This window comes from Winogradskyella alexanderae (assembly GCF_020166335.1).
Lineage (GTDB): Bacteria > Bacteroidota > Bacteroidia > Flavobacteriales > Flavobacteriaceae > Winogradskyella > Winogradskyella alexanderae.
Genome location: NZ_JAIUJR010000010.1, coordinates 57,672 through 112,260, shown reverse-complemented (window position 1 = coordinate 112,260; position 54,589 = coordinate 57,672). Strand labels below are relative to the sequence as shown.

Annotated in this window: 68 protein-coding genes; 19 read left to right on the top strand and 49 right to left on the bottom strand. The window is 35.4% G+C overall.

The features are described from left to right. Together LBU54_RS13850 and LBU54_RS13845 are read right to left on the bottom strand one after the other, a co-directional pair. The coding region (locus tag LBU54_RS13850; protein ID WP_224531163.1) for a hypothetical protein at nt 1-533 on the bottom strand (533 nt) is incomplete at its 3' end. A 130-nt stretch (nt 534-663) separates the two neighbouring features. Next, nucleotides 664-1,245 (bottom strand): NUDIX hydrolase, encoded by a 582-nt coding sequence (locus LBU54_RS13845; protein WP_224531161.1) that lies wholly within the window; start codon nt 1,243-1,245, stop codon nt 664-666. 120 nt (nt 1,246-1,365) lie between these two features. Between LBU54_RS13845 and pyrE the strand changes: the two genes are divergently transcribed. Together pyrE and LBU54_RS13835 are read left to right on the top strand one after the other, a co-directional pair. Beyond that, on the top strand, nt 1,366-2,010 hold the full coding sequence (gene pyrE, locus LBU54_RS13840) for an orotate phosphoribosyltransferase (RefSeq protein WP_224531149.1): 645 nt from the start codon (nt 1,366-1,368) through the stop codon (nt 2,008-2,010). Nucleotides 2,011-2,032: 22 nt separating this feature from the next. Further along, complete coding sequence (locus LBU54_RS13835) at nt 2,033-2,428, top strand: SRPBCC family protein (RefSeq protein WP_224531147.1); 396 nt, start codon at nt 2,033-2,035, stop codon at nt 2,426-2,428. On the opposite strand, the gene LBU54_RS13830 is transcribed toward LBU54_RS13835, so the two are convergent. Then, the gene (locus tag LBU54_RS13830; protein ID WP_224531145.1) at nt 2,425-3,156 is read right to left on the bottom strand and encodes a biotin--[acetyl-CoA-carboxylase] ligase; all 732 of its coding nucleotides are present in this window, start codon (nt 3,154-3,156) and stop codon (nt 2,425-2,427) included. The genes LBU54_RS13835 and LBU54_RS13830 overlap by 4 nt on opposite strands. Before the next feature lie 95 nt (nt 3,157-3,251). Here LBU54_RS13830 and rsfS point away from each other — a divergent pair, with 95 nt between their 5' ends. The 6 genes from rsfS to LBU54_RS13800 all read left to right on the top strand — a co-directional run bounded on the left by rsfS (nt 3,252) and on the right by LBU54_RS13800 (nt 8,021). Beyond that, complete coding sequence (rsfS, locus tag LBU54_RS13825) at nt 3,252-3,623, top strand: ribosome silencing factor (RefSeq protein ID WP_224531142.1); 372 nt, start codon at nt 3,252-3,254, stop codon at nt 3,621-3,623. A 17-nt stretch (nt 3,624-3,640) separates the two neighbouring features. Further along, nucleotides 3,641-5,584, top strand: a complete 1,944-nt coding sequence (gene ftsH, locus LBU54_RS13820) for an ATP-dependent zinc metalloprotease FtsH (RefSeq protein WP_224531139.1) — start codon at nt 3,641-3,643, stop codon at nt 5,582-5,584. Nucleotides 5,585-5,688: 104 nt separating this feature from the next. Further along, a complete protein-coding gene (locus tag LBU54_RS13815; protein WP_224531136.1) occupies nt 5,689-6,297 on the top strand; it encodes an LUD domain-containing protein in 609 nt (202 codons plus the stop codon). Next, nucleotides 6,297-7,115 carry a phosphatidate cytidylyltransferase gene (locus LBU54_RS13810; protein WP_224531133.1) on the top strand — a complete coding sequence of 273 codons (819 nt, stop codon included), beginning with the start codon at nt 6,297-6,299 and terminating at the stop codon, nt 7,113-7,115. The genes LBU54_RS13815 and LBU54_RS13810 overlap by 1 nt, the downstream gene beginning before the upstream one ends. Beyond that, the gene (locus LBU54_RS13805; RefSeq protein ID WP_224531131.1) at nt 7,105-7,758 is read left to right on the top strand and encodes a phosphatidylserine decarboxylase family protein; all 654 of its coding nucleotides are present in this window, start codon (nt 7,105-7,107) and stop codon (nt 7,756-7,758) included. The genes LBU54_RS13810 and LBU54_RS13805 overlap by 11 nt, the downstream gene beginning before the upstream one ends. Further along, nucleotides 7,755-8,021, top strand: a complete 267-nt coding sequence (locus tag LBU54_RS13800) for an acyl-CoA-binding protein (protein WP_224531128.1) — start codon at nt 7,755-7,757, stop codon at nt 8,019-8,021. The genes LBU54_RS13805 and LBU54_RS13800 overlap by 4 nt, the downstream gene beginning before the upstream one ends. A gap of 26 nt (nt 8,022-8,047) precedes the next feature. Here LBU54_RS13800 and LBU54_RS15470 read toward each other — a convergent pair whose 3' ends face one another. Beyond that, nucleotides 8,048-8,740: a hypothetical protein gene (locus tag LBU54_RS15470; RefSeq protein ID WP_262899748.1), complete on the bottom strand. Its 693-nt coding sequence runs from the start codon at nt 8,738-8,740 to the stop codon at nt 8,048-8,050. Nucleotides 8,741-8,874: 134 nt separating this feature from the next. Here LBU54_RS15470 and LBU54_RS13785 point away from each other — a divergent pair, with 134 nt between their 5' ends. The 4 genes from LBU54_RS13785 to LBU54_RS13770 are packed head-to-tail and all read left to right on the top strand — an operon-like array spanning nt 8,875 to nt 12,355. Then, the gene (locus LBU54_RS13785) at nt 8,875-10,095 is read left to right on the top strand and encodes a sulfite oxidase (RefSeq protein WP_224531120.1); all 1,221 of its coding nucleotides are present in this window, start codon (nt 8,875-8,877) and stop codon (nt 10,093-10,095) included. Further along, entirely contained in the window at nt 10,095-10,568 is a 474-nt protein-coding gene (locus LBU54_RS13780) for a monoheme cytochrome C (protein ID WP_224531096.1), read from the top strand. Before LBU54_RS13785 ends, LBU54_RS13780 begins: the two co-directional genes overlap by 1 nt. Next, on the top strand, nt 10,552-11,478 hold the full coding sequence (locus tag LBU54_RS13775; protein ID WP_224531093.1) for a sulfurtransferase: 927 nt from the start codon (nt 10,552-10,554) through the stop codon (nt 11,476-11,478). The genes LBU54_RS13780 and LBU54_RS13775 overlap by 17 nt, the downstream gene beginning before the upstream one ends. A 1-nt stretch (nt 11,479) precedes the next feature. Then, the gene (locus LBU54_RS13770; RefSeq protein WP_224531090.1) at nt 11,480-12,355 is read left to right on the top strand and encodes a sterol desaturase family protein; all 876 of its coding nucleotides are present in this window, start codon (nt 11,480-11,482) and stop codon (nt 12,353-12,355) included. 66 nt (nt 12,356-12,421) lie between these two features. Here LBU54_RS13770 and LBU54_RS13765 read toward each other — a convergent pair whose 3' ends face one another. The 38 genes from LBU54_RS13765 to rpsL all read right to left on the bottom strand — a co-directional run bounded on the left by LBU54_RS13765 (nt 12,422) and on the right by rpsL (nt 39,764). Continuing rightward, nucleotides 12,422-13,333: a dimethylarginine dimethylaminohydrolase family protein gene (locus LBU54_RS13765; RefSeq protein WP_224531087.1), complete on the bottom strand. Its 912-nt coding sequence runs from the start codon at nt 13,331-13,333 to the stop codon at nt 12,422-12,424. Nucleotides 13,334-13,394: 61 nt separating this feature from the next. Next, nucleotides 13,395-14,681, bottom strand: a complete 1,287-nt coding sequence (locus tag LBU54_RS13760) for a citrate synthase (RefSeq protein ID WP_224531085.1) — start codon at nt 14,679-14,681, stop codon at nt 13,395-13,397. A 157-nt stretch (nt 14,682-14,838) separates the two neighbouring features. After that, entirely contained in the window at nt 14,839-18,459 is a 3,621-nt protein-coding gene (locus LBU54_RS13755) for a reprolysin-like metallopeptidase (protein WP_224531073.1), read from the bottom strand. A gap of 223 nt (nt 18,460-18,682) precedes the next feature. Further along, nucleotides 18,683-19,975 (bottom strand): phosphopyruvate hydratase, encoded by a 1,293-nt coding sequence (gene eno, locus LBU54_RS13750; RefSeq protein ID WP_224531070.1) that lies wholly within the window; start codon nt 19,973-19,975, stop codon nt 18,683-18,685. A 217-nt stretch (nt 19,976-20,192) separates the two neighbouring features. Then, nucleotides 20,193-21,077 (bottom strand): ExbD/TolR family protein, encoded by an 885-nt coding sequence (locus LBU54_RS13745; RefSeq protein WP_224531067.1) that lies wholly within the window; start codon nt 21,075-21,077, stop codon nt 20,193-20,195. Nucleotides 21,078-21,190: 113 nt separating this feature from the next. Next, nucleotides 21,191-22,294 carry a glutamine-hydrolyzing carbamoyl-phosphate synthase small subunit gene (carA, locus tag LBU54_RS13740; protein WP_224531062.1) on the bottom strand — a complete coding sequence of 368 codons (1,104 nt, stop codon included), beginning with the start codon at nt 22,292-22,294 and terminating at the stop codon, nt 21,191-21,193. 181 nt (nt 22,295-22,475) lie between these two features. Further along, complete coding sequence (gene rplQ / locus LBU54_RS13735; protein ID WP_224531060.1) at nt 22,476-22,949, bottom strand: 50S ribosomal protein L17; 474 nt, start codon at nt 22,947-22,949, stop codon at nt 22,476-22,478. A 69-nt stretch (nt 22,950-23,018) separates the two neighbouring features. After that, nucleotides 23,019-24,011 (bottom strand): DNA-directed RNA polymerase subunit alpha, encoded by a 993-nt coding sequence (locus tag LBU54_RS13730; protein ID WP_114300043.1) that lies wholly within the window; start codon nt 24,009-24,011, stop codon nt 23,019-23,021. A 93-nt stretch (nt 24,012-24,104) separates the two neighbouring features. Then, nucleotides 24,105-24,710: a 30S ribosomal protein S4 gene (gene rpsD, locus LBU54_RS13725; protein WP_224531057.1), complete on the bottom strand. Its 606-nt coding sequence runs from the start codon at nt 24,708-24,710 to the stop codon at nt 24,105-24,107. Between the two features lie 130 nt (nt 24,711-24,840). Beyond that, on the bottom strand, nt 24,841-25,224 hold the full coding sequence (gene rpsK / locus LBU54_RS13720) for a 30S ribosomal protein S11 (protein WP_224531054.1): 384 nt from the start codon (nt 25,222-25,224) through the stop codon (nt 24,841-24,843). A gap of 110 nt (nt 25,225-25,334) precedes the next feature. After that, nucleotides 25,335-25,709 (bottom strand): 30S ribosomal protein S13, encoded by a 375-nt coding sequence (rpsM, locus tag LBU54_RS13715; protein ID WP_224531053.1) that lies wholly within the window; start codon nt 25,707-25,709, stop codon nt 25,335-25,337. A gap of 2 nt (nt 25,710-25,711) precedes the next feature. Further along, on the bottom strand, nt 25,712-25,828 hold the full coding sequence (ykgO, locus tag LBU54_RS13710) for a type B 50S ribosomal protein L36 (protein WP_008269159.1): 117 nt from the start codon (nt 25,826-25,828) through the stop codon (nt 25,712-25,714). Nucleotides 25,829-25,854: 26 nt separating this feature from the next. Continuing rightward, the gene (gene infA / locus LBU54_RS13705) at nt 25,855-26,070 is read right to left on the bottom strand and encodes a translation initiation factor IF-1 (protein WP_007094967.1); all 216 of its coding nucleotides are present in this window, start codon (nt 26,068-26,070) and stop codon (nt 25,855-25,857) included. A 9-nt stretch (nt 26,071-26,079) separates the two neighbouring features. Then, nucleotides 26,080-27,441: a preprotein translocase subunit SecY gene (gene secY / locus LBU54_RS13700; protein WP_224531051.1), complete on the bottom strand. Its 1,362-nt coding sequence runs from the start codon at nt 27,439-27,441 to the stop codon at nt 26,080-26,082. Between the two features lie 10 nt (nt 27,442-27,451). Beyond that, on the bottom strand, nt 27,452-27,904 hold the full coding sequence (rplO, locus tag LBU54_RS13695) for a 50S ribosomal protein L15 (protein WP_224531048.1): 453 nt from the start codon (nt 27,902-27,904) through the stop codon (nt 27,452-27,454). A 16-nt stretch (nt 27,905-27,920) separates the two neighbouring features. Then, a complete protein-coding gene (gene rpmD / locus LBU54_RS13690; protein ID WP_224531046.1) occupies nt 27,921-28,100 on the bottom strand; it encodes a 50S ribosomal protein L30 in 180 nt (59 codons plus the stop codon). 12 nt (nt 28,101-28,112) lie between these two features. Further along, nucleotides 28,113-28,637, bottom strand: coding sequence for a 30S ribosomal protein S5 (gene rpsE, locus LBU54_RS13685; RefSeq protein ID WP_224531043.1), 525 nt, complete (start codon nt 28,635-28,637; stop codon nt 28,113-28,115). 6 nt (nt 28,638-28,643) lie between these two features. Then, nucleotides 28,644-29,000, bottom strand: coding sequence for a 50S ribosomal protein L18 (gene rplR / locus LBU54_RS13680; protein WP_224531039.1), 357 nt, complete (start codon nt 28,998-29,000; stop codon nt 28,644-28,646). A 10-nt stretch (nt 29,001-29,010) separates the two neighbouring features. Then, entirely contained in the window at nt 29,011-29,553 is a 543-nt protein-coding gene (gene rplF / locus LBU54_RS13675) for a 50S ribosomal protein L6 (protein ID WP_224531020.1), read from the bottom strand. Between the two features lie 12 nt (nt 29,554-29,565). Continuing rightward, the gene (gene rpsH / locus LBU54_RS13670) at nt 29,566-29,964 is read right to left on the bottom strand and encodes a 30S ribosomal protein S8 (RefSeq protein ID WP_224531017.1); all 399 of its coding nucleotides are present in this window, start codon (nt 29,962-29,964) and stop codon (nt 29,566-29,568) included. Nucleotides 29,965-30,070: 106 nt separating this feature from the next. Continuing rightward, on the bottom strand, nt 30,071-30,340 hold the full coding sequence (rpsN, locus tag LBU54_RS13665; protein ID WP_188375182.1) for a 30S ribosomal protein S14: 270 nt from the start codon (nt 30,338-30,340) through the stop codon (nt 30,071-30,073). 2 nt (nt 30,341-30,342) lie between these two features. Further along, nucleotides 30,343-30,894 (bottom strand): 50S ribosomal protein L5, encoded by a 552-nt coding sequence (rplE, locus tag LBU54_RS13660; RefSeq protein ID WP_224530999.1) that lies wholly within the window; start codon nt 30,892-30,894, stop codon nt 30,343-30,345. A gap of 2 nt (nt 30,895-30,896) precedes the next feature. Continuing rightward, the gene (gene rplX / locus LBU54_RS13655; RefSeq protein WP_224530996.1) at nt 30,897-31,208 is read right to left on the bottom strand and encodes a 50S ribosomal protein L24; all 312 of its coding nucleotides are present in this window, start codon (nt 31,206-31,208) and stop codon (nt 30,897-30,899) included. 12 nt (nt 31,209-31,220) lie between these two features. Further along, entirely contained in the window at nt 31,221-31,589 is a 369-nt protein-coding gene (gene rplN / locus LBU54_RS13650) for a 50S ribosomal protein L14 (protein WP_094969253.1), read from the bottom strand. Nucleotides 31,590-31,591: 2 nt separating this feature from the next. Next, nucleotides 31,592-31,849, bottom strand: coding sequence for a 30S ribosomal protein S17 (rpsQ, locus tag LBU54_RS13645; protein ID WP_076620340.1), 258 nt, complete (start codon nt 31,847-31,849; stop codon nt 31,592-31,594). A gap of 17 nt (nt 31,850-31,866) precedes the next feature. After that, nucleotides 31,867-32,058 carry a 50S ribosomal protein L29 gene (gene rpmC, locus LBU54_RS13640; protein ID WP_224530993.1) on the bottom strand — a complete coding sequence of 64 codons (192 nt, stop codon included), beginning with the start codon at nt 32,056-32,058 and terminating at the stop codon, nt 31,867-31,869. A 12-nt stretch (nt 32,059-32,070) separates the two neighbouring features. After that, a complete protein-coding gene (gene rplP / locus LBU54_RS13635; RefSeq protein WP_224530990.1) occupies nt 32,071-32,490 on the bottom strand; it encodes a 50S ribosomal protein L16 in 420 nt (139 codons plus the stop codon). Nucleotides 32,491-32,510: 20 nt separating this feature from the next. Then, nucleotides 32,511-33,221: a 30S ribosomal protein S3 gene (gene rpsC / locus LBU54_RS13630; protein ID WP_224530988.1), complete on the bottom strand. Its 711-nt coding sequence runs from the start codon at nt 33,219-33,221 to the stop codon at nt 32,511-32,513. Nucleotides 33,222-33,230: 9 nt separating this feature from the next. After that, entirely contained in the window at nt 33,231-33,638 is a 408-nt protein-coding gene (gene rplV, locus LBU54_RS13625) for a 50S ribosomal protein L22 (protein WP_224530985.1), read from the bottom strand. A gap of 5 nt (nt 33,639-33,643) precedes the next feature. Continuing rightward, nucleotides 33,644-33,922, bottom strand: coding sequence for a 30S ribosomal protein S19 (gene rpsS / locus LBU54_RS13620; RefSeq protein ID WP_224530973.1), 279 nt, complete (start codon nt 33,920-33,922; stop codon nt 33,644-33,646). 10 nt (nt 33,923-33,932) lie between these two features. Then, entirely contained in the window at nt 33,933-34,760 is an 828-nt protein-coding gene (gene rplB, locus LBU54_RS13615) for a 50S ribosomal protein L2 (protein WP_224530960.1), read from the bottom strand. Nucleotides 34,761-34,770: 10 nt separating this feature from the next. Beyond that, nucleotides 34,771-35,061, bottom strand: coding sequence for a 50S ribosomal protein L23 (gene rplW, locus LBU54_RS13610; protein WP_224530957.1), 291 nt, complete (start codon nt 35,059-35,061; stop codon nt 34,771-34,773). Nucleotides 35,062-35,068: 7 nt separating this feature from the next. Beyond that, complete coding sequence (rplD, locus tag LBU54_RS13605) at nt 35,069-35,698, bottom strand: 50S ribosomal protein L4 (protein ID WP_224530954.1); 630 nt, start codon at nt 35,696-35,698, stop codon at nt 35,069-35,071. Then, complete coding sequence (gene rplC, locus LBU54_RS13600) at nt 35,698-36,315, bottom strand: 50S ribosomal protein L3 (protein ID WP_224530942.1); 618 nt, start codon at nt 36,313-36,315, stop codon at nt 35,698-35,700. Before rplC ends, rplD begins: the two co-directional genes overlap by 1 nt. Before the next feature lie 124 nt (nt 36,316-36,439). After that, on the bottom strand, nt 36,440-36,745 hold the full coding sequence (rpsJ, locus tag LBU54_RS13595; RefSeq protein ID WP_007650482.1) for a 30S ribosomal protein S10: 306 nt from the start codon (nt 36,743-36,745) through the stop codon (nt 36,440-36,442). Nucleotides 36,746-36,756: 11 nt separating this feature from the next. Then, nucleotides 36,757-38,886, bottom strand: a complete 2,130-nt coding sequence (fusA, locus tag LBU54_RS13590; RefSeq protein ID WP_224530940.1) for an elongation factor G — start codon at nt 38,884-38,886, stop codon at nt 36,757-36,759. Between the two features lie 5 nt (nt 38,887-38,891). Further along, complete coding sequence (rpsG, locus tag LBU54_RS13585) at nt 38,892-39,368, bottom strand: 30S ribosomal protein S7 (protein ID WP_224530927.1); 477 nt, start codon at nt 39,366-39,368, stop codon at nt 38,892-38,894. Between the two features lie 21 nt (nt 39,369-39,389). Beyond that, complete coding sequence (rpsL, locus tag LBU54_RS13580; RefSeq protein WP_114299995.1) at nt 39,390-39,764, bottom strand: 30S ribosomal protein S12; 375 nt, start codon at nt 39,762-39,764, stop codon at nt 39,390-39,392. 178 nt (nt 39,765-39,942) lie between these two features. Here rpsL and LBU54_RS13575 point away from each other — a divergent pair, with 178 nt between their 5' ends. The 3 genes from LBU54_RS13575 (at nt 39,943) to rlmB (ending at nt 44,123) form a co-directional block, all read left to right on the top strand. Beyond that, a complete protein-coding gene (locus LBU54_RS13575) occupies nt 39,943-41,631 on the top strand; it encodes a BamA/TamA family outer membrane protein (RefSeq protein ID WP_224530914.1) in 1,689 nt (562 codons plus the stop codon). 57 nt (nt 41,632-41,688) lie between these two features. Then, nucleotides 41,689-43,326 (top strand): aryl-sulfate sulfotransferase, encoded by a 1,638-nt coding sequence (locus tag LBU54_RS13570; protein ID WP_224530911.1) that lies wholly within the window; start codon nt 41,689-41,691, stop codon nt 43,324-43,326. A 62-nt stretch (nt 43,327-43,388) separates the two neighbouring features. Further along, nucleotides 43,389-44,123: a 23S rRNA (guanosine(2251)-2'-O)-methyltransferase RlmB gene (gene rlmB / locus LBU54_RS13565; protein ID WP_224530909.1), complete on the top strand. Its 735-nt coding sequence runs from the start codon at nt 43,389-43,391 to the stop codon at nt 44,121-44,123. Here the strand turns inward: rlmB and LBU54_RS13560 are convergent. Then, complete coding sequence (locus tag LBU54_RS13560) at nt 44,120-44,860, bottom strand: rhomboid family intramembrane serine protease (protein WP_224530906.1); 741 nt, start codon at nt 44,858-44,860, stop codon at nt 44,120-44,122. The genes rlmB and LBU54_RS13560 overlap by 4 nt on opposite strands. A gap of 112 nt (nt 44,861-44,972) precedes the next feature. Between LBU54_RS13560 and LBU54_RS13555 the strand changes: the two genes are divergently transcribed. Next, nucleotides 44,973-46,250: a replication-associated recombination protein A gene (locus tag LBU54_RS13555; protein ID WP_224530903.1), complete on the top strand. Its 1,278-nt coding sequence runs from the start codon at nt 44,973-44,975 to the stop codon at nt 46,248-46,250. Here LBU54_RS13555 and LBU54_RS13550 read toward each other — a convergent pair. Genes LBU54_RS13550 through radC form a run of 4 tightly spaced genes read right to left on the bottom strand, consistent with a single transcriptional unit; the run spans nt 46,247 to nt 49,762 of the window. Then, nucleotides 46,247-47,089: a hypothetical protein gene (locus LBU54_RS13550; RefSeq protein ID WP_224530900.1), complete on the bottom strand. Its 843-nt coding sequence runs from the start codon at nt 47,087-47,089 to the stop codon at nt 46,247-46,249. The two genes, LBU54_RS13555 and LBU54_RS13550, sit on opposite strands and share 4 nt — an antisense overlap. After that, entirely contained in the window at nt 47,089-47,772 is a 684-nt protein-coding gene (locus tag LBU54_RS13545) for a YjjG family noncanonical pyrimidine nucleotidase (protein WP_224530898.1), read from the bottom strand. The genes LBU54_RS13550 and LBU54_RS13545 overlap by 1 nt, the downstream gene beginning before the upstream one ends. Further along, nucleotides 47,769-49,064 carry a polysaccharide deacetylase family protein gene (locus tag LBU54_RS13540; RefSeq protein ID WP_224530895.1) on the bottom strand — a complete coding sequence of 432 codons (1,296 nt, stop codon included), beginning with the start codon at nt 49,062-49,064 and terminating at the stop codon, nt 47,769-47,771. Before LBU54_RS13540 ends, LBU54_RS13545 begins: the two co-directional genes overlap by 4 nt. Further along, nucleotides 49,064-49,762: a RadC family protein gene (radC, locus tag LBU54_RS13535; protein WP_224530893.1), complete on the bottom strand. Its 699-nt coding sequence runs from the start codon at nt 49,760-49,762 to the stop codon at nt 49,064-49,066. The genes LBU54_RS13540 and radC overlap by 1 nt, the downstream gene beginning before the upstream one ends. 52 nt (nt 49,763-49,814) lie before the next feature. Here radC and LBU54_RS13530 point away from each other — a divergent pair, with 52 nt between their 5' ends. Genes LBU54_RS13530 through LBU54_RS13520 form a run of 3 tightly spaced genes read left to right on the top strand, consistent with a single transcriptional unit; the run spans nt 49,815 to nt 51,761 of the window. Next, on the top strand, nt 49,815-50,258 hold the full coding sequence (locus LBU54_RS13530; protein WP_224530890.1) for a DUF1569 domain-containing protein: 444 nt from the start codon (nt 49,815-49,817) through the stop codon (nt 50,256-50,258). Further along, nucleotides 50,258-50,866, top strand: a complete 609-nt coding sequence (locus tag LBU54_RS13525; RefSeq protein WP_224530888.1) for an FMN-binding negative transcriptional regulator — start codon at nt 50,258-50,260, stop codon at nt 50,864-50,866. The genes LBU54_RS13530 and LBU54_RS13525 overlap by 1 nt, the downstream gene beginning before the upstream one ends. 7 nt (nt 50,867-50,873) lie before the next feature. Further along, nucleotides 50,874-51,761, top strand: a complete 888-nt coding sequence (locus tag LBU54_RS13520) for a dienelactone hydrolase family protein (RefSeq protein ID WP_224530886.1) — start codon at nt 50,874-50,876, stop codon at nt 51,759-51,761. A gap of 3 nt (nt 51,762-51,764) precedes the next feature. On the opposite strand, the gene LBU54_RS13515 is transcribed toward LBU54_RS13520, so the two are convergent. Further along, nucleotides 51,765-53,117 (bottom strand): UDP-N-acetylmuramate--L-alanine ligase, encoded by a 1,353-nt coding sequence (locus LBU54_RS13515; RefSeq protein ID WP_224530883.1) that lies wholly within the window; start codon nt 53,115-53,117, stop codon nt 51,765-51,767. Between the two features lie 67 nt (nt 53,118-53,184). Further along, complete coding sequence (locus LBU54_RS13510) at nt 53,185-54,588, bottom strand: TolC family protein (RefSeq protein WP_224530881.1); 1,404 nt, start codon at nt 54,586-54,588, stop codon at nt 53,185-53,187. Nucleotide 54,589 lies beyond the last annotated feature (1 nt).

Here is a 54,589-nt window from a genome sequence, read left to right as displayed (position 1 = left end):
TTCGGGTGGGCGCTGATCGTTACCTCTCCAGTGGAGCATACCTGCGTCGAGCCCGCCGTAAGCGTTCCCGCATCGGCCAGACAAGACTCCTCTTCTGTTATTGTAAATTGAATATAATCGGTGTCGCAAGACCATCCAAGAGCATGATCGAAGGCATGTAACGACGCCTTAACTCTAAAAGTTCCAGCACCAAGATTCCATGCCCCATTGCCTGCTGGAAAGGTGTAAGGCAAAATGTTCTCTACTACTTGATAATTCTGATTGGTGTCTAGATTAGTAATTATGTATCGTAAACTTTGAGAATAACCATGTATGGAAGCATTAATATAGAACCCTGATGGTAATTCGTTAAGATTGTAAGTGGCATAATCGTCTATCGTGGTTGATTCTTGTCCATTTGTAAACTCAAAATTCTCGATGTTGCCACACCATCTTGAATCGTTTTGAGAAAAACTCATCATGAACAAACTCAACATTAAAACAAATAGGTTAGTTTTCAGATTTGGGGTTCGGAAAAGTAACTTGTTCTTCATTGCTTTTTTTGTTTAATGTTATTGAATATAAAGTTAAACAATTTATAAAATCATATAGTTTGAGGATTAAAACTTTATGATTTATTAACATGTAATAAGATAAAATGCAATGAATGTAAGACCAAAGGCTTTAAACCAATATTCTGATATTGGCATAACTGTTTTTAAGTGCCTTTTGGGAAGCTTCATTATTAAGCCATTTCACATCAGTAATACCTTCCTTTTCTTGAGGAAAGAGTTTCCCGTCAAAATTGGTTTTCATTTCGAACCAATAGGTTATTTTAATCTTATGCCTACCATTTCTTTTAAAAATATGATAGGTTGTAGGCAGTTGATTCGTAATCTTTAAACCTTCCACACCGGTTTCTTCCTCCACCTCTCTCTTGGCTGTTTCCTCTATAGACTCCTTGCCTTCAATTTTTCCTTTTGGCAAATCCCATTTATTGTTTCGGTATATGAACAAAACTTCATTATTTGAGTTAAACACCTTGCCACCACCAGCTACAGTATTGGGTAATAGCTTTAAAAAATTTGGCAAGAGTTTATCTTCATTCTTATGAATTAAATGAACACCTTTTAAATCTGTTGTGTTCAATATTTTTATAACCTTACCAATATTAACCGTCTTTAACAGAAATGACCTAAAGTCCGTTTCTTTCTCAATATTGGTAGTTAAAATAATGGGCTTGTTACCTACGTAAATGGTATACATCAAAAAAGTGACTTGTTTACTCTGTTCTGCTAAATTATAATTTTTTAATTGGCAATTTTAAAATTGCAATTAAATTAAGTTTAAAATTTAAATAGTGTTGATTTTGATTAATTTTGCAACATGATTTTTAATAAAGAAACTGCCAAAAAAACCGCCGAAGTATTGCTTCAAATTAATGCAATAAAACTTCAACCTGAAAATCCATTCACATGGGCCTCAGGATGGAAATCTCCTATTTATTGTGATAATAGAATTGTATTATCATTTCCTCAAATTAGAAATTATGTGAGGGAAAGCATGGCAAAGCAGATAGAGAAACAATATGGCAAACCAGATGTGATTGCTGGTGTTGCTACTGGTGCTATTGGCATTGGTGTATTAGTTGCAGAGTATCTTAACCTACCTTTTGTCTATGTTAGGCCAGAAGCAAAAAAGCACGGCAGGAAAAATCAGATAGAAGGTTATATTGAGAAAGGTCAAAGTGTTGTAGTTGTTGAAGACCTCATAAGCACGGGTAAAAGTAGTTTAAATGCTGTTAAGGCATTAGAGGAGGCTGAAGTAACTATAAAGGGAATGGTTGGAATATTTTCCTATGGATTTAAGATAGCAGAGGATAATTTTGAAAAAGCAAACGTTGAATTATTTACCTTGGGGAATTACGAAACATTGTTGGAACAAGCTTTAGACACGCACTACATTAACAAACAACAACAAGCTATTTTAGCACAATGGAATGCAAATCCAAGTGAATGGAAGGCTAATTGATAAGGTATATAAAACACAAATTATGAATTTAACATCATCCAAAGTCATTTTAGATAAATCTGCTGAAGAAACATTCAATTTTTTAAAAAAAGTAGACAACTTTGAATCGCTTATGCCAGAAACTATTAATAAGTTCGAAGTACTAGACAATGACAAGTTTCTTTTTGCTTTAAAAGGAATGCCTGAAATTATTTTAAAGAAAAAAGAAGAAACGCCTTATAACGAAATCAAACTCGGTGCAGCAGGCGGAAAAATTGATTTTTCACTTTTTATACATATGACTGAAATTTCAGCTAATCAGAGTGAAATTCAATTGCAGTTTAGTGGCGAATTTAATGCTATGATGGCAATGATGATAAAAGGTCCCATAAGTAAGTTTATTGAAACTTTGGCTACGAATATGAAAACTGCTTTTTAGTAAAGTAATCGTATTTCTTTCAAGTCAAAGGTTTGTATCACTTCGTCTTCGGTCCAAACAATTAATTTCCCTGATTCCTCAACGCCCTTAATTATCCCTGTTAATCTTTCCTTATTCTGGAGTTTGAAGGTTGATGGTTTTTCCATCCTAAATAGGTGGTTGTGATATTTGTCTTTTATTTTTTTTAAACCATCCTTTTCTAAAAGTGTGAAATAATATTCCAATTGTTGTAAAATTTCTGATAGTACTTCGTCCTTGTCATATAGGATTCCTGTAAGAAGACTTAATGAGGAAGCGTGTGGTAATGTTCTAAAATTTTTCTGATTTATATTTAGCCCAAAACCAATCACACTACCTACCAATTTGTTGTTCTTTACAATATTTTCAATTAAAATGCCGCAAATTTTCTTATTTGCTGACAAAATGTCGTTTGGCCATTTAATCTTCAATTGACGAATTTGAAACTTTCTAAGGACATCTAATATTGCCAATGAAACGCACATGCTAATGTAAAATTGCTGTTCTATTTTTAGTCTTTCAATTTTCTTAAACACACTAACTGTGAGGTTTTTACCCGCCTCAGCATCCCATGAAGTACCCATTTGACCTCTGCCATTTGCTTGAAAATCTGCAACCGCTACTGTAAAGTCCTTCGGCAGTGATTTTGAAGTCATCGCTTTTATATAAGCATTTGTAGAGTCAATGGCATTAAGTTTGATTATGAACATGTCTATGCACGTTTTATTTTATGGTTTTCTTATGACATTTTTCAACACGCAAGAACCAAAAAAATAATAACTTTGCATAAATTTAAATTAAATTAATGACGAAAGAAAAACCTAGTGCAGACCAACTCATTACAACGATAATTGGTGGTATAGAGGAAGTTAAGGGAAAAGAAATTACAATTTTAGATTTAAGAGAAATAGAAAATACCGTTTGTGATTATTTTATTGTTTGTGAAGGTACTTCAAATACTCAAGTTAACGCTATAGTTAACTCCATCCAAAAACAAGTTAGCAAATCATTGAAAGATAAACCTTGGCATGTAGAAGGTGAAGATAATGCCGAGTGGGTTTTAATCGATTATGTCAATGTGGTGGTTCATGTATTCCAAAAGCAAGTAAGAGACTATTACGACATTGAAAGTCTGTGGGGAGACGCTAAAACTACCCTAGTTGAAACAAGTTATTAAAAAGAGAAAAGTGACTGATGGCAAAGGACAATAAAAATTTAAATAAAAAACCAAAGTTTAGTCCGTATTGGGTATACGGTGTAATAATCGCTGTGTTTTTATCCATACAATTATTTTCAGGTGGTTTTTCAAGCTCAACAGCAACCCAAACCACACCTGCACAATTTTTGGAATATCTTGAAAATGGTGATGTTGAAAAAGTTGAAATTGTTAATAAACGTGAGGCAAGAGTTTATTTAACGAAAGAAGCACAGCAACTGGAAATACACAGAAATTCAAAACCGAAAACGTTTTTACCATCTGTTACGGCACTTCCCAATTATAAATTTGAATTTGGTGATCTTCAAAATTTTGAAAAGGATATAAATAAGATCAAAGCAGATAACAATCTCACAACAGAGGTAAAATACGAAACCGAGCAAAATCTTTGGGGCGATTTTCTACTCACGCTATTGCCGTTTATTCTCATTATTGGAGTTTGGATTTTTATAATGAGAAGAATGTCTTCTGGCGGCGGAGGTGGCGCAGGAGGTCAGATTTTTAATATTGGAAAATCGAAAGCCAAATTATTTGATGAAAAAACCGATACTAAAACATCATTTAAAGACGTAGCTGGATTAGAAGGCGCCAAGGAAGAAGTGCAAGAAATAGTTGATTTCTTAAAGTATCCTGAAAAATATACTGCGCTTGGAGGTAAAATTCCTAAAGGAGCTCTCTTGGTAGGACCTCCAGGTACAGGAAAAACTCTATTGGCTAAAGCAGTGGCAGGTGAGGCACAAGTGCCTTTCTTCTCTCTATCGGGTTCTGACTTTGTTGAAATGTTTGTTGGTGTTGGTGCATCGCGTGTTAGGGATCTATTTAAACAAGCAAAGGAAAAGTCTCCATCTATCATTTTTATTGATGAGATTGATGCTATTGGTAGAGCAAGAGGAAAAAGCAATTTTTCAGGTTCTAATGATGAAAGGGAAAACACATTAAACCAACTTTTAACCGAAATGGATGGGTTTGGCACTAACACAAATGTAATAGTGCTCGCTGCGACAAACCGTGCAGACGTTTTGGACAGCGCCTTGATGCGAGCAGGTCGCTTTGACAGGCAAATTTATGTAGATCTGCCGGATGTAAGAGAACGAAAAGAAATCTTTGAAGTACACCTGAGACCACTTAAAAAGGATGATTCCTTAGATATTGATTTCTTGGCTAAACAAACACCAGGTTTCTCAGGTGCCGATATTGCTAATGTATGTAATGAGGCTGCTTTAATAGCGGCTAGAAAAGGTAATAAAACAGTAAACAAACAAGATTTTCTTGATGCTGTAGATAGAATAATAGGTGGGTTAGAAAAGAAAAATAAGATTATTACACCAGAAGAAAAACGCGCAGTGGCATTCCATGAAGCAGGACACGCAACTGTAAGTTGGATGCTAGAGCATGCTGCACCACTGGTGAAAGTAACTATTGTGCCAAGAGGTCGTTCACTGGGTGCTGCGTGGTATTTACCAGAAGAGCGTCTAATTGTAAGACCAGAACAAATGCTTGATGAGATGTGTGCTGCACTAGGTGGCCGTGCAGCCGAGCAAGTTATTTTTGGCAAAATTTCTACAGGTGCGCTTAGTGACTTAGAAAAAGTGACCAAACAGGCAAGGGCCATGGTAACAGTTTACGGCTTGAGTGACAAAGTAGGTCATCTTACATATTACGATTCTTCTGGCCAGTCTGAATATGGATTTACAAAACCGTACAGTGAACAAACGGCAGAATTGATTGATAGAGAAATATCAGATATCATTGAAAAGCAATACGATAGAGCTGTAGCTTTATTAGAAGCAAATAAGGATAAACTCACAGAACTTGCTCAAGTACTATTAGATAAAGAGGTTATTTTCAAAGACAATCTCGAAAAAATATTTGGAAAGCGTCCGTTTGATAAAGAAGAAAAAATCAGTGACGAAGAAGAATAGTGTACTTTGACCATCTTATAAAAAACTTAAATTGACCAAATGTTAATTTAAGTTTTTTTATATTTGATAATCACGCGTACAACGGCATTAATAGCAACAATTGAATGAGCTTATTTCGTAAACTCTTCGGAAAAAAAAAGACACATTCTGAAGAAAATATTCCAAATGAAGAGCGAGGCAAATATATGCCAGAAATAAAGTTGCCTGCCGATGAGCGATTCACTATAAATTTCAAAGCAAATGGGGGTAAATTTCTGTATTGCGAAAATATGGATGAAATTAAAGATAGTTTCAATGCCATATTAAATGAAAATGATTGGCATGATAAAAAAGCTTTAATTCTTGATAATCGATTAGAAGAACTTTTTAAAGGATTTAAATTAAAGAGCTCAAAGAAAATCTCTGATACCACTTATTTTCTCTCCACTTGCGAATATCTTATTTCAGATGACGGTTCACTTTTGATTTCATCTAATCAAATTGCAGAAAAAAAGCTTAAGGAACTTCCTCACAACTTTATCATTTATGCCACTACAAGTCAGTTTGTTGAGAATATAGGTGAAGGTTTAAAGGGAATTAAGGAAAAAAGTAAAACGACGATCCCTACCAACATTACTACTATTAAGCATTTTAAAGCGGCTGATGATAAGGACTTTTTAACTTATGGTAGCAGTGCAAAAAACTTGTACTTACTTCTTTTAGAAGATTTGTAATGAAAGAATTATCCATCAGGGCCATTTCTGGAATTATTTATGTTTTGTTGTTGGTGGCTTCACTTTACTACCAGAATGGATTAGTAATGGTATTAGGCGTCTTTGGTATATTATGCCTAGCTGAATTTAGTAAACTAATTAATCTACGTTCTATATTACAATATATCATTTTTGTCATATTATACTCTACGTTTTGGTATGTGTGCCTTTGGAGTAATATACCTAAGAACAATGAAATTGTTCAAATTTTACTTGTGGTAACCATTTTTGTAAACCTCCTATTAATTAAAGACTTATTTACTGAAAATACCATACCCTTGTTTGAATCAAAACAGTTTATCCTTACGACATTTTACCTAACAAGTGGTTTTATCTTTTTACTTTTAATCGCTAATTTCAGAAACAACTTTACACCAATGCTTTTGCTCGGTTCATTTATACTTGTCTGGGTTAACGATAGTGCGGCATACCTAATTGGCAAGAACTTTGGTAAGCAAAAATTGTTTTCGAGTATATCACCAAAAAAAACAGTAGAAGGATTTTTAGGTGGCTTATTTTTTGCCTGTGTATCCAGTTATTTTATTTTCACTTACACAGAGACCCTAAGCTCAACAAATTGGCTTATTCTTGCTATCATTGTTAGTGTAATGGGTACCTTTGGTGATTTAATAGAGTCAAAATTTAAACGACAAGCAGGCGTAAAAGATAGTGGCGTGATAATGCCAGGTCATGGTGGTTTATTGGATCGATTGGATAGTCTTATCTTTGCTTCGCCATTTATCTATTTATTTTTAAGACTAATGAATTATGTTTCATAAAGAAGGCCATAAAATTATATTTATCTCACTTTTAATCGTGGTAGGTTTGTTTTTTTTAATCGATGGTTTAGTCAGTATTGAATGGCTAAGAAAAACACTACTGATTGTTGTATTAATCTTTTTCATTTTAATCCTTCAATTTTTCAGAAATCCTAAACGACATACGCACGCCAATGAGCAACACGCAATATCTCCAGTTGATGGTAAAGTCGTTGTTATAGAAGAAGTTTTTGAAAAGGAAGTTTTTAATGAAAAGCGCATACAGGTTTCAGTATTTATGTCTCCTTTAAATGTTCATGTTACTAGATATCCAATAAGTGGTAAAGTAAGTTATTCCAAATATCATCCTGGCAAGTATTTAGTAGCATGGCATCCTAAGGCTAGTGAGGAAAATGAAAGAACAACTGTTGTTGTTGAGAATAGTTCTTTTGGCAGAATTCTTTATAGACAGATTGCTGGAGCACTTGCAAAACGTATTGTAAATTACGCAAAACAAGACATGCAAGTTTATCAAGGGGAGGATTCTGGATTTATTAAGTTTGGCTCACGTGTGGATTTATTTTTACCTTTAAATGCAAACATTAAAGTTGAACTCAACCAAAAAGTACGTGGCGGGGAAAGTATTATCGCAGAAATGTCATGACCTCTAAAGAATTGGAAATAGAATTTGATGAAGCCGTAAAAAGGGTTAATGAACACACCGAACCGTTCCCTGCTGACTTTTTACTTCGACTTTATGCTTACTATAAAAAGGCAACTAATGACTATAGTAGACCAAATAGTAGAAAACCAATCATTAATGCTTTTAAAACTAACGCATTATTTCAAGTAAAAGACATAAGTGAAGATGATGCCAAAAAGGAGTACATTAAACTTGTATACAACTACTTCTTATATAGAACTTAGAAGTTTTTATATCAACCTAAAATTATTTATTCAGCTTTTTGATTTGGCAAGTGTACACCTTGTTTTAAAATAACGGCACCCATAGCAATTAGCCATATTACTTTTACATGAAAAAGTGGTTTATAAACCTCAAAATTATCAGGAATCCCTAAAATAATACCCATAGCAGCTAATCCCAATAAAAGAGTAAATACTCCTAACCACTTACTAACGATATGCCATTTTAAAAAGGCGTAACCCAATAAAACCAAACCTACACCAGAAAAAATACGACCAAACCGTATAAAACAGGTTACATATTGGTTGGTGAATAAAATGTCATTCATGAAAGCTTCTATCTCAGTTGGAGACATTGAAGCTGTTTGACCCACTCCCCAAGCTCCAAAATTATAGAAGTACGCATTTGCTATCGCCAGTGAAAAGGTTCCTATTATCACCATACCCGCTCCAGGCAAAATGAGTACACGATATGGTTTTCTTGCTGTAACAGACACCAATGCGAATAATGCAATTCCCATGGTTACCCAGCCAAATATATGAATACGATACATCCAAATCCAGGTCCAAACATTCTCACCTATGGCATCAAAATCTGTTGCATTAATATACTCACCGATATGGTGAGGTGACAGAGCCCAGCCTAACCACAGCATTAAGGCCCCTGCAATAAAGGCCCAACCAGTAAATCTTGTTTCAAAATCTTTTTGTATCCTACTCATTTTTTTATATTTAAAAACAGAAGGTCAAGGTAGATATACCATATCATAATTTATGTAACGAATGTTACATTAGGTGTTGCAGGGAATTCGTAATTTAATAAATTGAAATAGAAACATTCTAACAGAAAATTATCTTGGAAAGAAGAGAATTTGTAAAAAAAACCATGTTAAGCTCCATTGCAGCGCTCATTGGCACAAAGATAGTCTTTGGGTCCAATATGCTCGAAGGTTATGTGCCACTAGGCCTACAAGATCCAGATCCTTTTAAGCTTTTCAATAAGCATAAAGATATGATTGTCCTTAATGACAAACCATGGAATATTGAAGCTCAAGCTCATTTATTGGATGACAAGGTTACACCAAATTCCTGCATGTTTATAAGAAACAACGGTTTAGTTCCTGAAAATATTGATCCTAAATCATGGACGCTAACTATAGATGGTGAATCTGTTAGAACAAAAAAAACATACACATTAGCAGAACTGAAATCGAAGTTTGAAGAATATACTTATCAACTTACTATAGAATGTGGTGGTAATGGCAGAGCAGAATTTGACCCACCGGCTAAAGGTAACCAATGGACTGTAGGTGCTGTTCATTGTGCCTCCTGGACTGGAGTGCGTTTACGTGATGTACTTAATGATGCTGGTATTAAAGATAATGCAGTATATATAGGATTTCATGCTGTAGATCAGCATTTAAGTAGAGATCCTAATAAGGAAGCTATTTCTAGAGGTTGCCCAATGTCTAAGGCCCTACAAGATGAAACTTTGTTAGCTTATAAAATGAATGGTGAGGATATTCCTCTTGTCCATGGCTATCCACTTCGATTAGTTGCTGGAGGTTGGCCAGCGTCAGTGTCTGGTAAGTGGGTGAATCGAATAAGCATTCGCAATAAAGTACACGATGGTGCAAAAATGACTGGTACCGCTTACAGAATTCCATGCGAGACCGTTGCGCCTGGTGAAAAAGTAAAAGATGAGGACATGTGCATTATCGAATCCATGCCTGTTAAATCATTAATTACCTATCCAAAAACTGGTGCAGTCTTAAAGCAGGGTAAATCATTGGAAATTAGAGGTCACGCATGGGCAGGTGAACTAGAAGTTACTAAAATGGAATATTCAATTGATTTTGGATCTACTTGGAACGATTGCGTTGTTGAAAAACCGGTTAATAGATTAGCTTGGCAACATTTTTCAGCACAAGTGGATTTCCCAAAGAAGGGTTACTACGAGGTATGGGCAAGAGCAACAGATTCTAACAACAAATCCCAGCCAATGCTATTGCCTGGATGGAATCCAAAAGGCTATCTCAATAATGCTTGCCATCGCATTGCTGTAAAAGTTAAATAATGAACGAGGAAAAATCATTTAGGGATCAAGTGAATACCATTTACAATTTATTAATGGTATTATTTACCCTATTTGTTTTAGCAGGAGGAGGTATAATTTATTATGCCAATAATCCAAATATGCTCAATTTTAATAATAAATCTGAAACACTCGTAAATGTTCCTGTAGAAGACGATTCAGATTTAATTGAGAATGGTATCCACAAAAGAACCGGATTAATTGATGCAGAAGGTTTAATGACCGTTGTGAATAACTGTACAAATTGCCATTCTGCTAAATTGGTAACACAAAATAGAATGTCTGAGGAAAGATGGATTGCAACTATTAAATGGATGCAGGAAACTCAAAACCTATGGGACTTAGGAAAGAATCAAGAGATAATTGTAAACTACTTAGTTACCAACTATCCTCCAAAAGCCAAAGGCAGAAGAATGAGTCTAACTAATATTGAATGGTATGAGTTGGAAGATTAGTTATATACTTTTGACTTTTGTTTTGTGTTCATGCGCAAAGGATAAAATTAGCGCTAAAACTAATACTGACCCTAAGAGCCTAATTGAAGCACACGAAGTACAGTCTTTGTACAAATTACAAGACATAAAGCTAATTGACTTTAGAACTGAAACTGAATACAATAACGGACATATTCCAGGAGCTCAAAACTTATGGCGAACTGACATTGAAAATAAGTCATACCCTTACAAAGGGATAATGGCGAGTAAAACACAAATAGAAGCCTTATTTAGTGAACTTGGAGTAAGTAATAAGGATGACATTATAATTTATGATGACCGAGGTATGTGCGAAGCTACAAGGCTCTGGTGGATACTTGAAAACTATGGTTTTAAAAATATTAAACTTTTAAATGGAGGTTTTAGTGCTTGGAAAGCAATTGATGGACAAGTTGATACTATAACACCAGTATTTGATAAGACGAATTTTAAACTATCCGAAAGCCCTGAGATGCATCTATATATTTCCAAAGAACAACTAAAAGAGTTGTTAAATTCAAGAATTAAAATCGTTGATACGAGAAGTAAGAACGAATATCTTGGTAAATTTGCAAAAACAGGAGCAAATAGACCCGGAAGAATTCCTGGAAGTATTCATTTGGATTGGGCCGATTTAATTAATTTTCACGGTGATAAGCGGTTAAAACCAATAAATGAACTAGAAAGAATAGTAAGTAAATTAAATATTAATAAAAATGACTCAATAGTTTTGTACTGTCACAGTGGTGTTCGTTCTGCGCATACTACTTTTGTACTTAGACAAATTTTGGGGTATAAAAATGTTATGAACTATGACGGATCATGGACAGAATGGAGTTATTACAATGAACTACCATTTGAAAATGATTATGTCGCAATAAACAAAAATTAAAATGGAAAAGTATTTAGACGCATTTATTAATGCCTTTGAAGGCACACTCAATTGGACATGGAAATCAATACTATTTGAAGTGCCCTGGTACACAAATTACTTTTGGGGACTTGTTGCAATTTCGCTTTTTGTATGGCTTTTAGAAATTGCATTTCCTTGGCGAAAAAACCAATCTATATTTAGACGCGACTTTTGGCTAGATGCATTTTATATGTTTTTTAATTTCTTCATATTCGCGATTGTTATAAGTGGTGTTTATGAAGTATTAGGGTTGCTATTTGCCGAATTTAATATCACTGCTAAGAGTTTTGCACTTATAGATATGTCTAATTGGTCTAGCGGCTTGCAGTTGTTTGTATTCTTTATAATCCTAGATTTTGTGCAATGGTTTACACATGTGTTGCTCCATAGATATAAGTTTCTTTGGAATTTCCATAAAGTACACCATAGCGTTAAAGAAATGGGTTTTGCGGCGCATCTAAGATACCATTGGATGGAAAACGTTCTCTATAAGCCACTTAAGGTTTTTGGTGTAATGATTCTGGGAGGCTTTGAACCTGAACAGGCTTATATCGTGCATTTTGCTGCAATTGCCATAGGACATTTAAATCACGCAAATATTAAGATAACCTGGGGACCATTAAAATACATTTTTAATAACCCGGTTATGCATTTGTACCATCATGCTTATCATTTACCAGAGGGCAAGCATGGTGTAAATTATGGCATTAGCTTAAGTCTTTGGGATTACATTTTTAAAACCAATTACGTACCTGAAGATAGCGGTACCATAGAAATAGGATTTAAGGGAGATGATAAATTTCCTCAAGATTTTATTGGACAAAATACTTATGGGTTTGGGAAAGGCAAAGGATAGTATTGAGGATTCCACACTAGCGCTACAAGAGCAAAATAAAAAACACAATTTCCTTTAATTCGAGATTTAATCTCGGATTAAAGGCATTGTAGAACAACGCAGTAGACCACCCTGTTTTCCTATTTCTGCATAAGGTACTTTTTCTACAGTTATTCCTTGCGCCTCAAACCAGGTGTTCAAACGGTCAAAATTAATTTCAGAAATCACCACATCTGGTGCAATTGAAAATATGTTACTTTTCATGTTGTACATTTCATCCTTGGTAATTTCAAACACATTTTCTTTTCCAAAAAAATCAACTAACCACTCATATTCTTCTTCAATAAAGAAACCGTTCTTATGCAAAATGGCCTTACCATTACCAACCGGTTGAAAACAGCAATCTAAATGCAACGCATTGTTTCTTGGATCTGTATTGCTTTTTCGTAACTCAAAGGATTTTACGGTTTTATTAGGAAAATGTTCTCTAAGTAACTTTACAGCTAGACTATTTGTTCTGGCAGTAATTAAGTCTTTGTAATCTGGTCTTGTACAAACGCCCACAAATATATAGTCATTATGCAATATCACATCACCACCTTCTATATGTGCTTCGTGAGGTAAGGTTATTATGTTTCTTCTGTCAATCTGATCAAACACGTAACGAATAGCCTCAATCTCCTCCTGTCTATCTGGTAAAATGTTACAGTCAATTATCTTATCTTCTATAACCAATGCAATATCACGAGCAAATATCTGGTTAACATTTTCAATCACCTCAGGGCGATATACTTTTATATCATATTTCTTAAAGACTTCGCACACAGCATCCATTTCCTTTATCATATCCTCTTCCTTGGGATAGGTCCCTGCCATGATATGTTCTAAAGATTTTGGGTCATAAGCCTCTTCTGGAGTTGGTATTGGACCACTTCCTTTGGCAGTACCTAATACTACAGCTCTTAGTCTAGACGTTTCGTTTTGAATGTTTAATTTCATAAGGTAAAAGAATAAAAAAAAGCTTCATAGGTTCTATGAAGCTTAATGCACTGTAATAGAATTAGCGCTTATCTATAGTTTTAAACTCTCTGTAAGTTGCACCTGTATACAATTGTCTAGGCCTTCCTATTGGTTCTTTACGCATTCTCATTTCTCTCCATTGCGCAATCCAACCAGGTAAACGACCAAGCGCAAACATTACCGTAAACATCTCAACAGGTATACCCATTGCCCTATAAATGATACCAGAATAGAAATCTACATTTGGGTACAATTTTCTATCTACAAAGTACTGATCTTGCAATGCTTCTTTTTCAAGACCTTTAGCAATATCTAATATCGGATCTTCTACACCAAGGTCTCCAAGAACCTCATCTGCGGCCTTTTTAATAATTCGCGCTCTTGGATCAAAGTTTTTATAGACTCTATGTCCAAAGCCCATTAAACGGAATGGATCATTTTTGTCCTTTGCCTTGGCCATATATTTTTTAGTATCGCCACCATCTTCTTTAATTGCCTCAAGCATTTCTAGTACAGCTTGGTTGGCACCACCATGTAATGGTCCCCAAAGGGCTGATATACCAGATGCTAGTGAAACAAATAAACCCGCATGCGATGAACCTGTTATTCTAACTGTCGAAGCGGAACAATTTTGCTCGTGATCCGCATGGAGTATCAATAGCTTATCAAGTGCGTCAATCAAGACCGGGTTTTGCTCATAATCCCTATTTGGGTTTTTAAACATCATTTTGAGTACGTTTTCAACATACCCAAGGTTATCATCACCATAGTCTAGAGGTAGTCCTTGCTTTTTTCTCATACACCACGCCACTAGGACTGGGAATTTACCCATTATCCTAACAATAGACTTATACATAGCTTCTTCAGAGGTAACATCAACTGACCTAGGATAAAACGCAGTTAAAGCAGCAGTTAAGGAGGATAAAACTCCCATTGGGTGTGCAGATTTTGGAAAGGCATCTATAATCTTTCTAATATCGTCGTCTACCAAAGAATTTTCTTTGATGTCTGCCTCAAATTTATCCAATTGTTCTTGAGTAGGTAATTCACCAAAAATCAATAGATAAGCCACTTCAAGGAAATCTGCTTTTTCAGCGAGTTCTTCAATAGAATAACCTCTGTATCTAAGTATACCTTTTTCCCCATCAAGAAATGTAATGGAGCTTTCACAACTCCCCGTATTTTTGTATCCAGGATCAAGCGTAATTACACCACCTGTATCACTTCTGAGGGTTTTTATATCAATAGCAACTTCATTCTCTGAACCTACCAGCAATGGGAATTCGTACTTTTTTCCTTTAATTTCGATTGTAGCTTTTTCTGACATTTTCGTACTGTTGTTTTTTAGTTTGAAGAATTACAAAAATACGAAATATCAAACGATTTCGCTAGTTGATTTAAAACGGTTTTAACAGAATAAATGGATAAAAAAAACTGAAACCTTTAACAAGATTTCAGCCCTTAAAAAAGTAAAATATGTATTTCTATTTTTTAATGACTAGCTTTTTTTCTAGTACTAAACCATCTGCGTTTAATCTAACCAGGTAAACACCATTTGAAAGATTTGTGCTATTTACATGTAATGCCCTTGTATCACTAGTAAAGCTCCTATTAAACATTATCCTACCTTGTATGTCAAATAATTGAATGTTAATTTCTTCAAAGTTCTTGTTTAATACAATATTGAAACTTCCTCTATTTGGATTAGGATATAATGCTATGTCGTTACTATTAAATTCATTTACACCCAAAACCGGCACAACATTAAAATTGAATTGTTGATTACCAAGTATTGCATTATCATTTCCCACAACAGAGAATTTAAAACTATCGGGATCGGTATTAGATCCGTCATGAGCATATGAAAACAAACCATTTTGAATATCTGTCTGGCTAAATGAATCTCCATCATTGATTGGTGTAGCATTTAATAAAAGTGTTCCATTTACTGGTAATTTTGTTAACACATAAGTTAAATCATTATTTGATACTCCAGGTTGTGCTACCTCAAGCTCAGTCAGATTGATTACGGTAGATGTGCCTTGGTCTAAAGTAATATCTGTTTTATTAACCACTGTAATATCATTTACTATTTGTAATTCACCACAAATGGTAACACTGAACTGGTTAAAGGTTCCTCCAGCACTATTTGAGGTTCTATCAGTTGCTAATAACACCCAGGTACCTTGACCACTTGACCCATTGAATCTTGAGAATGCTTGACTTGGTAAAACACTACCGCTAACAGTTGGATTTCCTGAACACGATAGGGATGAACCAGAATCAGCAAACGTGACATTAAAATTGTTACCATTTGCACAATCTCTATTGTAAACCTCAGCAAAAATTCCTGTAGGCGAACTAAATTGCATCTTTATATCTCCAACGTCGTTGTGAGTTGCATTCATGTAAAATGAAACCTCACTAACAATAATATTATCTGGAACATCTACTCTTGCACTAACTGCGTTATTTGAAAAGGTTTCCCAAGTGTTGTCATTATTTTCAAAATAATCATTGTCGTATGTATTACAGACATCATTAGCTGTTTGAAAGATAAAAATCTCACCAAATTGACCTGCTAAGCACGTATTTTCGGGTCTTACTCTCCAATAGTAAATATTTCCAGCAGTTACATTTGTCGTTTGATATTCTGTAGCATTAAGCACTGTTGCAGATTCCACAATCGATGAAAAATCTGGTGTATCAGATACCTCAACATCATATTGTGATGCACTACTTAAAGCATTCCAAGACAATAATGGATTTGATGTTTGATTCTGAGCACCATTTGCAGGCGATAAAAGGCTAATCTCTCCTATGTTGTTGTTAAAAACATTTAATAAAACCTCAAGGGTTTCCGTCACAAAAGTTGTTTGACCTTCACCTTGAATTGTTAGTGGATAGTTACCTGCAACTATTGTACCTGTATTGGAAATTGTCATGGTAAAAGTACCTCCAGAACTAATTGTCGAAGGCGAAAATTCAGCTGTTGCGCCACCAGGTAAACCCAATACAGAAAATGTCACATTTTCAGTAAACCCAGGAGCAGGAGCATAATTTAAATTGAAAACAGCATCAGCTGGTTGACAAACCGATACAGTTGGTTCAGTTGTTGTTAATTCAAACGTTCCAGCTTTTATTTCAAAATCAGCATTGGATAAATCAAAAAAGATATTACTCGATGCTTCAATTTTAATTCTGTTTGTAACACCCACATTATCTGGTACTGTAATATCGTGGGAACCATCATTGGTTACATTTGATGCTAAAGTTATAGGATATGTATAGCCTCCATCAGTTGAAAGTAAAATATTTACGTTTGAAGATAAAGAGGCTGTATTATTAACATTCCATGTTATGGTCTTTGTCTCACCTGCATACCATATTTCGCTTCCAGTATTTGGCGATGTAACTAGAAACGGTCCTGCCGATCCTGAAACTGTAATGACAGTGTCGTCTTGATCCGTTTGGCCACCTAAAACTGAATTATCTCTAACCGTTAACCTGAAGTCCATTTGACGTCCCACGCTTGGTAAGACTTCCCATGTCGGAGTCTCGTTATTAATTATTGCTTCTAAATTTGGAAATGTTCTCGTTGGGTCACTAACAGGAAAGTTAGTCCTAAATACTGGCCCACCAGCATTTGTTGGTAGTGGTGGCTGGGTATAAGTGCCATCATTATCATACTGTTCCCAAGTATAGGTTAAAACATCACCAGAATCAGGGTCCGATGAACTACTGCCGTCTAGAACAAATGGTGTGGATCTTGGAATTGTATAATTTGAACCAGCATTTGCAGTTGGTTGTATATTGGCGATAGTGATTTCTGTCTCACAAGCATCTGCGAGAATTGATGCTGACATTTGTACAATACTTCTGGCATGGAAATACCCATCGCTATTATCCTGAACATTCGGAGCACAAATTCCTGCATAACCCATTATTGTTGATGCAGAACCTGGTTCGTAGTCGTCACCTACTTTAGAACCAAAACAAGGGTTATAGTACGTGTGTGCAGCTCCATACTGATGGCCAATTTCATGTGATACATAATCAATGTCAAAAGGATCAAATTCTGGAGTAACAATACCTGTAACACCTCTTCCTTTCGATGAGGTTGCACATGGACTTGTACCAGCAATACCTCCACCACCAGTACTAAATACATGACCAATATCATAACCACCAGATCCTATTAATCCGGAGATATTTGAAGTATTTACCCCAAGCATTTGGCTACCACTATAATTGTCATAGGGTTCAGGATCTCCACCAACTGAAAATCCGTTTTGATAAATTAGCAAATCATTATCAGCTACCAATTGGAAGGTAACTGCAAAATCGCGCTCGTACACTGAATTTACTCGAGCAACTGTAATTACCATTGCTGCTAAAGCATCTGCCCTTGCATCGCCATTACCAGCATTGCCATCGTCATGATAAGCTGTATATTCAGAAGTACATGCAATTGCAAGGTCATAGCGTCTTAATTTTCCATCTTGAATATTTCGATTAATCAGACTTGTATCAAAATTCTCATTGACCTCATTCTCAACATCATCTGCATAACATCTCCAATTGTCAGTAGAATTTCTCTGATAATCCTTTCTGTCGTAAACTATATAATTGATCTTATCGCCTTTTGCATAAGGATCAATGTAAACCGTCTTTTCGCCTGTTATTAGTCCCCTGAATCCTTGAGGCGTGATTGTAAAATAAATTTTCTCAAGAGGATTAGTTATACGCTGCCCAAAGTAAGTTGAAATATAAGGAAACTTTGATGCAAGATCAGGGTGCATAACATCCGTTTTCTGAATTCTATAATCGTCTAGTGTACCTTTAGAATTAGGAAATTTCATTATAGTACTGCTTCCTGAGTGACTATTTGATACTCGCTTAGGAGCACTATTGATATTATCTGTAAGCCTATTTAAATCTAAAGAAAAGATATGATAAGCATTTGGAATAATAACACGCTCTAAATTCTGGGATTTCTGAGAGAGTTCAGATTCAGATTTTTTAACCCAAATAGATTTTTGGTTTTGTGCAGTAATGGGCAACATCATAACAGACGATACCAATGTGAGTAGTAGTCGTTTCATAGTAGGTAAATTAAGTTTGTTTAGAAAAGGGCTAGCTTATCTAAATTTTTAGCCTAGTAAAGGTAGAATTATAAAACTCAAATACAAGGAAAAAAAGCATTTTTTAACGATTAAATGCTATTTTTAATCGTTATAACGTCATTTAATCTCACTTTTTGTAAGAATTTAAAACAAAAAAAGGCAACATTTATCTGTTGCCTTTTTTCATATTTTGTTATTTAACTTAATGCTTCACCTTAAATGCTTTTTCCTGAGGAAAATAAGCTACATCACCTAATTCTTCCTCAATTCTCAATAATTGATTGTATTTAGCCATACGATCACTTCGTGAAGCTGAACCTGTTTTAATCTGTCCTGTATTTAGTGCAACAGCTAAATCTGCAATGGTATTATCTTCGGTTTCACCCGATCTGTGGGACATAACACAAGTATATCCAGCATTTTTTGCCATGTTGACCGCAGAGATAGTTTCGGTTAAAGAACCTATCTGGTTTACTTTAATAAGTATTGAATTACCAATTCCGTTTTCTATTCCTCGAGACAATCGTTCTACGTTGGTAACAAACAAATCATCACCAACTAATTGGACTCTATCACCAATTCTATCCGTTAAATCTTTCCAGCCATCCCAGTCATTTTCGTCCATTCCGTCCTCAATGGAAATTATTGGGTACTTGGATGCCAATTCTGCTAAATATTCAGCCTGTTCAGCACTTGTTCTAACAACTCCCTTGTCACCCTCAAAAATGGTATAATCGTACTTCCCATCTTTATAAAACTCTGCGGCAGCACAATCTAGAGCAATCATAACTTCATCGCCAAATCGATATCCAGCTTTCTCAACAGCTTTGGCAATAGTATCTAATGCATCTTCCGTACCATCCAAAGTTGGTGCAAAACCACCTTCATCGCCAACAGCAGTGCTTAATCCTCTATCGTGTAAAACTTTTTTAAGATTATGGAAAATCTCCGTTCCCATTTGCATAGCATGCGTAAAGGTCTCAGCTTTAACAGGCATAATCATAAATTCTTGAAACGCAATCGGTGCATCACTGTGGGAACCGCCATTAATTATATTCATCATTGGCAATGGCAAAGTATTAGCAGAGACGCCTCCAACATATCTATATAACGGCATACCTAGCTCATTTGCAGCAGCTTTTGCAACAGCCAATGACACACCTAAAATAGCGTTAGCTCCAAGTCTTCCTTTATTTGGAGTGCCATCAATCTCAATCATCAATTGATCAATCATGTTCTGCTCAAAAACTGATATACCCAATAATTCTTGAGCAATAACAGAATTTACATTTTCGACCGCCTTTAAAACGCCTTTACCCATGTACGTATCGCCACCATCTCTCAATTCAACAGCTTCATGTTCGCCTGTTGAAGCACCAGAAGGAACAGCTGCTCTACCCATTACACCACTTTCTGTTATAACATCTACTTCTACGGTTGGATTACCTCTCGAGTCTAAAATTTGTCTTGCGTGTACATTAATTATAATGCTCATTATTAATTGGTTTTAGTTATAAATTTAAACTACGAGCTACTGGAATATGCTCAGTATCTCAAGCTTTTACGCGTCAAAATTACGAAAATCTGTAGTGTTAAACAGAACAAAAATCATATTTACGATTAATATTTACTACAATGTTTTCGTAACTAAAAAAACGCAATAAATTATTCATTTTGTTATTTAATTTTTAGAATATTTTTAGTGATTAATCTCAATAACAAAGATTAATATTTGAATTACTATGTATTTCATTTATTTCGTGAGATAATTCGAAAAAATAACCTTTTTTATCCGTTTTTAAATTTTTGTATAATTCAATTGCATGAAAATAATTTTCATATTTCAAGTCTTTACTAAACTTAATGAAAACTACATCATATGAATGAAAAAGTTCATCAACTTTATCCTTATTTTTAAATTTTATTATTTCATCCCCTCTTTTGAAACCTTTATTAGTTAGAGTATAGCAACTATAATCTTTATTTTCTAAAACTTCTTCGATAGCATTTTTACTATCAGAATAAATTATTTGTCGGGACTCGAAAAACCAACTAGCAGGAGGTGGTGGAGGTGGAGGTGGAAAAAAGTCCATTCCAATGGCTTTTTGCAAACTATCATTGAAGCGTTTATTTCTCTCTTTTTGTTTTTTTGTTAAAATCTTCTGTGGAAATTCAAGATGATAAAAGGAATAGTAATTCGTCCATGACAATCCTACCAAAATATCCTTATCTTCTATAGAATTAGTTTTATAATAAATTCTTTCAAAATATGCGCTAGCAAGCTGAGATTTAATTTCATCGACGATTTTGTAATTTGCTTTATTATCAATGTATAGAAATATCTTGATTTGTCTTTGAATGTCACGTGGTAGCTTAAATCTAGTATAAGTTAATTTTTTCGCAATACTACTAGTATTAACGGGCTCATATTCTATATAAACTCTATCCTTAGAGTCAACATAGATACTAACAATAGGTACGATCCTACTTATTTTTATTTCATCATCACCTAGAGGAAGGTTAATTGATTTTATTTGGGCATCTAGTGATACACAAATTAAAATTGCTAAAAAACACACTTTTCTTACTTGGCTCATTTTGAAAAGTCAATAAATTAAAATTGATGAAAAAAATTAGACTACTTTAAAGCTAGCCAAATTAACAATAAAAAAACGCAATAAAGATTGAGTTTTATTGCGTTTCTTCTTTGCTAGGCGTTCTTAATATTGTCTATAAACTGGTCAAAAAGATAAACAGAATCATTTGGACCTGGACTCGCCTCAGGATGGTATTGAACTGAGAAGCAGTTTTTTCCTTTTACTTTTATTCCTGCAACGGTGTCATCATTTAAGTGTAAATGAGTAATCTCTACATTTGGGTTTGCTTCAGTTTCTTCTCTATTGATTGCAAAGCCATGATTTTGTGATGTGATTTCGCCCTTACCAGTAATCAAATTCTTCACTGGGTGATTAATACCTCTATGACCATTGTGCATTTTATAGGTTGAAATACCGTTTGCAAGGGCAATAACTTGGTGCCCAAGACAGATGCCAAATAGGGGTTTATTTCTTTTAATTATTTCTTTTGCAACTTCTTGAGCTTCCACCAATGGTTCTGGATCGCCTGGTCCGTTTGATAAGAAATAACCATCTGGATTAAAGGCCTCTAAATCTTCAAATTTAGAATTGTACGGAAAAACCTTTATATAGGCATCGCGCTTTGATAGGTTTCTTAGAATATTCTTTTTTATCCCTATATCTAAAGCTGCAATCTTATACGTTGCATTTTCATCACCATAGAAATAAGGTTCTTTTGTAGACACCTTTGAAGCCAACTCCAAACCTTTCATATCTGGTTGCTTGGCCAATTCCTTTTTTAAGTTATCAATATTATCCACATCTGTAGAAATAACTGCATTCATTGCACCATTGTCCCTTATATAGCTGACCAAAGCTCTTGTATCCACATCAGAAATAGCTAATGTATTGTGTTTTTCAAAAAACTCTTGTAAGGAGGCATCGCCACCTGGCCTGGAATACTCAAAACTGAAGTTTTTACAGATAAGCCCGGCAATCTTTACACTATCTGATTCTACCTCATCTTCCTTTGTCCCATAATTACCTATGTGTGCATTTGTAGTTACCATAAGTTGTCCGTAATAAGATGGGTCTGTAAAAATTTCCTGGTAACCGGTTGTACCTGTATTAAAACAAACTTCGCCAAAAGCAGTACCGTCCTTACCTATAGATTTACCATAAAAAATTGTACCATCAGCAAGTAAGATAAGGGCTTTTTTTCTTTGTTTATATTTCATAGTTTTTGTCTGAAAATAGGTTTTGTAAAAATCAAAAAAAAAGGATAAACTAAATAAGTTTATCCTTGATATTTATTAATGCTTATTAACACTCGATAATCGAGATTTGAAAATAGTGATTTTAATCCCCGATTTTTTTCTCAAATGAATTGAAGCTAACCACATTAACTTTTGCATTTTACTATTCTTCCTCGTTTGAAGCTTTAGTATCTACCGGCGGAACAGTTGTAGCTTTCTTACCTCCCCTTCTACTTCTGCGAGTTGATTTCTTGGCAACCTTACCAGCATTGTAAAGCTCGTTATAATCTACTAATTCTATCATTGCCATATCTGCATTATCACCCAATCTGTTTCCTAACTTGATGATACGTGTATATCCACCCGGACGATCGCCTACTTTGGCTGCAACATCTCTAAATAATTCTGCAACAGCTTCTTTCTGTCTAAGTCTTGAAAATACAATACGTCTGTTATGTGTTGTATCAGTTTTAGACTTTGTAATCATAGGCTCGATAAATTGCTTTAATGCTTTTGCCTTAGCTGTTGTAGTGTTAATACGCTTGTGCTCAATTAACGAACATGCCATGTTAGCAAGCATTGCTTTTCTGTGAGCTGATTTTCTGCCTAAGTGATTGAATTTTTTTCCGTGTCTCATGACTTTTGTTTTAAACCTTTATCTTGCTTCTATACTCTTTTGAGGAGCAAACTATAAAGGAGTTTATAATTAATCTTTGTCTAATTTATACTTGCTTAAATCCATTCCGAAATTAAGACCTTTAACACTAACTAATTCTTCTAGCTCAGTTAAAGACTTCTTACCAAAGTTTCTGAATTTCATTAAATCGTTCTTGTTAAAAGATACTAAGTCTCCTAATGTATCTACTTCTGCGGCTTTTAAACAATTTAATGCACGTACAGAAAGATCCATATCAACTAATTTAGTTTTTAACAATTGTCTCATGTGAAGTGACTCTTCATCATAAGTTTCAGTTTGTGCGATCTCATCTGCCTCAAGAGTAATTCTCTCATCAGAGAATAACATAAAGTGATGGATTAATATTTTAGCCGCTTCAGTTAAAGCATCCTTTGGATGAATAGATCCATCTGTAATGATCTCGAAAATTAATTTCTCGTAATCGGTCTTCTGCTCTACACGGAAGTTTTCAATACTATACTTTACATTCTTTATTGGAGTATAGATTGAATCTGTAAAAATTGTTCCTACAGGAGCAGATGCCTTTTTATTTTCTTCAGCTGGAACATAACCTCTACCTTTCTCGATAGTAAGTTCCATATTGATGTTCACCTTAGGATCTAAGTTACAGATTACTAAATCTGTATTCAACACTTGGAATCCGGAGATAAACTTCTGGAAATCACCAGCAGTGATTTGCTCTTGCCCAGAAATTGAAATAGTAACCGTTTCGTTATCTATCTCATCTATTTGACGCTTAAAGTTTACTTGCTTTAAGTTCAAAATCATTTCAGTTACATCTTCAACAACCCCAGAAATTGTAGAAAACTCATGATCTACACCTTCTATTCTCACTGACGTAATCGCGAAACCTTCTAAAGAAGATAAAAGTACTCTTCTAAGTGCGTTCCCTACTGTCAATCCGTATCCTGGTTCTAAAGGTCTGAATTCAAACTTACCTTCAAAATCAGTAGAATCAATCATGATTACTTTATCAGGCTTCTGAAAATTTAATATTGCCATATTGTCTTCGTTTTAATTGTTATTCAGTTGCGCGGTTTAGCGGTTTGAAGAAGACCAATAAACCCTTTGGCTAAATACCAATGTTATTAATTTTTATTTAGAATAAAGTTCGACGATGAACTGTTCGTTGATTTGCTCTGGAATTTGGATTCGTGCAGGTACAGAAACATAAGTACCTTCCATTGTATCGTTATTCCATGTAATCCATTCGTAAACGCTACTAGCGTTTGCTAATGAACTTGTAATAGTCTCCAGAGATTTAGACTTTTCTCTTACACCAACAACATCACCTGCCTTAAGCTGGTAAGAAGGTATATTTACCTTTTCGCCATTAACTGTGATGTGTCTGTGAGATACTAATTGTCTTGCGCCACTTCTTGAAGGTGCAATACCCATTCTGTAAACTACATTATCTAAACGTGATTCACACATTTGCAATAAAACCTCACCTGTAATTCCTGGTGCAGCTGTTGCTCTTTTAAACATATTTCTGAACTGACGTTCTAAAATACCATAAGTGTATTTTGCTTTCTGCTTCTCCATTAATTGGATAGCATACTCCGATTTTTTACCTCTTCTTTTGTTAGGACCGTGTTGTCCTGGAGGATAGTTTCTTTTATCGAAGGCTTTATCATCTCCGAATATAGCTTGACCAAATTTTCGAGCTATTTTAGTTTTAGGACCAGTATATCTTGCCATTTTAAAATTAATTTGAGAGTGATTGTAAAATTAAGGTCTTAAGCTTATCCTCTTACCCTCGTTAACCTCTCTGTGATACTTGTTTATTTTTCAGTTTGCAAATTTACGCAATAAATGCGAAAATTGATACTTATACTCTACGTCTTTTTGGTGGACGACAACCGTTGTGCGGTAATGGAGTAACATCTATTATTTCTGATACTTCAATACCAGCATTGTGAATAGATCTTATGGCAGATTCTCTACCATTCCCAGGACCCTTAACGTATACCTTTACTTTCTTTAATCCAGCTTCCTTTGCAACTGCAGCTGCATCTTCTGCTGCTAACTGGGCAGCATAAGGTGTGTTCTTTTTAGAACCTCTAAATCCCATTTTCCCAGCAGATGACCAAGAAATAACGTCACCTTTTTTGTTTGTTAGAGAAATGATGATATTATTGAAAGATGCCGTAATATGAGCTTCTCCAATTGCATCAACAATCACTTTACGTTTTTTTGTACTTGACTTTGCCATGTTTCTTAGTTTCTAGTTGTCAGCTTTTAGTTGTTAGAATCCTAAACTTTTACATTTCAGACAGATTCATCTAACCACTAATTACTAATGACTAATGTCTTTTTTAATTATTATTTAGTTACTTTTTTCTTGTTAGCAACTGTTTTTCTTCTACCTTTTCTTGTACGAGAGTTGTTCTTAGTACGTTGTCCTCTTAGAGGAAGTCCGGCTCTATGACGAATACCTCTATAACATCCAATATCCATCAATCGCTTAATGTTTAATTGGGTTTCTGAGCGCAATTCACCTTCGATTTTGTAAGACCCAACCGCTTCACGGATAGCGCCTATTTCATCATCAGTCCAGTCTTGGACTTTAGTGCCTTCATCAACTTTAGCTGTAGCTAAAATTTCCTTAGCTCTACTTTTACCTATTCCATAGATATAAGTTAAAGAGATAACTCCTCTTTTTTGTTTTGGTATGTCTACACCTGCAATTCTTGCCATAATTACCCTTGTCTTTGTTTGAATCTTGGATTCTTTTTGTTAATTACGTAAAGTCTTCCTTTGCGTCGTACTAATTTACAGTCTGCGCTTCTTTTCTTTACTGATGCTCTTACTTTCATCTGTATTAGTTTTAAAATACTAATTATTAGTATCTATAAGTTATACGAGCCTTAGTTAAATCGTAAGGACTCATTTCTAATTTTACCTTATCACCTGGTAATAATTTAATGTAATGCATACGCATTTTACCAGAAATGTGTGCTGTCACGATGTGACCGTTTTCTAATTCTACACGGAACATTGCATTAGATAATGCTTCTATTATTGTTCCGTCTTGTTCTATTGCTGCTTGCTTTGCCATAATACCTGTTTATTGCGCAACTGCTTTTCTATTCTTACCTGTTTTCATCAAACCATCATAGTGCTTGTTAAGTAAGTATGAATTGATTTGTTGCATTGTATCAATAGCTACACCTACCATAATCAAAAGCGATGTACCACCAAAAAACAATGCCCACCCTTGTTGAACACCCATAAGCTTAACTATAAATGCTGGGAACACAGCAATAAGTGCTAAGAATATAGAGCCAGGCAGTGTTATCTGCGACATAATCTTATCTAAATATTCCGATGTTTCTGTACCTGGTCTGATGCCTGGTATAAAACCACCGCTTCGTTTTAAATCATCAGCCATTTTGTTTGTTGGTACAGTAATAGCCGTATAGAAGTAAGTAAATACAATAATTAACAAACCAAATACAACATTATACCAAAGACCAAAGATGTCAGAAAAATTAGTTTGCATCCATGCACCAGCAGTGGTTTCTTTCAATAATGATGATCCACCAATTAGACTAGGTACAAACATTATAGCCTGAGCAAATATAATTGGCATTACGCCCGATGCATTTAGCTTTAACGGTAAAAATTGCCTAGATCCAAATACATTTCTTTCATATCCACCTGAGGCAGTTCTTCTTGCGTATTGTACAGCAATTTTTCTAACAGCCATAACCAAGAACACAGAAGCCAAAATAATTAAGAACCAAATAACTAATTCTATTAATATCATCATAAAGCCTCCATTGCCCTCAGTTCTTGACAATGCATTCTGCATGAACGACTGTGGCAATGTTGCAATGATACCAACCATAATTAATAATGAAATACCATTTCCAATTCCTTTGTCTGTTATTTTCTCACCTAGCCACATTGCAAATACACATCCTGTAACGAGAATTATTACCGAAGAAAAGTAAAATATTGTTTCATTAAATCCTGGCATTAAAAGCGTACTCATGGACGGTGCACCAGATAAGCTCGGCACGGTTGCCAAATAACCAGGTGCTTGGACTAGACAAATACCAATTGTTAACCAGCGTGTAATTTGGGTAATTTTCTTTTGGCCACTTGCACCCTCTTTTTGAAGTTTTTGTAAATAAGGAATTGCAATACCCATTAACTGAACAACAATAGATGCTGAAATATATGGCATTATTCCCAATGCAAATACAGAAGCATTCGCAAAGGCTCCACCTGTAAAGGCATTTAACAATCCTAATATTCCACTGTCAGTACCAGCTCGTAAACCACCAAGCGCATCGATATTGATGCCAGGTAATACCACCTGAGCACCAAAACGATAAACCAATAACAAGCCTAAGGTTAAAATAATTCTATCCTTAAGCTCTGTGATTTTCCAAACGTTTTTTAATGTTTCTATTATCTTCATCCTATAGTTCTTATAAAGTTACAGCTTCACCACCAGCAGCTTCAATAGCAGCTTTTGCCGTAGCAGTAAATTTATGAGCAGTTACAGTTAACTTGGCTTTTAACTCACCTCTTCCAAGGATTTTCACTAGATCGTTTTTTCCAGCCAAACCTAAAGAAACGATTGTTTCAAAATCAACCGTGTCTTTAATCTTCTTGTCATCCACCAATTGTTGCAAGGTATCCACATTTACACCCTGGTAAGCAACACGGTTGATATTCTTAAATCCGTATTTTGGAACACGTCTTTGTAATGGCATTTGTCCGCCCTCGAATCCTAATTTCTTAGAATATCCTGAACGCGACTTTGCCCCTTTATGTCCTCTTGTTGCAGTACCTCCTTTACCGGAACCTTGACCACGACCTACACGCTTGCCTTGACTTTTAACTGAACCTTCTGCAGGTTTTAAATTACTTAAATCCATTCTTAAGTTTATATTTTTAAGCTTCTTCTACAGAAACTAAATGTTCAACTTTCTTAACCATACCAAGGATATTTGGCGTGGCATCGTGCTCTACTACTTGCCCGATTTTTCTCAAACCTAAAGCTTCTAACGTTAGCTTTTGTTTTTTAGTTCGGTTTATTGCACTTTTTACTTTTTTTACTCTAATCTTTGCCATCTTATCCAATGATTATCCGTTATATACTTTTTCTAAAGAAATACCGCGATCTTTAGCAATTGTTCTGGCGTCTCTTAATTGTAAAAGAGCATCAAACGTAGCTTTAACAACATTGTGCGGGTTAGACGAGCCTTGAGACTTTGATAATACATCGTGTACACCAACTGCTTCAAGAACAGTTCTTACTGCACCTCCTGCGATTACTCCCGTACCTGGGGCAGCAGGAATAATATTTACTCTTGCACCACCATATTTACCTTTCTGCTCGTGAGGTAATGTCCCTTTTACAATTGGTATTCTTACTAAGTTTTTCTTAGCATCCTCTACTGCTTTGGCGATTGCAGTTGCAACATCTTTAGATTTTCCTAAACCGTGACCTACAACACCAGCCTCATCTCCAACTACAACAATAGCCGAAAAACCAAATGCTCTACCACCTTTAGTTACTTTAGTTACACGCTGTACACCTACCAAGCGATCTTTTAATTCTAATCCGCCTGGTTTAACAAGCTCTGCGTTTTTATATTTTTGATACATAATGTCTTAAAATTTAAGTCCTGCTTCCCTAGCTCCTTCAGCTAATGATTTTACCCTTCCATGATATAAATAACCACCTCTATCAAAAGAAATAGTTTCAACACCTGCTTTTAAAGCCTTTTCAGCAACCGCCTTGCCCACTAATGCAGCAATCTCTGTTTTGTTTCCTTTTGACTTTGCTAAGTCTTTGTCTCTTGAAGATGCAGCAGCTATAGTTTCACCAGTTACATCATTTACAACTTGAGCATAAATCTCTTTATTGCTTCTAAAAACAGATAATCTTGGTCGTATTCCAGTACCTGAAACAACCTTGCGGATTCTGTTCTTAATTCTTATTCTTCTTTCGTTCTTTGTCAATGCCATAACTTATTTATTAAGCTGTTTTACCTGCTTTTCTTCTTATTTCCTCACCAACAAACTTAATCCCTTTTCCTTTATAAGGCTCTGGTTTACGGAAACTACGAATCTTTGCAGCTACCTGACCAACTAATTGTTTGTCGTGAGATGTTAATTTAACGATTGGGTTTTTACCTTTTTCTGTGATAGTCTCAACTTTCACCTCTGGTGCAATATCCATTACAATATTGTGCGAGAAACCAATTGCTAAATCTAACTTCTGACCTTGATTTGAAGCTCTGTAACCAACGCCTACCAATTCTAATTGCTTGGTAAATCCGTTAGATACACCTTCTATCATATTAGCGATCAATGCGCGGTATAAACCGTGCTTTGCTCTGTGATCTTTCTTCTCAGAAGGACGCGTTAACGAAATGGTACCGTCCTCTATTTTTATTTCAACATCTGAATACTCTTGAGACAATTCACCTAATTTACCTTTTGCAGTAATTACATTATCGTTAATCTCAACTGTAACGCCTTCAGGAACTGTTATTGGGTTATTACCTATTCTTGACATAATTTCCTGTTTTTAGTAAACGTAACACAATACCTCGCCACCAACGTTTTCTCTTTGCGCTTGTTTACCTGTCATAACTCCATGAGAAGTAGAAACAATTGCAATACCTAATCCATTTAAGATTCTAGGCATCTCGTTAGCACCAGCGTACTTACGTAAACCTGGTTTACTGATTCTTTGAATTTTCTTGATTACTGACTCTTTGGTTTCTTTGTTGTATTTCAAAGCAATTTTAATTGTGCCTTGAACCGAAGAATCGTCAAACTTGTAACTTAATATATAGCCCTGATCGAACAATATTTTAGTTATCTCTTTTTTTAAGTTAGAAGCCGGAATCTCAACAACCCTATGGTTGGCCTTCACAGCATTTCTAACTCGCGTTAAATAATCCGCTATTGGATCTGTGTACATAGTTTTAAATTTTGGAAAATGGTTTTCGAATCATTTCGAACCTAAATCCCGATTATACAATAATTATATTGATAATTGTACAGAAGCTTACTCGCTTCCTCAATTGTTACCAACTTGCTTTCTTCACACCAGGAATTAACCCTTTATTAGCCATTTCCCTAAACATTACACGGGAAATACCAAATTGTCTCATGTAACCTTTTGGCCTTCCAGTAAGTTTACAACGGTTGTGCTTACGTATTGGTGATGCGTTCTTTGGGAGCTTTTGTAATGCCTCATAGTCTCCAGCTTCTTTTAAAGCTTTTCTTTTTTCAGCATATTTAGCAACCATTTTTGCTCGCTTCACCTCACGAGCTTTCATTGATTCTTTCGCCATATTTAATTTCTTTTAAATGGTAATCCTAGTTCTGATAATAATGACTTTGCTTCCTTATCTGTTTCAGCAGAAGTCACGAATGTAATATCCATACCAGAAATTTTATTGATTTTGTCAATATCAATCTCTGGGAAAATAATCTGTTCTGTTACACCTAAGTTATAATTTCCTCTACCATCAAAACCATTAGCTTTGATACCGTTAAAATCTCTAACTCGTGGTAATGCTGTAGTAACTAATCTGTCTAAAAATTCGTACATACGCTCTCCTCTTAAAGTTACTTTAGCACCGATTGGCATACCTTTACGTAACTTAAACGAGGCAACGTCTTTCTTAGAAATAGTTGCAACAGCTTTTTGTCCTGTAATTTTTGTTAGCTCATCAACGGCATGGTCAATTAACTTTTTGTCTGCAACAGCAGCTCCTACACCTTTAGATAAAACTATCTTTTCAAGTTTAGGAACTTGCATCACATTTTTGTATCCAAATTCTTCTGTAAGAGCAGGTATTACTTTATCCTGATACTCTTGTTTTAATCTTGCAACGTAAGCCATAACTAAATTACTTCATTAGATTTTTTAGAAAATCTTACTTTTTTATCACCTTCCATTCTATGCCCAACACGTGTTGGTTCACCTTTACCAGTAAGTAAAGATAAATTAGAAATGTGGATAGATGCTTCTTTCTCTACAATTCCACCTTGAGGATTTTGTGCACTTGGTTTGGTATGTTTCTTAACCATGTTTACACCTTCAACAATGGCTTTGTTTTTATCTCTAAATACTTTGAGCACCTTACCTTCAGATCCTTTATGGTCTCCAGCAATTACTTGTACAGTATCTCCTGATTTTATTTTAAGCTTTGTCATCTTATTTATCAATTAAAGCACTTCTGGTGCTAATGATACAATTTTCATGAATTGTTTATCACGAAGTTCTCTTGCAACAGGACCAAATACACGCGTACCTCTCATTTCACCCTGTGGGTTTAATAATACACATGCATTATCGTCAAATCTGATGTAGGAACCATCAGGACGCCTAACTTCCTTAGCCGTACGTACAACAACTGCTGTAGAAACAGCACCTTTCTTAATACTTCCGTTTGGCGTTGCATCTTTAACAGATACTACAATTTTATCTCCAACAGAGGCATAACGCTTTTTGGTTCCTCCTAAAACACGGATAGTTAATACTTCCTTAGCACCTGTGTTATCCGCTACTTTTAATCTAGATTCTTGTTGTACCATAATTACTTCGCTCTTTCAATTATTTCTACTAATCTCCAACATTTAGATTTACTCATAGGTCTTGTTTCCATGATCTTTACAGTATCTCCTTCGTTGCAGTCGTTTTTCTCATCGTGTGCGACGTATTTCTTTGTCTTTAACACGAATTTACCATACATAGGGTGCTTTACTTTCTTAACTTCTGAAACCACGATTGATTTCTCCATTTTGTTACTAGTAACAACTCCTATACGTTCTTTTCTTAAATTTCTTTTTTCCATCTTTCAGCAGAATACAATTATTGTCCTTCTCTATTAGTTAATTCAGTTGCCAATCTAGCCACAGTACGTCTTACGGCACGCAACTGAATTGGATTTTCTAAAGGAGAAATTGCGTGAGCCATTTTCAGGTCTGCATAACTCTTTTTAGTCTCACTAAGTTTTTCTTGTAACTCAGCTGTAGATAGCTTTGTAATTTCTGATTGCTTCATAATTTCTTTTTATTAAGCTTCGTAATCTCTAGCTATGATAAACTTAGTTTTTACTGGAAGTTTCTGTGCTGCCAAACGCAAGGCTTCTTGAGCTACTTCTAATGGCACACCACTCACTTCAAATAATATACGTCCAGGTTTTACAACAGCTGCCCAATATTCTACAGCACCTTTACCTTTACCCATACGTACTTCAAGAGGTTTCTTTGTAATTGGTTTATCTGGGAAAATTTTAATCCACAGTGAACCTTCTCTCTTCATGTAACGTGTAGCCGCGATACGTGCTGCTTCTATTTGACGAGAAGTTATAAAAGATGAATCTAAAGACTTTATACCAAAAGTACCATTTGATAATAAATGACCCCTTCCGGAATTACCTTTCATCCGACCTTTTTGCTGCTTACGAAATTTTGTTCTTTTAGGCTGTAACATTTTTTCTTTTCTTTAAAAAATTACTTTCTACGACGTTGATTTTTTGCTCCACGTCCACCTTTTCCTTTTTGCTTTGAAAGACCAACTAATGGAGAAAGTTCTCTTTTTCCATAAACCTCGCCCTTCATGATCCACACCTTAACACCTAATCTACCATAGGTAGTGTGTGCTTCAACAAGAGCATAATCAATATCAGCTCTAAATGTAGATAACGGAATACGTCCTTCTTTATAGTGCTCCGAACGTGCCATTTCAGCACCGTTTAAACGACCACTTATCTGAATCTTGATTCCTTCAGCATTCATACGCATTGCTGCTGCGATAGCCATTTTTATTGCACGTCTGTAAGAGATTCGGCTTTCTATCTGACGGGCAACACTTGCAGCCACTAGATGCGCATCTAGTTCAGGTCTTTTAATTTCAAAGATGTTCAATTGAACTTCTTTTCCAGTAATCTTTTTAAGCTCCTCTTTTAACTTATCTACCTCTTGACCGCCTTTACCGATAATAATACCAGGTCTTGCAGTAGTGATAGTAACGGTTACAAGTTTAAGCGTACGCTCAATTATTACTCTACTCACACTAGCTTTTGACAAACGAGCATGTACGTATTTTCTAATCTTATCGTCTTCGGCAAGTTTATCACCATAATCGTTTCCTCCATACCAGTTCGATTCCCATCCTCTGATAATTCCTAAGCGATTTCCGATTGGATTTGTTTTTTGTCCCATATCTCTGTTCTAGCTTTGTGTTTTGTTTAATGAATCAATAATCACTGTTACATGATTTGATCTTTTTCTTATTCTGTGTGCTCTACCTTGAGGAGCAGGACGTAAACGCTTTAACATTGTCCCACCATCTACTCTAATTTCCTTAATGAATAAGCCCGCTTCCTCTACGTCTGCGTCCTCATTCTTTGCCTGCCAGTTTGCAATAGCAGACATAACAAGTTTCTCTAACCTTCGAGCAGCTTCCTTTTGGCTAAATCTAAGAATATGAAGCGCTTTTTCTGCCTTTTCGCCTCTGATAATATCTGCTACCAAACGCATCTTTCTTGGAGATGTAGGACAGTTATTTAGCTTAGCAAAAGCAACCTGCTTTTTCTCTGCCTTAATAGCTTCAGCCATTTGTTTTTTACGACTTCCCATGATTCTTATTTTTTACCTTTATTTTTTGCACCCGCGTGACCTCTAAAAGATCTTGTTGGTGAAAATTCTCCTAATTTGTGACCTACCATATTTTCAGTAATATAAACCGGTACAAATTGACGACCGTTATGAACGGCAATTGTCTGGCCTACGAAATCCGGAGATATCATTGAGGCTCTTGACCATGTTTTAATTACTGTCTTTTTGTTAGATGCTACATTCTCAGCAACTTTCTTCTCTAATTTATGGTGGATATAAGGTCCTTTTTTTAATGAACGTGCCATACTATCTTACTTATTTCTTTCTACGTTCTACAATATACTTATTACTCGCTTTCGACCTAGAACGCGTTCTGTAACCCTTTGCAGGTATACCATTTCTTGATCTTGGGTGACCACCTGAAGACTTACCTTCACCACCACCCATAGGGTGATCTACAGGGTTCATCACTACTGGTCTAGTACGTGGACGTCTTCCTAACCATCTACTTCTACCAGCTTTACCTGATACAATTAACTGATGGTCTGAATTAGAAACAACACCTATCGTCGCCATACAAGTTGCTAATACCATTCTCGTTTCTCCAGAAGGCAATTTAATTGTTGCAAACTTTCCATCTCTAGCCATTAACTGAGCAAATGCACCAGCACTTCGTGCCATAACAGCTCCTTGTCCTGGGTGTAATTCTATACAAGATACAATTGTACCTAATGGAATTTCACTTAATGGCATTGCGTTACCAATTTCTGGTGCAATACCACTTTCTCCAGAAACTACTTTTTGCCCTACTTCTAAACCATTTTGGGCGACTACATAACGTTTTTCACCATCTTGGTAATTTAAAAGCGCAATAAAAGCTGTTCTGTTTGGATCATACTCAATTGATTTTACCTCAGCTGGTATTCCAGTTTTGTTTCTCTTAAAATCAATGATACGGTACTTCCTTTTGTGACCACCACCTTTATAGCGCATGGTCATTTTTCCTTGACTGTTTCTACCACCAGACCTTTTTTTCGGAGCAAGCAAGCTTTTCTCCGGCTTATCAGTAGTAATTGCGTCAAATCCATTTACTACTCTAAAACGCTGGGCTGATGTAATCGGTTTTAATTTTCTAACTGACATTCTTGTCTAATTACATGTTAGCGTATAAATCTATTGTTTCACCTTCCGCCAGTTGTACAATTGCCTTTTTAACAGCATTTGTTTTACCATGTTGAATTCCCGTTTTTGTATAACGCGTTCTTCTATCTGGACGGACATTTATAGTTCGAACTTTTTCAACAGAAACACCATAGGCAGCTTCAACTGCTTTCTTGATTTCTACCTTGTTTGCCTTTGTGTTCACCTCGAATGCGTATGCATTTAACAACTCGCTTTGCGTAGTTGCTTTTTCAGTGATGATAGGTTTGATTAAGATACTCATCGTTGTTCTATTTACTTAAATTCGTTTCAATTCCTTCTAATGCACCTTCTAATAGAACAACTTTATTAGCGTTCATTATTTTATAAGTGCTTAATTCTGAAGCTTTTATGACTTCTGAACCCTTTAAATTGCGGGACGACAAATATACATTATTATTTGTGTCACCCAATACAAACAGAGATTTTTTGTTCTCTATTTCAAGTGCTTTCAATACATTGACAAAATTCTTAGTCTTTGGAGCTTCAAAACTGAAGTCTTCTAATACCATTATTGACTTGTCGTTTGCTTTTATTGACAATGCAGATCTACGTGCTAATCGCTTAACATTTTTATTAAGCTTAAAACCGTAATTTCTTGGTCTCGGTCCAAACATACGACCACCACCTTTGAACACTCCGGATTTAATACTACCAGCTCTGGCCGTACCTGTACCCTTTTGTTTTTTAATCTTACGTGTACTACCTACAATTTCTGCTCTTTCCTTAGCCTTGTGCGTACCTTGTCTTTGATTAGCCAAATATTGCTTAACATCCAAATACACAGCATGATTATTAGGCTCTATAGCGAACACTTCTTTAGAAAGCTCAGCTTTTCTACCAGTGTCTTTTCCGTTTATATCTAAAACTGCTACTTTCATTACTTCTCAATAATTACATAAGAGTTTTTATGACCAGGAACACATCCTTTAACCACAAGTAAGTTCTTTTCAGGAACTACTTTATAAACTCTTAAATTTTGAACTTTAACTGTTTCGCCACCCATTCTACCTGCCATCTTCATTCCCTTGAAAACTCGTGCAGGATATGAAGCAGCACCAATAGAACCAGGAGCTCTTAAACGGTTATGTTGACCATGCGTTGCTTGTCCAACACCACCAAATCCATGACGTTTTACAACACCCTGAAAACCTTTACCTTTTGAGGTACCGGATACATCAACGAATTCTCCTTCTACAAAATGCTCTACTGTTACAGCATCTCCTAATTTGTACTCCTCCTCAAAACCTTTGAATTCAACGACTTTGCGTTTAACAGAAGTACCCGCTTTCTTAGCATGGCCCAAGGCCGCTTTAGAAGCGCTTTTTTCTGTCGCGTCATCGAAACCTAGTTGAACAGCATTGTAGCCATCAACTTCTTCAGTTCTGACTTGGGTAACGATACATGGACCTGCTTCGATTACTGTGCATGGAACATTCTTTCCATTTTCATCGAAAATGCTGGTCATACCGACTTTTTTTCCAATTAACCCAGACATATTATTATTTATTAATTATTTACTTTTTATCGTTTAAAACTCAAGGCTGAAAATACGCTTCAGCCTTGAATTGTATTTTTACCGTTTTTCCCTCGACCGCATCGGTGGGACATGTTAATCTTACTTATACCTTAATCTCAACTTCAACACCACTTGGTAATTCAAGTTTCATTAAAGCATCAATTGTTTTTGAACTTGAAGAATAGATATCCAATAATCTCTTATAAGAGCTTAACTGAAACTGTTCTCTTGACTTCTTGTTCACGTGTGGTGAACGTAATACAGTGAAAATCTTCTTATGTGTAGGTAATGGAATTGGCCCAGTTACTACAGCACCAGTACTTTTTACTGTTTTTACGATTTTATCAGCAGACTTATCTACTAAATTGTGATCGTAAGACTTTAATTTTATTCTAATTTTTTGACTCATTTTCTAAAATTTTAAGCTTCAACTCCTTTTGCCGCTTTAATTACTTCTTCAGAAATATTCTGAGGTGTTTCAGCATAGTGTGAGAATTCCATAGTTGACGTTGCTCTACCAGATGATAACGTTCTTAATGCAGTAACATAACCAAACATTTCTGACAATGGCACATTCGCCTTAACAACTTTAGAACCTGCCCTGTCACTCATGTCGTTTACTTGGCCTCGACGACGGTTAAGGTCACCTACAATATCTCCCATACTTTCCTCAGGAGTTAACACTTCTAATTTCATTATTGGCTCCATGATTACAGCTTTGGCAGCTTTAGCAGCCGCTTTAAATCCTAATTTTGCAGCCAATTCGAATGACAATTGATCTGAATCAACATCATGGTATGAACCATCAGTTAGGGTAACTTTCATAGCATCTACCTCGTAACCAGCTAATGGACCATTAACCATTGCCATTTTGAATCCTTTTTCTACAGATGGAATAAATTCCTTAGGAACATTACCACCTTTGATTTCTGAAACGAATTCTAAACCTTGCTTACCATCTTCAGCTGGTTCAAGCGTAAACACAATATCAGCGAATTTACCACGCCCTCCAGATTGCTTTTTATAAACTTCTCTGTGTTGCGCACGTTGTGTAATTGCTTCTTTGTACTCTACCTGAGGTTGACCTTGGTTTACCTCTACTTTAAACTCACGTTTAAGACGGTCTACAATAATATCTAAGTGAAGCTCTCCCATACCAGATATAATTGTCTGGCCAGATGCTTCATCTGTTCTCACCGTAAATGTTGGATCTTCCTCAGCCAACTTAGCCAATGCCATACCTAACTTATCTACATCTGCCTTTGTCTTAGGCTCAACTGCAATACCTATTACTGGATCAGGGAAATCCATAGACTCTAAAACGATTGGCGCTTTTTCATCCGATAAGGTATCACCTGTTTTGATATCTTTAAAACCAACTGCAGCTCCAATATCACCAGCTTCGATGTATTCTATCGCATTTTGCTTATTAGAGTGCATTTGGTAGATACGTGAAATACGCTCTTTTTTACCTGATCTATTATTTAAAACATAAGACCCAGCATCTAATCTACCAGAGTATGCTCTAAAGAATGCTAAACGACCTACAAACGGATCTGTGGCAATCTTAAACGCTAATGCGGCAAAAGGCTCTTTAACATCTGGCTTACGTGCTATCTCTTTATCTGTCCCTGGCTGTGTTCCTACTATTGCTTCTTTATCCACTGGAGAAGGCAAGTAACGGCAAACAGCGTCTAGCAAGAACTGTACACCTTTATTTTTAAAGGCAGATCCACAAATCATTGGTATGATAGACATATCCATAACTGCCGCTCTTAATGCTGCATGTACTTCTTCCTCGGTGATTGAATCTTCATCTTCCATGAATTTTTCAAGAAGATTTTCATCATAAGTAGCAACTTCTTCAATAAGCTGAGCTCTTAATTGCGCAGCTTCTGCTTTAAGTTCTTCTGGAATATCAATTACATCAAATGTTGCTCCTTGAGTTTCATCGTGCCATACAATTGCACGGTTCTTAACCAAATCAACAATACCCTTGAAGTCCATCTCGTCACCAATATTCATTACAATTGGCACAGCGTTAGACCCTAACATATCCTTTACCTGTTGGCATACTCCCATAAAATTAGATCCTTGACGGTCCATTTTATTCACAAAACCAATTCGTGGCACTTTATAGTTATCTGCTAATCTCCAGTTAGTTTCAGACTGAGGCTCAACACCATCAACTGCACTAAATAAGAAAACTAATCCGTCTAGTACACGTAAAGAACGATTTACCTCTACAGTAAAATCTACGTGACCAGGAGTATCGATTATATTAAAGTGGTATCCTTTTGTGTCTGGTGTAGGTTGTCCATTTTCTAACGGGAAATTCCAAGTACATGTAGTTGCAGCAGAAGTAATAGTAATACCTCTTTCTTGCTCTTGCTCCATCCAGTCCATAGTGGCAGCACCGTCATGTACTTCTCCTATTTTATGCGATACACCTGTGTAATAAAGAATACGCTCTGTAGTCGTAGTTTTTCCAGCATCAATATGTGCTGCAATACCTATGTTTCTTGTATATTTTAAATCTCTTTGTGCCATTTCAATTAAAATCTAAAATGTGAGAATGCTTTATTTGCTTCTGCCATCTTGTGAGTGTCTACTCTCTTCTTTACAGCAGCACCTTCTTCTTTAGCAGCAGCTAGGATTTCAGATGCTAATCTTTGTGCCATAGATTTTTCATTTCTCTTACGAGCATAACCTATTAACCATTTCATTGCAGTTGAGACTTTACGGTCTGGACGAATTTGCATTGGAATTTGGAATGTTGCTCCACCAACACGACGACTACGCACTTCTAAGTGAGGCATCACATTTGATAAAGCTTCTTTCCAGATTTCTAAGCCTGTTTTTTCGTCATCATTCTTTTTCTCTTCAACGATATCAATCGCATCATAGAATACTTTAAACGCCACAGACTTTTTACCGTCCCACATCATCATGTTAACAAAACGTGTTACTAACTGATCATTAAATTTTGGGTCTGGTAAAAGCGGTCTTTTTTTCGCTTGTCTTTTTCTCATGTCTTCTTCTTAAAGTTTAAATTACTTCTTAGGGCGTTTTGCACCATATTTAGATCTTCGTTGCGTTCTGCCAGATACACCTGCTGTATCTAAAGCGCCACGTACAACGTGATATCTAACACCTGGTAAATCTTTTACCCTTCCACCTCTAACCAATACTATCGAGTGCTCTTGTAGATTGTGACCTTCACCTCCGATGTATGCATTAACCTCGTTTCCATTTGTTAAACGCACCCTTGCTACCTTACGCATTGCTGAGTTTGGTTTCTTAGGTGTTGTTGTATAAACACGAGTACATACACCACGTCTCTGCGGACACGAATCTAAAGCAGCCGATTTACTCTTCTTGGTTATTTTGGCTCTTCCTTTTCGTACTAATTGTGAAATTGTTGGCATATATTTCTAAAAAAAATTTAATTATCCCTCACTTTAGAGGGCTGCAAAGGTAGAAATATATATTAATTAATCAAACACTATTGAATTAATTTTGACTAGAAAATCAAACTTTTATTTCGAACGTATATATTAAGGTCTATTTTTACGTTAACTAAATTGAATTACCGTCTTTTAAATAATGAAAGGATTTAATGCTTTTTTTCTATTTCTTTTCTTTTTGATTTGCATAAATCAAACTCACAGCCAAACCATTAAACTTAATATTCTTTCTAAATCGGACAAAGAACTTAAACTAATCGATTCTCTTGGATACAATTCCTTATTTGAAAACTATAAATCACTTTCTAATGAGATCTCTAGATTTAGAAAGCGCTTAACACGAAATGGTTATATCGACACAAAAATAGAATCGGTTACAAAGAAAAATGACACGCTTTATGAAGCATTCATATATTTGGGAAACAAAATTGACAAAATAAGGATAAGATACGATGCAAATTTTAATCTTGACTTACTTAATCTAGTAGATCACGTAAAAGGTGAAAATTACTTTGACATTGGTATAACAAGTCTCGAATCTGTTCTGATGACTTTAAACACTTCGATTGCAGAACAAGGCGATCCCTTCTCCTCTCTTCAACTTAAAAACATCGAGAAGTTGAATCCAAATCTACTGGTGTCTGATATCTCCATTACTATAAACGAAAAAAGGCGAATAGATAAAATCATAGTAAAAGGTTACGACAATTTCCCAAAATCTTACATTAAACATTTCCTGAAATTAAAGGAAAAACAATCGTTTCGATTAAACGAAATAAAAGAGAAAGTTGAACAGCTGGAAGATCTGAGATTTGCTAATAAAATAAAGGACCCCGAGGTTCTCTTCACAAAAGATTCCACAACATTGTATTTGTACATTGAAAAAGCTAGGTCTAATAATTTTGATGGATTCCTCGGTTTTGGAACCAATGAAAATACCAATCGATTAGAATTTGATGGCTACCTTGATTTAAGACTAATCAATAATTTAAATTTTGGTGAAACCTTAAACCTGTTTTATAAAAGTGATGAAATTGATCAACAAACATTTAGAATAAATACAAGTCTGCCCTTTCTGTTTAAATCACCCATTGGTTTAGATCTTGGCCTTAATATTTTTAGAAAGGATTCTACCTTTATTACTGTTACTCAGACTGCAAATATTAATTATCAAATTAATGCCTTACATAAAATTGGAGTTGGTATTAATGCCGTTAACTCTAGTAATTTGTTAGATCAGGACACTTCTATTCTAAACGACTATAGCTCAAATTATTTCACGGTGAACTATACATTTAACAAGCCTCAATTTTATGATCCACTTTTTCCTTATAATTTTTGGATTGACCTATCCTCTGGCATTGGCAACAGAAATAATGATCTCGGTAAAACAAATCAGAGCCTCTATCGAATAGATACCTATAAAATTTTCAACCTAAATAACAGAAATAGCATATTTACAAGAATAAATGGCGCCGTACTTGTTTCAGACAATTACCTGGACAATGAGCTTTTTAGGTTTGGAGGAATCAATTCAATTCGAGGTTTTGAAGAAAACAGTCTAGTGGCCAATCTGTATGGTGTCCTTAATACAGAGTATCGTTATAGGCTCAGTAATACTATCTATGTGCATTCTGTTTTTGATGCCGCATATTTTGAAAATGATTTAACCCAGAATAAAGAAAAACTTTTTGGTTTTGGTTTTGGACTCGGATTATTAACCAACGCGGGACTGTTTCGATTAAATTATTCTAGTGGTAAATCCGAAAATAGACAATTTAGACTTGCAGATTCTAAGGTACACATAAGTCTAACAGCCACCTTTTAAAATTTAGGCCAAATTTGACATTTATAAGTATATTTACAGCCAATGTAAATTGTTTCTATGCTAAAAAAATTACTCTACTTTGCCGTTTTAATAACGTACTTAAGCTTTAGTCAAAATACTGTGGGGATTATATCCGTAACCAATGATGTTTATGACGGCTATACTCTATTTAATATACACACAAAAGCCTATTTAATTAACAATTGTGGCGAGGTGGTCAATGAATGGAACAGCGCTTATTTACCAGGAAACTCTGTTTATCTATTGCCTAATGGTAATTTGCTAAGGGCAGGAAGGTTAGATGACGGTAGTAGTAATATAGGTTTTGGCGGACAGGGTGGTATCGTGGAACTCTTTGATTGGGATGGCAACATAATCTGGTCATTTACATATAGCTCCAATCAATTTCGCCAACATCACGACGCACACCCTCTTCCAAATGGCAACGTACTTATTTTGGCAGCGACTGTTGTATCTGGTCAGGACGCTATAGATATGGGGAGAGATCCTGCTTTGTTACCTGATGGCGAATTGTATAATCAACAAATTATAGAAGTTGAACCTGTTTTAGGTACAACAACTGGAAACATTGTTTGGGAATGGAATATTTTTGATCATCTAATCCAAGATTTTGACAACACCAAACAAAACTTTGGTGTGGTTGCTGATCATCCTGAAAAACTTGATATCAATTTCATTAATAATGGCTCTGGCGGAAACAATTGGTTACATGTCAATTCTATCCAATACAATGAGGAACGTGATCAAATAACAATTAGCTCCAGACGGGTCAGCGAAATCTATGTAATTGATCACTCTACTACTACGGCCGAAGCTGCCACCGGTTCTGGCGGAACCTACGGTAGAGGTGGCGATCTGCTTTATAGATGGGGAAATCCGCAGGCATATAGACAAGGTACGGAAGCAGATAGAACTCTATTTGGCCAACATACACCTTATTTCATACCGAGCGGTTTACCAAATGAAGGTAAAATAATATTGTTTAATAATGGATTTCAGCGTTCTCCTGAATTTTCACAAGTAGATATTATTTCCCCTCCTGAAACATCACTTGGTGTATTTGACTACACACCAGGTACGGCATATGGGCCCTTGACATCAGATTACACTTATTCTGAACCAGGTTCCGATCCCTCAGATTTTTACTCTGTAATAGTAAGTAACGCACAACAGCTTCCAAACGGAAATATACTGGTGTGCGAAGGTAATAAAGGCTATTTCTTTGAATTGGATAGTAATGATAATAAGGTTTGGGAATATGTGAATCCAATCAACAATATTAATGGAACTTCAACGCCTCAAAATGATAATGCAACAGGTAATCTAACGTTCAGGGCATTAAAATATGGAATTGATTACCCTGCTTTTGTAGGTAGAGATTTAACGCCAGGACAACCTCTCGAGATTAACCCTAATTTATCACCATGTGATAATTTAAGTATTGAAGAATTTGATATTAATTTGGTAAATATCTATCCAAATCCAACAAAAGATAAAATAACTGTTGAAAGTCGAATACCTATTTTAAAAGTTGAAGTAACAAATCTATTAGGTGAGATAGTTACTAGGACCTACAACGACGAAATTGATTTGAGCAACCAACAAAATGGGATTTATCTATTAAGAATTTTCACTAATAATTCTGTAGTGAATAAACGCATAATTAAAAATTAAAGCGTCAAAACGTATTTTATCAACCATCCTTTATGAGGATGGTTTTTTTATACCTTTACCACATGAAAAATGAAACTACAGTATTTGGAATTAGAGCAATTATTGAGGCTATTAAGTCTGGAGAAAGTATAGATAAGGTATTTCTGCAAAAAGGATCTCGCGGCGAACTATTCCAAGAACTGGAGCAACTTTTACGATCAGAGGGTATTAATACCTCTTACGTACCAATCGAAAAACTCAATCGGTTATCTCGTGGTAATCATCAAGGTGCTGTTGCCCATATTTCACCAATTGAATTTCACCATATAGATAACCTCGTTTTAAATGTAATTGAGTCCGGAAAAACTCCTTTGTTTTTACTATTGGATCAATTAAGCGATGTAAGAAATTTTGGTGCAATTGTAAGGACTGCAGAGTGCACAGGTGTTTCTGGAATTATTATTCAAAAGAAGGGTGGAGCACCAATAAATGGTGATACGATTAAAACTAGTGCTGGTGCAATATTTAAAATCCCTATCTGTAAAGTAGATCACATTAAAGATGCGGTTTATCACCTTCAGTCTTCGGGTATTAAAGTAATCGCAGCGACAGAAAAGGCTAATAAATTGATTTATGATATTTCTCTTGATGAGCCATGTGCAATAATAATGGGATCCGAAGGAAGAGGTATTAATCCATCGGTTTTGAAAGCAGCAGATGAACATGCTAAACTTCCTATTCTAGGCCAAATTGAGTCACTCAATGTATCAGTAGCATGTGGCGCTTTTCTATACGAAGCTGTTAGGCAAAGGGCTTAATCCTTTTTCTCTCTAAAGTCGTATTTAACTTCGATATTATTATGCTCTGTGGTAGAAATCGCCTCATCTGGCGGATCAAATTCAATGAAATTACCATTTTCATCAAAATGTTTCATAAACGGATCGTTTTCTTCATCGTAGCCTGGTTGCTCCCAATAGTAGCGCTCTGGTTTTGCCACCTGCTTTCTGAATATTATTGCGAATAGCAAACCAGTTATTAGGCCTCCTAGATGGCCTTGCCAAGACATTCCTACTTTTACCGGAAATACATACCAAATCAAACTTCCGTACAAAAAAACAACCATTAAGGATAGGGCAATGAGTCTGTAATGTTTTGCAAAAATACCCTTGAAGAAAATAAAGCTAACTAAAACATAAATTAAACCACTTGCACCTATATGATTACCCGATTTTGCAATAAACCATGTTAGTAAACCAGATAATAATATACCGTAAACTATCACTTTCCAAGCTATTTTTTTGTAGAAATAGAAAAGAGCCAATGAAAGCACAAAAAGTGGGATGGAATTATTGTACAAATGGTTTATGTCCCCATGTAAAAAAGGACTTGAAAATACACCTAGTAATCCTTCTAATTTGTGTGGTCTTATTCCAAAAGCTTTTATGCTATAATCCACTCTTGCTTGGTACCAAAAGACCAACCAAATACTTAAAAGAATGGTAAGTGGATATATAATTACACTAGTAGAATATTTGAACTGTTGCTCTTTTGCCATGGTATTAACCTTATCACCAAATTTAAAACCAAATTGGAGGAATCTGAAATATTGTCACTTCCTCTACAATTTTAGGCAATTGTTTTTGAACAGCATTTTGTACTTTTAAGGCATGAATACACCTCTAGCTGAACGACTAAGGCCTAAACAATTAGATGATTATTTAAGTCAACAACATTTAGTAGGAAAAGATGGGATGTTATATCAGCAAATAAAAAGCGGTGTAATTCCGTCAATGATATTATGGGGTCCTCCAGGTATTGGTAAGACCACTCTAGCAAATATAATTGCAAACGAATCCCAACGGCCATTCTTTAAGTTAAGTGCCATAAATTCTGGAGTTAAGGATATTAGAGAGGTTATTGAAAAAGCAAAAAAAAGTGGCGGTTTGTTCACAGCAAAAAATCCGATTTTATTCATTGATGAAATACATAGATTCAGTAAATCACAGCAAGATTCCTTACTTGAAGCTGTTGAGAAAGGCTGGGTTACTTTAATTGGTGCCACAACCGAAAATCCCAGCTTTGAAGTAATCGCTGCACTACTTTCACGATGCCAGGTTTATACGCTCAATGCATTTAATAAGGAAGATCTTGAATCACTATTAAAAAGAGCAATTAAAGAAGATGACGTTTTATCTAAATTAGACATTGAATTAAAGGAAACTGAGGCATTACTGCGACTGTCAGGAGGTGATGCACGAAAATTACTCAACATTTTTGAGTTAATTGTAATGTCATTAGATGGTAAATCCATTAGTATTTCCAATGAACTTGTAATGAAACAAGTACAGTCTAAAGCGGTGCGATACGACAAAACCGGCGAACAGCATTACGATATTATTTCCGCATTTATTAAATCTATTCGCGGTAGTGATCCGAATGCCGCAATATATTATCTAGCTCGAATGATTGAAGGTGGTGAAGATGTTAAATTTATTGCGAGGCGACTAATTATTTTGGCAAGTGAAGATATCGGCAATGCAAATCCAACAGCACTGGTAATTGCAAATAATACATTTCAAGCAGTCTCAGTCGTGGGCAATCCTGAGTCTAGAATTATTTTAAGTCAGTGTACTACTTATATGGCAAGCTCTCCAAAAAGTAACGCTTCCTACGAGGCAATTAACAAAGCTCAACACTTGGTGAGGGAAACAGGCGATTTATCAATTCCACTTTCAATTAGAAATGCACCGACGAAACTTATGAAAGAGCTCGGTTATGGTGATGACTACAAATACGCCCACAATTACGCTAATAATTTTACCATGCATGAATTCATGCCTGAAGAAATCTCCAATACGATACTCTACAATCCTGGAAACAATGCAAGAGAAGAGGCTATGAGAAAACACCTCAGAACTTTGTGGAAAGATAAATACGGCTACTAAAATTTAATGTTTAAAGACACTACCTGAACTCCATCTTTTCCATTTTTTGAAAGTATCCAATCACCCTCTTTTTTAAATACTATAGCGTCCCCTCCTTTGACTAAAAAAACATTATCTAGTGCAGTATTTAATAAAACCATTTCAGTTTTTCGTTCTTGATTAACCAGTTGAAAACCGTTTTCTATTTTCTTTGCGTAGAAAACAATCATTGGTGTTTCTTCTTTATCAGTATTGTCCTCGGTCAATTTGGTACTGCTTTCCAATTTATCGTCTATTTTAGATTCTTTTGTGGTCTTCATTTTCTTATTTGAAGTTGCAACAACATTAGTATTTACCGTCTCCTCAATTTCATTTTGAACATCTGCTATTACAGTTTCTGATTCTGAAGAATACAGTTTACTATTTTCTTGGTAGAAGAGTCTATCATTTACGGTTTCGTACGCATTTCTGAGTGCAGTTTGATACCTTTCTTCATGCATATTTATGCCAGACGTTCCTAAATCAGACTTCAATATAAGTTTACCCCTGCAATCCTTTAGCTCTATCTCTAAATTGGTTAGTCTGAAGCCCTTGTCAACCTCATTAACATCGACATACATAGCGAGACACCTGTCTTCAAAAACATCATCTGGCAACAATTGGTTATCGTAATACACCTCATAACCACTTTTCAAAAACAATTGCTTTGTGAGCGTATTAAGGCGATAAGCATTTTGACCCTTTAAGAATTTATATTGAAGTGGCACGATCACGTATTTGTATGTATTGACTTTTGCCTGTGCATTTGTTTTGGTTAATGTAAAGGATAAGATTAGTAGTAGTAGAAAAAACTTTTTCATTAGAGATGATTTTTTAATTCATTTAAATGTTGTATAACTTCAACCTTATTGGTTTGACTATTCCTATGGTTGAACAAAATAGCGCGCATACCAACGCTTACTGCCCCTTCAATATCTGCCTCGATACTATCACCAATCATAATACTTTCTCCTGATGATGCATTAGCTTGTTGAAGCGCAAAATTAAAGATTTTTGGGTTGGGTTTTTTTACACCTACCATTTCAGAATTTGTAACGGTTTTGAAATACGTCCTTATGTTAGAATTCCTCATTTTTCGTTCCTGAGCTTCTTCAAAACCATTAGTAATTATGTGCAAATGGTACTTATATTGGAGGTATTCGAGTATCTCTATTGTGCCGTCATAAAGGTGATTAAATGTGGTTAAATACTCAATATAAGCTACGGATAGCAGATTTATTTTTTCGTCCGAAACATTTACACCAATTGCATCGAACGCCTCCTTTAGTCTTCCATAGCGCAGATTTGGTTTTGTAACACGCTCTTCACGATATAATTTCCAATATTTGAGATTTATGGGTTCGTAAACCTCAAGAAATTCGCTTAATTCAACATCAATTTTATTTTGTTTAAAGATTTTCTTAAAAGTCAAGCCAGAATTTTTGTCAAAATCCCAAAGCGTGTGATCTAAATCAAAAAAAATATGCTTTATTCCGTTTTTCATTCTTCAGATTCTAGTATTAAATTAAACAATGTTCTGTACCCTTTCCATCGTTCAGAGTCGCTAAATGTGTAATTATGGAATATTGGTGTAAATGTACCATTAACCGCCTTTATCTGGTCTATAAGTTTTTGCAGGTGCTCCGTTTTGTCTAATTGTGATTGGTACTTTAACAAAGCAAAATCCATACACTGATAAGGATTTATTTGTAATGGCGTTTGTACCTCGTAGTCCAAATCGTAAAACTGAAAAGGCGTACATGTTCCAGCCCTAAATCCTAGGGTATCTACATAGCCCATGGTGTAATCGTTATGTATTTCTAGTTCTACTAGATTCCTGTATGATTTCGGTAAATTCAGCTTGGAAAATGAATGCCTTATGGCACATAAGTCCTTATTTATTATGGATTCTATTTTCTGTTTTTCTTTCTTTAAAATAGAAATATCTTCCAAAGCAAAATACGAAGCTTTAATACCAACTTCGCAATAATCCGCAACGGACTTAATTAAGGATACAAATTCCTTTTTATTTGGACTTATGTTTTTATCATAAGTAGAATAGTCTCCCAGCAAAAACAACACTACAAATTTACTTTTGGATTGTTTTTGCTTTGTAGTAATCCATTTAAACGTATCATAAGGATCACGCTTAAAACCCATTAAAACCGAATAGCGCTGGTATAATTGTCTAAATCGTAATCGCCCAATATCCGCTAAGGTACCTCCTATAGTTCTCAACAAACCTTTTTTCTTAAAAAAATATGCCATAGGTACGTCAATAACTGGTCTAACATTATACCTTCTTTCTTTAAACTTGAATTTTGGAAATTTTTTAACTAGCAGATCTCTAAGCCTATAAGCCCAAATATCTACAATAGGTTGGTTTAAGAACCTATGCGTGTACGCTAGACTTTCTTTTGCCATAAATCTGCCAAATTCGTCCCTAACGTGTGGTAAATACTCTTCGTATCTACTTAATAGGTAAAAAGAGGCTGCAAAAATATCATAAGGCAAATCACTGCCTTCACCTGTGGGAAAAAAACCTTTAGTATCTTCCCAAGATTGAACATTAATATCAATGTCAGAAAGTCCCTGTTCAAAAAGAAGAGAATGGCTTCTAACGAATAATTCACTACTCAGTGCTTGTTTAGTGTAAGACATTTTTATGCTTTCGTGAGCAATAAAATCTTCTACTTTAGAAGTATACTTTACATCTACATCCAAAATCCTCTTACAAATGTGATTGAAGGTGTATTTAAGTCGTGGCGTTATTTTATGTGTGTAAACTAAAAGCATTAAATCAATCCTTCATCTGCAAAACTGAAGTAGGCCTGCTCTGTAATAATAAGATGGTCTAACACCTTAATATCCAAACTTTCTGATGCCTTCTTCAATTTTACGGTTATGTCTTTGTCTGCCTGACTGGGCTTTAAGGTTCCGGATGGATGATTGTGGCATAAAATCAATGCAGTTGACCCGTTTTCCAAAGCAGTTTTTAATACTAATCTTATATCCACTAATGTTCCTGTAATACCACCTTTACTTAGCTGGTTTTTATTAATGATTTTGTTGGAGTTATTTAAATACAAAATCCAAAATTCTTCATGAGGTAGTTCGCCCAAAATGGGCTGCATGACCTCAAAAACAGATTTACTCGAAGTGATTTTATTTAATATCACAGCATCTTCCATGCGTCTTCTTCTTCCAAGTTCTAAAGCTCCAACAATGGTAATGGCTTTAGCCTCACCAATACCCTTAAATTCCATTAATTGTTTTATTGAGAGTTTACCTAGTGCATTTAAGTTATTGTCAACACTGGCGAGTATTCGCTTACATAAATCTACAGCACTTTCTTCTCTACTACCTGAACCAATTAAAATGGCTAGTAATTCTGCATCACTTAAAACCTTTTTCCCTTTATCTCTTAATTTTTCGCGCGGTTGATCATCTTGAGACCAATTTTTTATTGAAAACGAACTTGGTTTTTCTGACATGCACTAAAGATAAAAAATTGTAATTTTCAGAATCAATTAAATGCCAATAATTATGAAATCGTTTTTTGAAGATGGTGTATACGAGGAAATAACCTCTAGAATCAATAAACTTGACAAATCCACACAGCCAAAATGGGGTAGAATGAATGTTAGCCAAATGCTACACCATTGCCAAATGCCATTAAACATCATCTTAGAAAAAAAGGATTACGGTGTAAAACCCAATTGGCTCGTAAATTTATTATTCAAAAAGGCTATGTACAGTGATAAGTTGTGGCGTAAAAACTTGCCAACGGCACCTGGTTTTAAGATTACAGAAGAAAAAGATTTTGAGCAAGAAAAGTGCGAAATTGTTAATCTGATAAACGAACTTAATAACCAGAAAGATCGGCAAGATTGGCAACCGCATCCCGCTTTTGGTAAACTAACAAAAGACCAATGGGGCAAAATGCAATACAAACATCTTGATCATCATCTTAGACAATTTGGAGTGTAATGAATTATCCACCAAAACATCACCAGGATAATGATAGAGATCACATGATTGAGGTTATTAAAACCTATCCTTTGGCTACTGTTATCTCTGTAGATAACAAAACTCCCTTAATCACGCATTTACCTTTAATCTATGAAAATGGCAAACTTATTGGTCATATAGATATCTATAATCCCCAAGCCAAACTCTTAAAAGATAACAATGATGTGACCATTTTATTTACTGGACCGCAATGCTATATATCACCTAGTATTTACGGTACTACTCAACTACCAACTTGGAATTATATTAAAGTACACCTAAAAGGCAAGGTGCAGGCAATTGAAAGCAAAGAATCTTTAAAGCAGTCTTTAATTACCATGACCGAATTTTTAGAAGCACCAGATCACAAGTATGTTTTAGAGCCTAATAACCCTAGACTAAATAGAAACCTGAATTATATAGAAATGTTCGAGATTACTATTACAGATTGGGAGGGCAAGTTTAAACTCTCGCAAGACAAAAAACCAAGTGATAGAAATTTTGCAAGAAAAGAATTAATTAGGGCCAATCAAGAAAGTATAAGTCAATTTTTAGACAAGGTGTTCACCATAACTAACAACAAATAACAAGGATATGAAAAACATTAAAAAAGAAGATATAAAACAAGAGGTATTTGATCTATACGATGACTATGCGCATAATAAATTAAATAGAAGACAATTTGTTGAAAAGCTTTCACTCTATGCTGTTGGTGGATTAACGGTTTCTTCACTATTAAGTTTTATGTCTCCTAATTATGTAGATACCTTATTGGTAAAGCCAGATGATCCAACTTTAGATTCCAACTATGTAAACTACGAATCTCCTAATGGTGGTGGTATCATAAAAGGCTTACTTTCAAAGCCCAAAAATCTAGATAATAAAATATCAGGTGTTGTTGTAGTACATGAAAATAGAGGTCTTAATCCTTACATTGAAGATGTAGGACGAAGAGTTGCCAAAGCAGGATTTATCTCTCTTGCGCCAGATGCACTGACTCCACTTGGTGGTTATCCAGGAAATGACGATGACGGCAGGGCAATGCAAAGACAGCGCGACAGAAATGAAATGTTAGAAGATTTTATTGCTGCCTATGAATATTTAAAGAACCATAAGGACTGTAATGGCAAAGTTGGTGTTGTTGGGTTTTGTTTTGGTGGTTGGATTTCAAATATGATGGCTGTAAGATTACCAGAATTAGGCGCTGCTGTTCCATATTACGGTAGACAACCAGAAGATGAAGATGCCAAAAAAATTAAAGCACCTTTATTGTTGCAATATGCTGAATTGGATAAACGGGTAAATGCGGGGTGGCCTAATTTCGAAGCCGTATTAAAAGAAAACAATATTGAGCATGAAGCTTACATTTATCCTGATGTTAATCATGGTTTCCATAACAATACAACCCCGCGATTTGACAAAGAAGCAGCTAATTTATCTTGGGAAAGGACAATTGCTTTCTTCAAAAAGCATTTGACTTAAAGCTTAAAACAAATCTTTAAGTTCATTGAAGTTTAAACCACCGTAGTTTCCTGAGCTCATTAATAGTAATGATTTGTTTTCAAAGTTTTGTGAAAACAAGAAGTTTTTAAAATCTTCTGGGTTGGTATAAATAATCAAATCGTCACGCTGAAATGCACTAGCGATTTGGTTATGCGTTACTTCCTCCAACTTTTTAATTTCAACCGCATGTGGTGAATAAAATACTACTGCAACGTCCGCTTGATCCAATGCGCCCTTATATTCTTTCAAAAATTCAGAATTAAGGCTGCTATACGTATGTAATTCTAGACAAGCCACTAAAGTTCTATCGCTATATTGGTTTTTTACCGCTTTTGTTGTGGCTTCTACTTTACTTGGCGAGTGCGCAAAATCCTTATAAGCAACGCTATTATTAGTTTCTGCAATTTTTTCCAATCGTTTGCTCGCCCCTGTGAAAGTTGAAATGGCCTCATAGAAATCATCTTCATCAACTCCCATATGCTGACAAATCCATTTTGCACCTGCTAGATTATTGAGGTTATGTGCACCAAAGATTTCTATAGGCATTGGGCCGTCAGGTGTTTCCAACATTGTGGTACCTTCTTCAACTGAATATTCTGGTGTTTGGTATGGTAGTTTGCGTATTTGATTTTCAGATTCAAGGACAATCCGCTTTACCTCTTCATCCTCTTCATTGTAGTTAATACTACCACCACGTACTATAGAATCAACAAAGATTTTGAATTGCTCAACATAATTTTCGTATGTCGGAAACACATTAATATGATCCCAGGCAATACCGCTAAGTAGCGCAATATTTGGTTTGTATAAATGAAACTTTGGTCGTCTATCTATTGGAGAACTTAAGTATTCATCTCCCTCTAATACGATGAAGTCGTTGTATTCGGTAAGTTTTACCATAACATCAAAACCTTCGAGTTGTGCTCCAACCATAAAGTCAACATCTTTGTCGTGGTAATGCATTACATGTAGAATCATAGAGGTAATAGTAGTTTTACCATGGCTACCTCCAATAACAACACGTGTTTTATGCTTTGATTGTTCGAATAAGAACTCTGGATAACTGTATATTTTTAATCCTAATTCTTGTGCTTTGAGTAATTCAGGATTGTCTGCCTTTGCATGCATACCAAGAACTATAGCATCTAAATCTCCTGTGATTTTTTCAGGAAACCAACCAAACTCTTTTGGCAATAGGCCTTTGGCTTCTAACCTAGATTTTGAAGGATCAAAAATGGTGTCATCGCTACCCGTAACGTTATAACCTTTGTTCTGTAAAGCCAATGCTAAATTGTGCATTGCGGCACCACCAATAGCAATAAAATGTACATTCATGAGACAAATATCAAACTACAAAAACCAAATTCCAAATAAGGTCACGAATTATTATGCGATCAACTCATTATAGGTCGGGATTAATTGCTAGACTATTAAACAACTTGGCCTTGGTACTAAAAAATTTATTCTGAATTGCAATTGCCTTAAGTTGATTTTCGATGAGTTTAGACTCACGCGAATTCACCAGAAACAAAGAACTTTCTCCCAGTTGAAATTTTCGTTCTTCAGCAATAAGCATTTGCTCAGAATCGTTTACCATTTGAAGTGTAATATCATTTTGGATTACGTAAGAATCTAACTCTTGCTTTAAAGCATCTATCTTATTTTGAAGATTCACCCGCGTTGCATCTCGCTCAAACTCCGTATCTGATAATTTAATCCTGGCCAATTTTAAATCGCCACGCTCCTTTCGCAAAAACAAAGGAAAACTTATGTTTAGACCACCTTTGTACTCCGCTGTATTTAGACTTCTGGCAACCTCTGGCACTTCAGTTAAAAAGTTATATTCCACATCAACTCTAGGTAAAAGTCTGTTAGCTTTTAATCTGGTATCGACTTCAAGGCCCTGGATTTTATAATCTAATGATATCATTTTTGGATGTGTATCGATTATGGCCTCTTCTTCTCTCAATTGATTAATATTGAAAGTTGAATCGACTATTGGCTCGGTATTTACATCTGGAATTACATTAGGTTGCAATTCCACGGGTGTGTTATTCTCTAACCATAAAAATGTAGAAAGTTCTAAAGAGGCTTTAATTAATTTTACTCTAGACTGCTCTAAACTCAGCTTTCTGCTATTTAATGCAATTCGGGCCTCTGTAGCATCAATCTGAGCATTTTCACCAACCTCAACGCCGCGTAAAATCCCACGATAGCGCAACTCTGCGTTGATTAAAAAGTCTTCAAAAAGTCTCAACTCATTATAGGCCTGTAACCACTTAAAATAGACTAAAGACGCCTCAAACAAAATGTTGTTTACAAATATATCTCTATCTGCCTTGGCTTGCTCCCTAAACAAGCGCGCTTGCTTAAGTGATGCCATCCTATCATTGATTAATAGACCTCTAGCCAATGGTACTGCAATACCTGCACTGTACAATCCTTCATCCGGGACGAAAGCTTCTGGATTTAAAAAATCTCCTGTGTTTTCCTCAAATGCTGCCTTAAGCTCTACTCCAAACCATGTAGGTATTTTAAAGGTACCATTGAGTCTATCAAAATATTCCGTACCCTTAAATTTTTTCCGATCGTAATCTACTTCCAATTTAGGATCAAAAGCACCTCTTGATTTCATAAGCTTTGCTTGGCTTTCATCTATTACAAGCTCTGCTTGCTTAACAATTGGATGAAATTTTTTAACATACCCGAGGAACTCATCAAATCTGAGAACATTAGCCAGTTCTTCCGTTTGCGCACCGCTTAAAAACCCAAAACAAACAAGTATTACAAATAGTTTAAAACGCATG

Excerpts from the sequence above, each read along its gene's own strand:
- LBU54_RS13845 (WP_224531161.1), bottom strand. The coding sequence starts at position 1,245 with ATGTATACCATTTACGTAGGTAACAAGCCCATTATTTTAACTACCAAT.
- pyrE (WP_224531149.1), top strand. The coding sequence starts at position 1,366 with ATGATTTTTAATAAAGAAACTGCCAAAAAAACCGCCGAAGTATTGCTT.
- LBU54_RS13835 (WP_224531147.1), top strand. The coding sequence starts at position 2,033 with ATGAATTTAACATCATCCAAAGTCATTTTAGATAAATCTGCTGAAGAA.
- LBU54_RS13830 (WP_224531145.1), bottom strand. The coding sequence starts at position 3,156 with ATGTTCATAATCAAACTTAATGCCATTGACTCTACAAATGCTTATATA.
- rsfS (WP_224531142.1), top strand. The coding sequence starts at position 3,252 with ATGACGAAAGAAAAACCTAGTGCAGACCAACTCATTACAACGATAATT.
- ftsH (WP_224531139.1), top strand. The coding sequence starts at position 3,641 with ATGGCAAAGGACAATAAAAATTTAAATAAAAAACCAAAGTTTAGTCCG.
- LBU54_RS13815 (WP_224531136.1), top strand. The coding sequence starts at position 5,689 with ATGAGCTTATTTCGTAAACTCTTCGGAAAAAAAAAGACACATTCTGAA.
- LBU54_RS13810 (WP_224531133.1), top strand. The coding sequence starts at position 6,297 with ATGAAAGAATTATCCATCAGGGCCATTTCTGGAATTATTTATGTTTTG.
- LBU54_RS13805 (WP_224531131.1), top strand. The coding sequence starts at position 7,105 with ATGTTTCATAAAGAAGGCCATAAAATTATATTTATCTCACTTTTAATC.
- LBU54_RS13800 (WP_224531128.1), top strand. The coding sequence starts at position 7,755 with ATGACCTCTAAAGAATTGGAAATAGAATTTGATGAAGCCGTAAAAAGG.
- LBU54_RS15470 (WP_262899748.1), bottom strand. The coding sequence starts at position 8,740 with ATGAGTAGGATACAAAAAGATTTTGAAACAAGATTTACTGGTTGGGCC.
- LBU54_RS13780 (WP_224531096.1), top strand. The coding sequence starts at position 10,095 with ATGAACGAGGAAAAATCATTTAGGGATCAAGTGAATACCATTTACAAT.
- LBU54_RS13775 (WP_224531093.1), top strand. The coding sequence starts at position 10,552 with ATGAGTTGGAAGATTAGTTATATACTTTTGACTTTTGTTTTGTGTTCA.
- LBU54_RS13770 (WP_224531090.1), top strand. The coding sequence starts at position 11,480 with ATGGAAAAGTATTTAGACGCATTTATTAATGCCTTTGAAGGCACACTC.
- LBU54_RS13765 (WP_224531087.1), bottom strand. The coding sequence starts at position 13,333 with ATGAAATTAAACATTCAAAACGAAACGTCTAGACTAAGAGCTGTAGTA.
- LBU54_RS13760 (WP_224531085.1), bottom strand. The coding sequence starts at position 14,681 with ATGTCAGAAAAAGCTACAATCGAAATTAAAGGAAAAAAGTACGAATTC.
- LBU54_RS13755 (WP_224531073.1), bottom strand. The coding sequence starts at position 18,459 with ATGAAACGACTACTACTCACATTGGTATCGTCTGTTATGATGTTGCCC.
- eno (WP_224531070.1), bottom strand. The coding sequence starts at position 19,975 with ATGAGCATTATAATTAATGTACACGCAAGACAAATTTTAGACTCGAGA.
- LBU54_RS13745 (WP_224531067.1), bottom strand. The coding sequence starts at position 21,077 with ATGAGCCAAGTAAGAAAAGTGTGTTTTTTAGCAATTTTAATTTGTGTA.
- carA (WP_224531062.1), bottom strand. The coding sequence starts at position 22,294 with ATGAAATATAAACAAAGAAAAAAAGCCCTTATCTTACTTGCTGATGGT.
- rplQ (WP_224531060.1), bottom strand. The coding sequence starts at position 22,949 with ATGAGACACGGAAAAAAATTCAATCACTTAGGCAGAAAATCAGCTCAC.
- LBU54_RS13730 (WP_114300043.1), bottom strand. The coding sequence starts at position 24,011 with ATGGCAATATTAAATTTTCAGAAGCCTGATAAAGTAATCATGATTGAT.
- rpsD (WP_224531057.1), bottom strand. The coding sequence starts at position 24,710 with ATGGCAAGATATACTGGTCCTAAAACTAAAATAGCTCGAAAATTTGGT.
- rpsK (WP_224531054.1), bottom strand. The coding sequence starts at position 25,224 with ATGGCAAAGTCAAGTACAAAAAAACGTAAAGTGATTGTTGATGCAATT.
- rpsM (WP_224531053.1), bottom strand. The coding sequence starts at position 25,709 with ATGGCAAGAATTGCAGGTGTAGACATACCAAAACAAAAAAGAGGAGTT.
- ykgO (WP_008269159.1), bottom strand. The coding sequence starts at position 25,828 with ATGAAAGTAAGAGCATCAGTAAAGAAAAGAAGCGCAGACTGTAAATTA.
- infA (WP_007094967.1), bottom strand. The coding sequence starts at position 26,070 with ATGGCAAAGCAAGCAGCAATAGAACAAGACGGAACAATAATAGAAGCA.
- secY (WP_224531051.1), bottom strand. The coding sequence starts at position 27,441 with ATGAAGATAATAGAAACATTAAAAAACGTTTGGAAAATCACAGAGCTT.
- rplO (WP_224531048.1), bottom strand. The coding sequence starts at position 27,904 with ATGGATTTAAGTAATTTAAAACCTGCAGAAGGTTCAGTTAAAAGTCAA.
- rpmD (WP_224531046.1), bottom strand. The coding sequence starts at position 28,100 with ATGGCAAAGATTAGAGTAAAAAAAGTAAAAAGTGCAATAAACCGAACT.
- rpsE (WP_224531043.1), bottom strand. The coding sequence starts at position 28,637 with ATGTATCAAAAATATAAAAACGCAGAGCTTGTTAAACCAGGCGGATTA.
- rplR (WP_224531039.1), bottom strand. The coding sequence starts at position 29,000 with ATGGCATTGACAAAGAACGAAAGAAGAATAAGAATTAAGAACAGAATC.
- rplF (WP_224531020.1), bottom strand. The coding sequence starts at position 29,553 with ATGTCAAGAATAGGTAATAACCCAATAACAGTTCCTGAAGGCGTTACA.
- rpsH (WP_224531017.1), bottom strand. The coding sequence starts at position 29,964 with ATGTACACAGATCCAATAGCGGATTATTTAACGCGAGTTAGAAATGCT.
- rpsN (WP_188375182.1), bottom strand. The coding sequence starts at position 30,340 with ATGGCGAAAGAATCAATGAAAGCTCGTGAGGTGAAGCGAGCAAAAATG.
- rplE (WP_224530999.1), bottom strand. The coding sequence starts at position 30,894 with ATGGCTTACGTTGCAAGATTAAAACAAGAGTATCAGGATAAAGTAATA.
- rplX (WP_224530996.1), bottom strand. The coding sequence starts at position 31,208 with ATGACAAAGCTTAAAATAAAATCAGGAGATACTGTACAAGTAATTGCT.
- rplN (WP_094969253.1), bottom strand. The coding sequence starts at position 31,589 with ATGGTACAACAAGAATCTAGATTAAAAGTAGCGGATAACACAGGTGCT.
- rpsQ (WP_076620340.1), bottom strand. The coding sequence starts at position 31,849 with ATGGAAAAAAGAAATTTAAGAAAAGAACGTATAGGAGTTGTTACTAGT.
- rpmC (WP_224530993.1), bottom strand. The coding sequence starts at position 32,058 with ATGAAGCAATCAGAAATTACAAAGCTATCTACAGCTGAGTTACAAGAA.
- rplP (WP_224530990.1), bottom strand. The coding sequence starts at position 32,490 with ATGTTACAGCCTAAAAGAACAAAATTTCGTAAGCAGCAAAAAGGTCGG.
- rpsC (WP_224530988.1), bottom strand. The coding sequence starts at position 33,221 with ATGGGACAAAAAACAAATCCAATCGGAAATCGCTTAGGAATTATCAGA.
- rplV (WP_224530985.1), bottom strand. The coding sequence starts at position 33,638 with ATGGGAAGTCGTAAAAAACAAATGGCTGAAGCTATTAAGGCAGAGAAA.
- rpsS (WP_224530973.1), bottom strand. The coding sequence starts at position 33,922 with ATGGCACGTTCATTAAAAAAAGGACCTTATATCCACCATAAATTAGAG.
- rplB (WP_224530960.1), bottom strand. The coding sequence starts at position 34,760 with ATGTCAGTTAGAAAATTAAAACCGATTACATCAGCCCAGCGTTTTAGA.
- rplW (WP_224530957.1), bottom strand. The coding sequence starts at position 35,061 with ATGAGTATCTTAATCAAACCTATCATCACTGAAAAAGCAACTACGCAA.
- rplD (WP_224530954.1), bottom strand. The coding sequence starts at position 35,698 with ATGAAAGTAGCAGTTTTAGATATAAACGGAAAAGACACTGGTAGAAAA.
- rplC (WP_224530942.1), bottom strand. The coding sequence starts at position 36,315 with ATGTCTGGGTTAATTGGAAAAAAAGTCGGTATGACCAGCATTTTCGAT.
- rpsJ (WP_007650482.1), bottom strand. The coding sequence starts at position 36,745 with ATGAGTCAAAAAATTAGAATAAAATTAAAGTCTTACGATCACAATTTA.
- fusA (WP_224530940.1), bottom strand. The coding sequence starts at position 38,886 with ATGGCACAAAGAGATTTAAAATATACAAGAAACATAGGTATTGCAGCA.
- rpsG (WP_224530927.1), bottom strand. The coding sequence starts at position 39,368 with ATGAGAAAAAGACAAGCGAAAAAAAGACCGCTTTTACCAGACCCAAAA.
- rpsL (WP_114299995.1), bottom strand. The coding sequence starts at position 39,764 with ATGCCAACAATTTCACAATTAGTACGAAAAGGAAGAGCCAAAATAACC.
- LBU54_RS13575 (WP_224530914.1), top strand. The coding sequence starts at position 39,943 with ATGAAAGGATTTAATGCTTTTTTTCTATTTCTTTTCTTTTTGATTTGC.
- LBU54_RS13570 (WP_224530911.1), top strand. The coding sequence starts at position 41,689 with ATGCTAAAAAAATTACTCTACTTTGCCGTTTTAATAACGTACTTAAGC.
- rlmB (WP_224530909.1), top strand. The coding sequence starts at position 43,389 with ATGAAAAATGAAACTACAGTATTTGGAATTAGAGCAATTATTGAGGCT.
- LBU54_RS13560 (WP_224530906.1), bottom strand. The coding sequence starts at position 44,860 with ATGGCAAAAGAGCAACAGTTCAAATATTCTACTAGTGTAATTATATAT.
- LBU54_RS13555 (WP_224530903.1), top strand. The coding sequence starts at position 44,973 with ATGAATACACCTCTAGCTGAACGACTAAGGCCTAAACAATTAGATGAT.
- LBU54_RS13550 (WP_224530900.1), bottom strand. The coding sequence starts at position 47,089 with ATGAAAAAGTTTTTTCTACTACTACTAATCTTATCCTTTACATTAACC.
- LBU54_RS13545 (WP_224530898.1), bottom strand. The coding sequence starts at position 47,772 with ATGAAAAACGGAATAAAGCATATTTTTTTTGATTTAGATCACACGCTT.
- LBU54_RS13540 (WP_224530895.1), bottom strand. The coding sequence starts at position 49,064 with ATGCTTTTAGTTTACACACATAAAATAACGCCACGACTTAAATACACC.
- radC (WP_224530893.1), bottom strand. The coding sequence starts at position 49,762 with ATGTCAGAAAAACCAAGTTCGTTTTCAATAAAAAATTGGTCTCAAGAT.
- LBU54_RS13530 (WP_224530890.1), top strand. The coding sequence starts at position 49,815 with ATGAAATCGTTTTTTGAAGATGGTGTATACGAGGAAATAACCTCTAGA.
- LBU54_RS13525 (WP_224530888.1), top strand. The coding sequence starts at position 50,258 with ATGAATTATCCACCAAAACATCACCAGGATAATGATAGAGATCACATG.
- LBU54_RS13520 (WP_224530886.1), top strand. The coding sequence starts at position 50,874 with ATGAAAAACATTAAAAAAGAAGATATAAAACAAGAGGTATTTGATCTA.
- LBU54_RS13515 (WP_224530883.1), bottom strand. The coding sequence starts at position 53,117 with ATGAATGTACATTTTATTGCTATTGGTGGTGCCGCAATGCACAATTTA.
- LBU54_RS13510 (WP_224530881.1), bottom strand. The coding sequence starts at position 54,588 with ATGCGTTTTAAACTATTTGTAATACTTGTTTGTTTTGGGTTTTTAAGC.